Source organism: Gelidimonas denitrificans, from assembly GCF_055694065.1.
Window position 1 is genome coordinate 1 of record NZ_CM146350.1, and the last position, 57,671, is coordinate 57,671.

The 57,671-nt window shown below is 60.1% G+C and carries 48 protein-coding genes (1 of these 48 running past the window's edge); 36 read left to right on the top strand and 12 right to left on the bottom strand.

What is annotated here, in order from left to right; genetic code table 11:
* The 3 genes from dnaA to gyrB all read left to right on the top strand — a co-directional run bounded on the left by dnaA (position 1) and on the right by gyrB (position 5,383).
* Positions 1-1,383, top strand: a complete 1,383-nt coding sequence (gene dnaA, locus FKCLFG_RS00005) for a chromosomal replication initiator protein DnaA (RefSeq protein ID WP_472614208.1) — start codon at positions 1-3, stop codon at positions 1,381-1,383.
* A gap of 253 nt (positions 1,384-1,636) precedes the next feature.
* Positions 1,637-2,743, top strand: coding sequence for a DNA polymerase III subunit beta (gene dnaN / locus FKCLFG_RS00010; protein ID WP_472614209.1), 1,107 nt, complete (start codon positions 1,637-1,639; stop codon positions 2,741-2,743).
* A 141-nt stretch (positions 2,744-2,884) separates the two neighbouring features.
* Entirely contained in the window at positions 2,885-5,383 is a 2,499-nt protein-coding gene (gene gyrB, locus FKCLFG_RS00015) for a DNA topoisomerase (ATP-hydrolyzing) subunit B (protein ID WP_472614210.1), read from the top strand.
* 158 nt (positions 5,384-5,541) lie between these two features.
* Here the strand turns inward: gyrB and FKCLFG_RS00020 are convergent, their stop codons facing one another.
* The gene (locus FKCLFG_RS00020; protein WP_472614211.1) at positions 5,542-5,832 is read right to left on the bottom strand and encodes a hypothetical protein; all 291 of its coding nucleotides are present in this window, start codon (positions 5,830-5,832) and stop codon (positions 5,542-5,544) included.
* A 58-nt stretch (positions 5,833-5,890) separates the two neighbouring features.
* A complete protein-coding gene (locus tag FKCLFG_RS00025) occupies positions 5,891-6,205 on the bottom strand; it encodes a DUF3303 domain-containing protein (RefSeq protein ID WP_472614212.1) in 315 nt (104 codons plus the stop codon).
* A 358-nt stretch (positions 6,206-6,563) separates the two neighbouring features.
* Here FKCLFG_RS00025 and FKCLFG_RS00030 point away from each other — a divergent pair, with 358 nt between their 5' ends.
* The 13 genes from FKCLFG_RS00030 to FKCLFG_RS00090 all read left to right on the top strand — a co-directional run bounded on the left by FKCLFG_RS00030 (position 6,564) and on the right by FKCLFG_RS00090 (position 19,974).
* A complete protein-coding gene (locus FKCLFG_RS00030; protein ID WP_472614213.1) occupies positions 6,564-7,031 on the top strand; it encodes an acyl-CoA thioesterase in 468 nt (155 codons plus the stop codon).
* Between the two features lie 221 nt (positions 7,032-7,252).
* Positions 7,253-7,519 carry a hypothetical protein gene (locus tag FKCLFG_RS00035; RefSeq protein ID WP_472614214.1) on the top strand — a complete coding sequence of 89 codons (267 nt, stop codon included), beginning with the start codon at positions 7,253-7,255 and terminating at the stop codon, positions 7,517-7,519.
* A gap of 226 nt (positions 7,520-7,745) precedes the next feature.
* A complete protein-coding gene (locus tag FKCLFG_RS00040) occupies positions 7,746-8,891 on the top strand; it encodes a ribosomal protein uL16 3-hydroxylase (protein WP_472614215.1) in 1,146 nt (381 codons plus the stop codon).
* A gap of 361 nt (positions 8,892-9,252) precedes the next feature.
* The gene (locus tag FKCLFG_RS00045) at positions 9,253-9,465 is read left to right on the top strand and encodes a hypothetical protein (RefSeq protein ID WP_472614216.1); all 213 of its coding nucleotides are present in this window, start codon (positions 9,253-9,255) and stop codon (positions 9,463-9,465) included.
* 96 nt (positions 9,466-9,561) lie between these two features.
* Complete coding sequence (locus FKCLFG_RS00050) at positions 9,562-9,906, top strand: RcnB family protein (RefSeq protein WP_472615884.1); 345 nt, start codon at positions 9,562-9,564, stop codon at positions 9,904-9,906.
* Between the two features lie 182 nt (positions 9,907-10,088).
* Complete coding sequence (locus FKCLFG_RS00055; RefSeq protein WP_472614217.1) at positions 10,089-11,288, top strand: urate hydroxylase PuuD; 1,200 nt, start codon at positions 10,089-10,091, stop codon at positions 11,286-11,288.
* Between the two features lie 26 nt (positions 11,289-11,314).
* The gene (locus tag FKCLFG_RS00060) at positions 11,315-12,550 is read left to right on the top strand and encodes an ArgE/DapE family deacylase (RefSeq protein ID WP_472614218.1); all 1,236 of its coding nucleotides are present in this window, start codon (positions 11,315-11,317) and stop codon (positions 12,548-12,550) included.
* A 229-nt stretch (positions 12,551-12,779) separates the two neighbouring features.
* Positions 12,780-13,664 (top strand): pseudouridine synthase, encoded by an 885-nt coding sequence (locus FKCLFG_RS00065; RefSeq protein ID WP_472614219.1) that lies wholly within the window; start codon positions 12,780-12,782, stop codon positions 13,662-13,664.
* Between the two features lie 296 nt (positions 13,665-13,960).
* The gene (locus FKCLFG_RS00070; protein ID WP_472614220.1) at positions 13,961-14,383 is read left to right on the top strand and encodes a hypothetical protein; all 423 of its coding nucleotides are present in this window, start codon (positions 13,961-13,963) and stop codon (positions 14,381-14,383) included.
* Complete coding sequence (locus FKCLFG_RS00075) at positions 14,376-15,845, top strand: ATPase domain-containing protein (protein WP_472614221.1); 1,470 nt, start codon at positions 14,376-14,378, stop codon at positions 15,843-15,845. Before FKCLFG_RS00070 ends, FKCLFG_RS00075 begins: the two co-directional genes overlap by 8 nt.
* Before the next feature lie 37 nt (positions 15,846-15,882).
* Positions 15,883-17,589 (top strand): putative bifunctional diguanylate cyclase/phosphodiesterase, encoded by a 1,707-nt coding sequence (locus tag FKCLFG_RS00080; RefSeq protein ID WP_472614222.1) that lies wholly within the window; start codon positions 15,883-15,885, stop codon positions 17,587-17,589.
* 99 nt (positions 17,590-17,688) lie between these two features.
* Positions 17,689-18,969, top strand: coding sequence for a PQQ-dependent sugar dehydrogenase (locus FKCLFG_RS00085; protein ID WP_472615885.1), 1,281 nt, complete (start codon positions 17,689-17,691; stop codon positions 18,967-18,969).
* A gap of 201 nt (positions 18,970-19,170) precedes the next feature.
* Complete coding sequence (locus tag FKCLFG_RS00090) at positions 19,171-19,974, top strand: DUF2189 domain-containing protein (protein WP_472614223.1); 804 nt, start codon at positions 19,171-19,173, stop codon at positions 19,972-19,974.
* 45 nt (positions 19,975-20,019) lie between these two features.
* Here FKCLFG_RS00090 and FKCLFG_RS00095 read toward each other — a convergent pair whose 3' ends face one another.
* The gene (locus FKCLFG_RS00095) at positions 20,020-21,459 is read right to left on the bottom strand and encodes a dihydrolipoyl dehydrogenase (RefSeq protein ID WP_472614224.1); all 1,440 of its coding nucleotides are present in this window, start codon (positions 21,457-21,459) and stop codon (positions 20,020-20,022) included.
* A 343-nt stretch (positions 21,460-21,802) separates the two neighbouring features.
* Between FKCLFG_RS00095 and FKCLFG_RS00100 the strand changes: the two genes are divergently transcribed.
* The 6 genes from FKCLFG_RS00100 to FKCLFG_RS00125 all read left to right on the top strand — a co-directional run bounded on the left by FKCLFG_RS00100 (position 21,803) and on the right by FKCLFG_RS00125 (position 30,637).
* Positions 21,803-24,652 (top strand): aconitate hydratase, encoded by a 2,850-nt coding sequence (locus FKCLFG_RS00100; protein WP_472614225.1) that lies wholly within the window; start codon positions 21,803-21,805, stop codon positions 24,650-24,652.
* Between the two features lie 501 nt (positions 24,653-25,153).
* Positions 25,154-26,152: an arsenosugar biosynthesis radical SAM (seleno)protein ArsS gene (arsS, locus tag FKCLFG_RS00105; RefSeq protein ID WP_472614226.1), complete on the top strand. Its 999-nt coding sequence runs from the start codon at positions 25,154-25,156 to the stop codon at positions 26,150-26,152.
* Positions 26,149-28,323 (top strand): FAD-dependent oxidoreductase, encoded by a 2,175-nt coding sequence (locus FKCLFG_RS00110; RefSeq protein WP_472614227.1) that lies wholly within the window; start codon positions 26,149-26,151, stop codon positions 28,321-28,323. Before arsS ends, FKCLFG_RS00110 begins: the two co-directional genes overlap by 4 nt.
* Before the next feature lie 3 nt (positions 28,324-28,326).
* Positions 28,327-29,010 carry a TIGR04283 family arsenosugar biosynthesis glycosyltransferase gene (locus FKCLFG_RS00115; protein WP_472614228.1) on the top strand — a complete coding sequence of 228 codons (684 nt, stop codon included), beginning with the start codon at positions 28,327-28,329 and terminating at the stop codon, positions 29,008-29,010.
* Positions 29,007-29,651: a TIGR04282 family arsenosugar biosynthesis glycosyltransferase gene (locus tag FKCLFG_RS00120; RefSeq protein WP_472614229.1), complete on the top strand. Its 645-nt coding sequence runs from the start codon at positions 29,007-29,009 to the stop codon at positions 29,649-29,651. Before FKCLFG_RS00115 ends, FKCLFG_RS00120 begins: the two co-directional genes overlap by 4 nt.
* A gap of 113 nt (positions 29,652-29,764) precedes the next feature.
* Positions 29,765-30,637, top strand: a complete 873-nt coding sequence (locus FKCLFG_RS00125; protein WP_472614230.1) for a DMT family transporter — start codon at positions 29,765-29,767, stop codon at positions 30,635-30,637.
* Positions 30,638-30,653: 16 nt separating this feature from the next.
* On the opposite strand, the gene FKCLFG_RS00130 is transcribed toward FKCLFG_RS00125, so the two are convergent.
* From FKCLFG_RS00130 to FKCLFG_RS00145, 4 genes are all read right to left on the bottom strand, one after another.
* On the bottom strand, positions 30,654-31,817 hold the full coding sequence (locus FKCLFG_RS00130) for a patatin-like phospholipase family protein (RefSeq protein ID WP_472614231.1): 1,164 nt from the start codon (positions 31,815-31,817) through the stop codon (positions 30,654-30,656).
* A 277-nt stretch (positions 31,818-32,094) separates the two neighbouring features.
* Positions 32,095-34,764: a bifunctional diguanylate cyclase/phosphodiesterase gene (locus FKCLFG_RS00135; RefSeq protein WP_472614232.1), complete on the bottom strand. Its 2,670-nt coding sequence runs from the start codon at positions 34,762-34,764 to the stop codon at positions 32,095-32,097.
* A 427-nt stretch (positions 34,765-35,191) separates the two neighbouring features.
* The gene (locus tag FKCLFG_RS00140; RefSeq protein ID WP_472614233.1) at positions 35,192-35,791 is read right to left on the bottom strand and encodes an alpha/beta fold hydrolase; all 600 of its coding nucleotides are present in this window, start codon (positions 35,789-35,791) and stop codon (positions 35,192-35,194) included.
* Between the two features lie 17 nt (positions 35,792-35,808).
* Positions 35,809-36,144: a hypothetical protein gene (locus FKCLFG_RS00145; RefSeq protein WP_472614234.1), complete on the bottom strand. Its 336-nt coding sequence runs from the start codon at positions 36,142-36,144 to the stop codon at positions 35,809-35,811.
* A 13-nt stretch (positions 36,145-36,157) separates the two neighbouring features.
* Here FKCLFG_RS00145 and FKCLFG_RS00150 point away from each other — a divergent pair, with 13 nt between their 5' ends.
* Both FKCLFG_RS00150 and FKCLFG_RS00155 read left to right on the top strand, forming a co-directional pair.
* Positions 36,158-36,295 carry a hypothetical protein gene (locus tag FKCLFG_RS00150; RefSeq protein WP_472614235.1) on the top strand — a complete coding sequence of 46 codons (138 nt, stop codon included), beginning with the start codon at positions 36,158-36,160 and terminating at the stop codon, positions 36,293-36,295.
* A gap of 210 nt (positions 36,296-36,505) precedes the next feature.
* Positions 36,506-37,270: a sulfite exporter TauE/SafE family protein gene (locus FKCLFG_RS00155; RefSeq protein ID WP_472614236.1), complete on the top strand. Its 765-nt coding sequence runs from the start codon at positions 36,506-36,508 to the stop codon at positions 37,268-37,270.
* Positions 37,271-37,453: 183 nt separating this feature from the next.
* Here FKCLFG_RS00155 and guaD read toward each other — a convergent pair whose 3' ends face one another.
* From guaD to xdhA, 5 genes are all read right to left on the bottom strand, one after another.
* On the bottom strand, positions 37,454-38,770 hold the full coding sequence (guaD, locus tag FKCLFG_RS00160; RefSeq protein ID WP_472614237.1) for a guanine deaminase: 1,317 nt from the start codon (positions 38,768-38,770) through the stop codon (positions 37,454-37,456).
* Between the two features lie 228 nt (positions 38,771-38,998).
* On the bottom strand, positions 38,999-39,451 hold the full coding sequence (locus tag FKCLFG_RS00165; protein ID WP_472614238.1) for an REP-associated tyrosine transposase: 453 nt from the start codon (positions 39,449-39,451) through the stop codon (positions 38,999-39,001).
* Positions 39,441-40,553, bottom strand: a complete 1,113-nt coding sequence (gene xdhC / locus FKCLFG_RS00170) for a xanthine dehydrogenase accessory protein XdhC (protein ID WP_472614239.1) — start codon at positions 40,551-40,553, stop codon at positions 39,441-39,443. The genes FKCLFG_RS00165 and xdhC overlap by 11 nt, the downstream gene beginning before the upstream one ends.
* Positions 40,550-42,946 carry a xanthine dehydrogenase molybdopterin binding subunit gene (gene xdhB / locus FKCLFG_RS00175; protein ID WP_472614240.1) on the bottom strand — a complete coding sequence of 799 codons (2,397 nt, stop codon included), beginning with the start codon at positions 42,944-42,946 and terminating at the stop codon, positions 40,550-40,552. Before xdhB ends, xdhC begins: the two co-directional genes overlap by 4 nt.
* Positions 42,943-44,427, bottom strand: a complete 1,485-nt coding sequence (gene xdhA, locus FKCLFG_RS00180) for a xanthine dehydrogenase small subunit (RefSeq protein WP_472614241.1) — start codon at positions 44,425-44,427, stop codon at positions 42,943-42,945. The genes xdhB and xdhA overlap by 4 nt, the downstream gene beginning before the upstream one ends.
* 329 nt (positions 44,428-44,756) lie before the next feature.
* Here xdhA and FKCLFG_RS00185 point away from each other — a divergent pair, with 329 nt between their 5' ends.
* The 12 genes from FKCLFG_RS00185 to FKCLFG_RS00240 form a co-directional block, all read left to right on the top strand.
* The gene (locus tag FKCLFG_RS00185) at positions 44,757-46,277 is read left to right on the top strand and encodes an ABC transporter ATP-binding protein (RefSeq protein ID WP_472614242.1); all 1,521 of its coding nucleotides are present in this window, start codon (positions 44,757-44,759) and stop codon (positions 46,275-46,277) included.
* A complete protein-coding gene (locus FKCLFG_RS00190; RefSeq protein ID WP_472614243.1) occupies positions 46,270-47,349 on the top strand; it encodes an ABC transporter permease in 1,080 nt (359 codons plus the stop codon). Before FKCLFG_RS00185 ends, FKCLFG_RS00190 begins: the two co-directional genes overlap by 8 nt.
* Positions 47,349-48,281, top strand: a complete 933-nt coding sequence (locus FKCLFG_RS00195) for an ABC transporter permease (protein WP_472614244.1) — start codon at positions 47,349-47,351, stop codon at positions 48,279-48,281. Before FKCLFG_RS00190 ends, FKCLFG_RS00195 begins: the two co-directional genes overlap by 1 nt.
* A gap of 134 nt (positions 48,282-48,415) precedes the next feature.
* Positions 48,416-48,700, top strand: a complete 285-nt coding sequence (locus FKCLFG_RS00200; protein ID WP_472614245.1) for a phosphopantetheine-binding protein — start codon at positions 48,416-48,418, stop codon at positions 48,698-48,700.
* The gene (locus FKCLFG_RS00205; RefSeq protein WP_472614246.1) at positions 48,700-49,338 is read left to right on the top strand and encodes a COG4648 family protein; all 639 of its coding nucleotides are present in this window, start codon (positions 48,700-48,702) and stop codon (positions 49,336-49,338) included. The genes FKCLFG_RS00200 and FKCLFG_RS00205 overlap by 1 nt, the downstream gene beginning before the upstream one ends.
* Before the next feature lie 51 nt (positions 49,339-49,389).
* Positions 49,390-51,036 (top strand): AMP-binding protein, encoded by a 1,647-nt coding sequence (locus FKCLFG_RS00210; protein ID WP_472614247.1) that lies wholly within the window; start codon positions 49,390-49,392, stop codon positions 51,034-51,036.
* A 4-nt stretch (positions 51,037-51,040) separates the two neighbouring features.
* Entirely contained in the window at positions 51,041-51,973 is a 933-nt protein-coding gene (locus tag FKCLFG_RS00215; RefSeq protein ID WP_472614248.1) for an LpxL/LpxP family acyltransferase, read from the top strand.
* Positions 51,974-52,147: 174 nt separating this feature from the next.
* Positions 52,148-52,753: a LolA-related protein gene (locus FKCLFG_RS00220; RefSeq protein WP_472614249.1), complete on the top strand. Its 606-nt coding sequence runs from the start codon at positions 52,148-52,150 to the stop codon at positions 52,751-52,753.
* Entirely contained in the window at positions 52,750-55,179 is a 2,430-nt protein-coding gene (locus FKCLFG_RS00225) for an MMPL family transporter (protein ID WP_472614250.1), read from the top strand. Before FKCLFG_RS00220 ends, FKCLFG_RS00225 begins: the two co-directional genes overlap by 4 nt.
* Entirely contained in the window at positions 55,166-56,005 is an 840-nt protein-coding gene (locus FKCLFG_RS00230) for a polysaccharide deacetylase family protein (RefSeq protein ID WP_472614251.1), read from the top strand. Before FKCLFG_RS00225 ends, FKCLFG_RS00230 begins: the two co-directional genes overlap by 14 nt.
* Before the next feature lie 48 nt (positions 56,006-56,053).
* The gene (locus FKCLFG_RS00235) at positions 56,054-57,253 is read left to right on the top strand and encodes a beta-ketoacyl-[acyl-carrier-protein] synthase family protein (RefSeq protein ID WP_472614252.1); all 1,200 of its coding nucleotides are present in this window, start codon (positions 56,054-56,056) and stop codon (positions 57,251-57,253) included.
* A gap of 9 nt (positions 57,254-57,262) precedes the next feature.
* A protein-coding gene (locus FKCLFG_RS00240; RefSeq protein ID WP_472614253.1) for a beta-ketoacyl synthase chain length factor crosses the window boundary here: on the top strand, positions 57,263-57,671 show its 5' portion. The gene runs 392 nt beyond the window's last position; 409 of the gene's 801 nt are visible here — the first part of the coding sequence; the start codon lies at positions 57,263-57,265; its stop codon lies beyond the right edge, outside the window.

Sequence of the window (57,671 nt, forward strand, 5' to 3'; positions counted from 1 at the left end):
ATGGAAAATTTCTGGCAGACCTGCTCCGCCCAACTGGAGCAGGAACTGACGCCGCAGCAATTCAGTGCGTGGATTAAGCCGCTGGCCCCGCTCGACTTTGACGGCGGGATCCTGCGCATTGCCGCGCCCAACCGCTTCAAACTGGATTGGGTCAAGACGCAATTCGCCAGCCGCATCAATACCCTCGCAACCCAGTTCTGGGAAATGCCGATTGATGTGCAATTCGTGCTGGACCCAAAGCTCAATGCGCCGCGTCGTCCAAATGTGAGCGTGCCTGCGGGCGATTCGATGGGCGCGCCCGTGCCGACGGATGCGCAACTGCGCTTTGCCGAAACGCCGGCAGAGCCTGCGCCGCGGCGCGATCAGAGTCGCATCAATACGGCGCTGACGTTCGATAGTTTCGTTACCGGCAAGGCCAATCAGCTGGCACGCGCCGCAGCCATTCAGGTCGCCAATAATCCGGGCGTTTCGTACAACCCGCTGTTCTTTTACGGCGGCGTCGGGCTCGGCAAAACGCATTTGATCCACGCCATCGGCAATCAAGTGCTGGCCGATCAGCCGAACGCAAAAATTCGCTACATTCACGCCGAACAGTACGTGCGCGACGTAGTGACCGCTTACCAGCGCAAGGGTTTCGATGAGTTCAAGCGCTATTATCATTCGCTCGACATGCTGCTGATCGATGATATTCAGTTCTTCGGCGGCAAGAGCCGGACCCAGGAAGAATTCTTCTATGCGTTCGAAGCGCTGATTGCGGCAAAGAAGCAAATCATCATCACCAGCGACACCTATCCAAAAGAAATCACCGGCATGGATGACCGCCTGACGTCGCGCTTTGATTCCGGCCTGACGGTCGCGATCGAGCCGCCGGAACTGGAAATGCGGGTCGCGATTCTGCTGAAAAAGGCGACCCAGGAAGGCGTCACGCTGTCGGACGATGTGGCATTTTTCGTCGCCAAGCATCTGCGCTCCAACGTGCGCGAACTGGAAGGGGCGTTGCGCAAAATCCTCGCATATTCGGGTTTTCACGGCAAGGACATCACGATCGACGTGGTCAAGGAAGCTTTGAAAGATTTGTTGTCGGTGCAAAACCGGCAGATTTCGGTGGAAAACATTCAGAAGACGGTGGCCGATTTTTTCAACATCAAGGTGGCCGACATGTATTCCAAGAAACGGCCGGCCAATATTGCGCGGCCGCGCCAGATTGCGATGTATCTGGCCAAGGAATTGACGCAGAAAAGCTTGCCCGAAATCGGCGACCTGTTCGGCGGGCGCGATCACACCACTGTCTTGCATGCGGTGCGCAAGATCACGCTGGACCGCACCAAGAATCCGGAGTGCAACCACGAGCTGCATGTGCTGGAACAGACGCTAAAAGGTTAGAAAAAGTGGTAACTCCAGGCATGAAGCGGCAGAATTGCTAACCGCCAGCGTATGTATGGATAATGACGGGCTGACGGGCGCCGCTGGCTACCGCGCTAGCTGCGAGTTGGTTCGGATGCAAGCCTGAAGCGCGCCTATCTGGCGCAGAGAAGTAAGTTTTTAGTGGGCTTTACTCTGTTTTACTGGCGTTTATACCGAACGTGACGCGACCAGCAAACGGCAACATTTAACCATGACAATCAAGGATATGACTATGCAATTGGTTAAGACTCATAGAGATGCGCTATTGCGCCCCTTGCAGATCGTGAGTGGTATTGTCGAGCGTCGGCACACCTTGCCGATTCTGGCCAATATCCTTATTCGCAAGGATGGCGAAAAGGTTTCTTTCCTGTCCACCGACATCGAAGTGCAAATCACCACCCACGCCCAGATCGGCGTCGATGCCGAAGTCGTGGCGACCACGGTTGCGGCGCGCAAATTGCTCGATATTCTGCGCGCCTTGCCGGAATCCGGCGACGTGACGCTGACGCTGACCAACAAGCGCATGACGGTGCAAAGTGGCAAATCCCGCTTTGCGTTGCAAACGCTGGCCGCCGATGAATTTCCGACCGTGGCGCAAGCCGAGGTCTACAACGCCAGCCTGACGCTGCCGCAAAAGACCTTGAAGCACCTATTCAACATGGTGCATTTTTCGATGGCGCAGCAAGACATTCGCTATTACCTGAACGGCCTGCTGCTGGTGGTCGATGGCAAGAACGTGATCGCGGTCACCACCGACGGCCACCGCCTGGCTTTTTGCCAGGTCGAGACCGAGCAGGATTTCCCGCGTCAGGAAGTCATCATCCCGCGCAAGACCATTCTGGAATTGCAGCGCTTGCTGGAAGAAAACGACGATCCGGTCAAACTCGACATTGCCAGCAACCAGGTCAAGTTGAGCTTCGGCGATATCGAGCTGATTTCGAAGCTGGTCGAAGGCAAGTTCCCCGATTACACCCGAGTGGTGCCGAAGGGTTACAAAAACAGTTTCACCATCAGTCGCGACGCCTTGCTGCATTCCCTGCAACGGGCCGCCATCATGACCTCTGACAAATTCAAGGGCGTGCGCTGCATCGTCACGCCCGGCAGCCTGAAGATCAGCTCCACCAATGCCGACCAGGAAGAAGCGGTCGAAGAACTCGAAATCGATTACGGCGGCGACAGCGTCGACATCGGCTTCAACGTTTCTTACCTGCTCGATGTGCTGAACAACCTGAAGTGCGAATACATCAGCATCGCACTGGGAGATTCCAACTCATCGGCCCTGATCTCGATTCCCGACAACACCGATTTCAAATATGTCGTGATGCCGATGCGCATTTGATATGGAAATATGCGGGAGTATGCAAAATAACAATGGCATCCACGCATATATGCATTGCGACAGTTAAATATAGAACACCCAGTATACGTATAGCGCCAAGTGTGTGCAGCAGTCAGTAACCGTTTTTTCAGAAAGTAGCCCATGTCCGAGATTCAAAAAGACAACGCCAGCCAGCCCGACAACAGTCAATACGGCGCTTCCTCCATCCAAATCCTGGAAGGACTCGAAGCGGTACGTAAACGTCCCGGCATGTACATCGGCGATACTTCTGACGGCACCGGCCTGCATCATCTGATGTTCGAAGTGCTGGACAACTCGATTGACGAATCGCTGGCCGGCTATTGCACCGAAATCAACGTCACCATCCATACCGACAATTCGATTTCGGTCACCGATAACGGCCGCGGCATCCCGACCGGCATCAAGTGGGACGACAAGCACGAGCCGAAGCGCAGTGCAGCCGAAATCGTGATGACCGAGTTGCACGCAGGCGGCAAGTTCGACCAGAACTCGTACAAAGTGTCCGGCGGCCTGCACGGCGTCGGCGTGTCCTGCGTCAACGGCTTGTCCAAACTGCTGAAGCTGACCATCCGGCGCGACGGCAAAAAACACAGCATGGAATTCGTGCGCGGCGTGCCGCAAAACCGTGAGATCGAAATTATCGATGGTGTGGCGGTATCCCCGATCAAGATCGTCGGCGATACCGACAAGCGCGGCACTGAAATCCATTTCTGGGCCGATGAAGAAATTTTCACCCATGTCGAATTCCATTACGAAATCCTCGCCAAGCGCATCCGCGAACTGTCGTTCCTGAACAACGGCGTCAAGATCAAACTGAGCGACCAGCGCAGCGGCAAGGAAGAAATGTTCGCGTTCGAAGGCGGCACCCGCGGCTTCGTCGAATACATCAACAAGAACAAGAACGTGCTGCATCCGACCATCTTCCAGGCCACCGGCGACAAGCTGTCGGACCAGGGCACCAACGTCAGCGTCGACGTCTCGATGCAATGGAACGACGCCTACAACGAGCAGGTGCTGTGCTTCACCAACAATATCCCGCAACGCGACGGCGGCGCCCACCTGACCGGCCTGCGCGCCGCGATGACGCGCGTCATCAACAAGTACATCGATGAGCACGAGTTCGCCAAGAAAGCCAAGGTCGAAGTCACCGGCGACGACATGCGCGAAGGCTTGACCTGCGTGCTGTCGGTCAAGGTGCCGGAACCGAAGTTCAGCTCGCAGACCAAAGACAAGCTGGTGTCTTCTGAAGTGCGGGGCCCGGTCGAAGATATCGTCGCCAAGACACTCAGCGACTATTTACAGGAACGGCCGAACGACGCCAAGATCATCTGCGGCAAGATCGTCGAAGCCGCACGCGCCCGCGACGCCGCCCGCAAGGCGCGCGAACTGACGCGCCGCAAAGGCGTGATGGACGGCCTGGGCCTGTCCTCCAAACTGGCCGATTGCCAGGAAAAAGACCCGGCGCTGTGCGAGCTGTACATCGTCGAAGGGGACTCCGCGGGCGGTTCCGCCAAGCAGGGCCGCGACCGCAAGTTCCAGGCCATCCTGCCGTTGCGCGGCAAGGTGCTGAACGTCGAAAAAGCCCGTTTTGAGAAAATGTTGTCGAGCGAGCAGATCACCACCCTGATCGCCACCCTCGGCACCAGCATCGGCCCGGACGAATTCAACGCCGACAAATTGCGCTACCACCGCATCATCATCATGACCGATGCCGACGTCGATGGCGCCCACATCCGCACCCTGTTGCTGACCCTGTTCTACCGCCAGATGCCGGCATTGGTCGAGCGCGGCCACATCTACATCGCGCAACCGCCGCTGTACAAGGTCAAGGCCGGACGCGACGAGCGCTACCTGAAGGATGACGTCGAAGAAGCCAGCTACATGATGCAGTTCGCGCTGAACGGCGCGGCGCTGATCCCGAGCGAAGGCGCCGAACCGATTGCCGGCGATGCGCTGGCCGAACTGGTGCGCCAGTACAACCTCGCCAACACCATCATGTTGCGCCTGACCCGCGCCATCGACCGCGCCGCACTGACCGCCATCATGACCGGCGTGCTGCTCAACCTCGATACGCTGGCCGATGCCGAGCAATCGGCTGCCGTCCTGAGCGCCGCCATCAACGATCCCGCCGTCAAGGTGGTGGTCAGATCCGATGCGCTGTCTGAAAAGCACTTGCTGCGCATCGAACGCCTGTACCACGGCAATATCAAGGTCAGCGCGATCGACGCCGACTTCGTGCAAGGCGGCGACTACCTGAGCCTGGCCAATGCCGCCGCCACTTTCAAGGGTCTGATCGGCGACGGCGCCTTCATCCGGCGCGGCGAAGGCGAAAAGGCCAAGGATTGCGCGGTCGCCGACTTCCACCAAGCAGTCGACTGGCTGCGTGACGAAGCCGAACGCAGCGTCTCCAAGCAGCGTTACAAAGGTCTGGGCGAAATGAATCCATCCCAGCTGTGGGAAACCACGATGGACCCGACCGTGCGCCGCCTGCTGAAAGTGCAAATCGAAGACGCGATCGCCGCCGACCAGATTTTCACCACGCTGATGGGTGATGATGTTGAGCCACGCCGGGCGTTTATTGAAAACAACGCCTTGCAGGCCAGCAATATCGATATCTGATTTGTCGGTTGTCACAGATGATGAAGTAATCGTAAAAATTGAAAAAGCCAACCGGACCGGTTGGCTTTTTCATTTGGACTACTGCAGCGTCTGACTGCAATAGTCACCTGAATATCTGTGCAGCGATATTGTCGTGAGATTGATCGGAAAAGCGCGCGCTAATTGATCTCCACAATGACCGGGCCTTCCGCGATGACCGGCGGGTTCGCGTGGACAGTTGAGGCATTTCTCTGAATCCAGTCGCGCGCGACTTTCAGGCTCTCGTCGGTGCCGGCCTTGTCCTTGCAAACAGTCACCGACATACCGCCATCACCATTACGTAGCAGCGTGTAACTTACGAGGCCAGACACTTTCCGGAGGGTGGCTTCGACGTCGGCCTTGTGCTCTTCTAAAACATCGAAAAGCTGCTTTGCGCCAGCACCCGAGTAGGTTCTTATAACCGCATGCATATAATCTCCTTTCTGCGTTATCGTCCTAATGCCAATCCAGATCCGCTGATGGCCGTTATCACTTGGATTTCAGTCCGTCTCGCCAGGAAATAACCTCGAGTTCGACGCGCACAGCGTCTTCGACAGCAATCACCGGCCGTGCCTGAAATTCAAAGGCAGGCCAGGTCGAGCATGCCTTGTGAACGGCCACCGGATCGTCGCAATCCACCAACATGTGCCCACCCCACTCGCCGACTCGCACAACGAACAACTCGATCTTAAAATTGCCGGGCGCTTTCCATTGCGTGAAAACCTCCAGTATCCGCTTCTGGGCATTCTCATACTCCATAGGCGACCCTTGCGAACGCTCGAACCAGCTGATCATGTACTTCATCAGTACTCTCCATTATTGAGTTGATGTCATCGGAACGGTAGTCGTTTAAACGGGCTAACATTCGAAATCACCGAACCTGCGCCGCTTTCCGCGCAGGCTCCCCGTTGGACGAGGCTCTTACCAGTTCATTGGTTCAGCATAGCTGGTCGCCGACAGCATTCAAGTGAAATGTAACGGCCACCGGCAGCCCCTCGGCCGATTGCAGGCAGTTGTCAGCGCGGCCAGAATGACCGTTTTCAGTCCAAAACGGCCAAATCCCTGCTTGCTCATTCAGAGTCGACATGCGACTGCAGGAATCGTATGCTGGCGTTGTGATTTATTACCCACCCACCCTGTCGAACAGAGCTTGGAGAATAAGATGCAGGAAATCGCGGCATTCAAATGTTGCTTTGAAGTTCGGTGGTCGGATTTGGATGGAAACCGTCATGTACGCAACACGGCCTTCAGCGAATATGCAAGCCATACGCGCTTCCAATTGCTCGCCATGCACGGCTTTTCTCCTGAAAAGCTCGAGTCCCTGCGCTTTGGCCCGGTAATGCTGCGCGAGGAAATCCGCTACCGGCGCGAGGTTCTCTTCGGCGACACCTTGCACGTGGATGTCAGCTGCGCCGCGTTGTCGTCCGACGGCTCCCATTGGTGCGTGCGCCAGGAAGTCCATCGCTCTGATGGGAAGAGCGCAGCCATTCTGACGATCCAGGGCGGCTGGATCGATCTCGACAGCCGCAAGGCCGCCGCACCGCCCGGAGAGCTTTCCGCCGTGCTTCAAAGGCTGCCCCGTGCGAACGACTTCGAGGAACTGCCTTCACTCCTGCGCCGCAGATCCTGAAGTTTTGAGCGGCACCGTCAGGCAAAGCGGTGCCGCCAACTTGTTCGCATTCGCCTGGAGAGGGTTGATCGAAGCGGAAACCCTGGCAGCGATTCCGTTTCAGAAGTCGTGCCCAGCGACAAGCTAAACTTACCATGTTGCATAATTTTAAGCGGAGCAATGGCTCAAAATCCACTGGGGCTTTGTTGTCGTTTGTTGAAACTCACCAATAGGATCTCGATATGTCTTCACGTTCTGCCCCCGGAAAAACACCTTTTCTCAATTTTCTTGCATTCCTATTTGCTTTTGGATGGGAGGGGCCGGTAATTATTTCAATTGGTTTGCGTAACGACTCAACCCTTGAAATTTTGATGGGCTTGCTTTTTGCCATTTTTTTCTGGGCGCTATTCGGATTTAAACTGCTGTCTGACCTTGTTAAGCACATTTTTAAGTCGAAGTCCCCGGAGGAGGCATTGGCGGCTAAACCCCCGGCAAACAGCGACCAGTAGCACTGCCGTGCCCAGTGCGTTCTTTCACAAACCCGGCTCAAAAATCTTGATCCTGAAACCCGGCGTCTTGACAGCTTTCCGACTGCTCGTGTTCGCGCCGATGCAAGCAGTTCGGCGCGATTTTTCTGGTGCGCGAGATTCCAATCTCGGATTCTTTGATCTAGATGATATTTCTGTTTGCGCATAAGTGGTAAAACATGCCCCTCTTTTCTCCTGCGTGCCCCTTATGCTAAAGCTTAACCTTGTTGATTTTTCACTTGAAGACTTTCTTGCGCATTATTGGCAACAAAAACCTGTGGTGATCCGCCAGGGATTTGAACATTTTTCCGATTTGATCAGCCCGGATGCATTGGCGGGCCTTGCCTGCGAAGAAGATGTCGAGTCCCGCCTTGTCTACAAAAAAGCCGGTGAATGGCAAGCCGAAGTCGGCCCATTTGAGTCTTATGAACATTTGGGCGAGGAAGGCTGGTCTTTGATCGTGCAGGCGGTAAATCATTGGTCGCCGGAAGTGGCTGCGCTGGTGGAGCCTTTTTCCTTTATTCCAAAGTGGCGCCTGGATGATGTGATGATCAGTTACGCCACGCCAGGCGGCGGGGTTGGGCCGCACATTGATCTTTATGATGTATTCATTTGTCAGGGCTCGGGGCGGCGTCGCTGGCGCGTCGGCGACGTGGGAAATCACCGGCAATTTGCCGCCCATGCGGCGTTGCTGCATACCGATCCGTTCGACGCCATTATCGATGTTGAATTGCTGCCCGGCGATATTCTGTATATCCCGCCCGGCTTTCCCCATGACGGCGTAACGCTTGAGCATTCGATGAGCTTCTCGGTCGGGTTTAGAAGCAAATCGGCCAAGGATATGCTCAGTGGGCTGGCCGATTATGTGATTGATAAAGAACTGGGCAATGCGCTCATTGCAGACCCCGAACGGCCGATTCACCGCCATCAAGGCCAAATCAATGCCAGCGATTTTGGACGGATCAAGGCGCAACTTCAGGCCATCCTTGATAACGATGCATTGGTAGCCGATTTTGCCGGCAGTTTCCTGTCGAAGACAAAATGCGCGCTCGATCTGCAAGTCCTGGATGAGCCATTCGACGAGGCGGAATTGGCCGATAAACTGATCCAGCATCCGTTGACAAGAATAGGCGGCTTGCGCTGTTTTTATGTCGACGAGACAGTGGGTCAAGGCGTTTGCTACATCGAAGGCGAGCGCTTTGAGTTCGGCGCCGCTTGCCAAAACGCTGTGCTGGCTCTTTGCGACAATGAATGCCTCAGTTATGCGTTGTTGCACGCAGGACTGCAGCATCCAGAGTTCGTGCGCGCATTGACGCAGTGGGTGAATGGCGGCTATTGGTATTTTCAAGACTGATCTGCCGGTTGCCGCAGGAAATAAAATCTGCGTCCAGTTAGTGAAAAAAGCCAACCTGTTCGGTTGGCTTTTTCACTTTGATCCATTGCAGCGTCCGGCTTCAATTATTGCGTGAAGGCATTAATTCAGAACGGCATCATGCCTTCTGACAATATCTTGCTCTTTCCGTCTGCACACATCTTGTAACGTCTGTTACCTGTTACTCGTTGGCAAAAAGAGATTTCCAGTTTGTAATAGAGGTCTGGATAAAGAAAATCATCGGTAGCAGCAGTAACAGCATAGTGAAACGCCTGAAACGGCGTGCCATATCCGCCCCGATTGAAACGGCCATAAGTTCCTACTGAATCAACAAGGAGTAATTATGAAAAAATTAATTTCGTTACTTGCCGCAGCAGGCGCCGCCAGTCTGTTAGCCGGCTGCATGGTAGTGCCGGTCAGTGATGTAGGTGTGTCCGTGAGGGGAACTGCCAGCACCGGAGGCGGCGCATATCCGCAAGGAGGGCGGCGCGATCGTGATGGCGACGGCGTACCGAACCGCCAGGATCGCCGGCCAAACAACCCAAATCGGTATTAATCTGCAGGCCGATGCGGCGGTGTAATCCTCCGCATAATAAGTTGCACTCTAAAACAAGGAATTTATATGAAAAATAAAACAGCTATTTCTCTCGTCATGACACTATGTTTGGCATTGGCTGGTTCAGCCTTTGCCAAGGGTAATGACCACAATGACAAACATGAGCGCAATGAACAGGCTGGCGATCACGGCGATCGGGGCGATAATCGGAATAACCAAAAACACGCCGGGGCGAATAATCGTGGCGCAGGCCCGCGGCATGACCTTCACAAAGGCAAACGGCTTCCTAATCAATATCGTAACAAGCAATACGTGGTCAATGACTGGCGCGGCCATCGTCTCAGCGCCCCGCCTAGGGGATACCATTGGGTTCAGACGGGCGGCGACTATGTTCTTGTCTCGATAGGCAGCGGCATCATCCTGAATATTTTCCTCAATTAACTGAATTTTCGAGCCACAGTAAGCTGTTGTAGACAGAAGTAAAGAAAAATAAGTGTCGCGTTTGGGCGGTGCTGGCGGGATATGATCTCTGCCAGAGCCGCCCCAAATGCGGCACTTATTTTTTTGCGATTTTTTTTTGGATTGGCTTTGCATATCCACACTCTCGCAATCACAAGGAACTCATGCAAACCTTATTGCTGGCGTATGGCGTCGAATGGCTCAATCTGATCGTGCGCTGGCTGCACTTGGTTGTCGGCATTGCCTGGATCGGCGCTTCGTTCTATTTCGTCTGGCTCGACAACACGATACGCCCGCCCAAGCCGGGCTCCGAGCTGGCCGGCAAGGGCGTGTCGGGTGAGTTGTGGGCGGTGCATGGCGGCGGCTTTTACAATCCGCAAAAATATCTGGTCGCACCCAGGGAGTTGCCGCCCGAGCTGCACTGGTTCAAGTGGGAAGCGTATTCGACCTGGCTGTCGGGCTTCGCGCTGCTGGTCATCGTGTACTACTTCAATGCGTCGGCGCTGATGATCGACAAGTCGGTGGCCGATTTGGCAAGCTGGCAGGCGGTCGGTATTGGCCTGGGTGCGCTGGTGGTGGGCTGGATCGTGTATGACGCGCTGTGCCGATCGAAGCTGGGCCGACATGATCTCTGGTTTGGCATCGTGATGTTCGTTTTGATTGTCGCTGCCGGGTATTTTCTGTCACAGTTTCTCAGCGGGCGCGCCGCGTATATCCATGTCGGCGCGATGATCGGCACCATGATGGTGGGCAATGTGCTGATGCTGATCATCCCCGGCCAGCGCAAGATGGTGGATGCGATGCTGGCCGGCAAGACGCCCGACGCCATCCACGGCCAGAAGGCCAAGCAGCGCAGCGTCCACAATAATTATTTCACGCTGCCGGTGCTGTTCATCATGATCAGTAACCATTACGCGATGACTTACAACCACGCGTACAACTGGCTGCTGCTGGCTTTGATCATGGCGGCCGGCGTGCTGATCCGGCACTTCTTCAATTTGCGCCACAAAGGCCGCATCGAGTGGCGCTATCCGGCGGCGGGCGTCGCCATCCTGCTGGCGGTGGCAGTAGCGATTGCGCCGAAGCCGCCAGCGCAAGCTTCCGCCAGCGCCAATTTCAGCCGGGTGCAAGCGATCGTCGGCCAGCGCTGCGCCGGCTGCCATGCGGCGCAGCCGAGCCAGCCGGGGTTTGCCGCCGCGCCGGCCGGCGTGCTGCTCGATACGCCGGAATCCATCCGGCAGAACGCCGCCAGAATCTATCAGCAAGCGGTGCAACTGAAGGCGATGCCGCTGGGAAATATGACCAACATCACCGACGAGGAGCGCGCCGCGCTGGGCAGCTGGTTCGTTGGCGGCGCAAGATAGAATCCACATCAACCCGAGCACACGCGATGACCGAAACCAATCTGCACGCCCAACTTGCCGCCTGGATCGACGCCCATTTCGACCAGGAAGTGGCGTTCCTGCAAGACATGATCCGGATTCCGACCGACACGCCGCCGGGCAACAATGCACCGCATGCCGAGATGGTGGCCGACAAGCTTGCCGCCTTCGGCTGGCATGCCGAACAGCATCCGGTGCCGGAGCAACTGGTCAGGGATTACGGCCTGACCAGCATCACCAATCTGATCGTGCGACGCCCCTATGCGCAGCCGGGGCCGACGCTGGCCTTGAATGCCCACGGCGACGTGGTGCCGCCGGGCGAAGGCTGGAGCAAGCCGCCGTATGGCGGGGTGATCGAGAACGGCCGCATTTACGGCCGCGCGGCGGCGGTATCCAAATCCGATTTCGCCACGTTCGTGTTCGCCGCGCGCGCGCTGGAAGCATTGGGCGTCGCGCTGAAGGGCGCGCTGGAACTGCATTTCACCTACGACGAAGAATTCGGCGGATTGCTGGGGCCGGGCTGGTTGCTGGAGCAGCAACTGACCAAGCCGGATTATGTGATCGCGGCCGGATTCAGCTACCAGATCGTGACCGCGCACAACGCCTGCCTGCAACTGGAAATCACCGTGCATGGCAAGGCCAGCCACGGCGCGATGCCGGAAACCGGCCATGACGCGCTGCAAGCCGCAACCGCCATTTTGCAGGCGATTTATGCGCAACTGCCGGCGTTGCAGAAAATCAGTTCCGTCATTCCCGGCATCACGCACCCGACCATGCTGGTGGGCCAGATCGAAGGCGGCACCAACACTAATGTAGTGCCCGGCAAAGTCGTGCTGAAAATGGACCGCCGCATGATTCCGGAAGAAGACCCGGCGCAGGTCGAAGCGGCATTGCGCGCGTTGATCGAGAACGCGGTCGTTGGTTTGCCGGGCATCCGGGTCGAGATCCGGCGTCTGCTGCTGTCGCAAGCGCTGCGACCTTTGCCCGGCCATGAAAAACTGGTCGACAGCCTGCGCAAGAACGCACAAGAAGTGCTGGGCGAGGAGATTCCGGCGGTCGGCGTGCCGCTGTATGCGGATGCGCGCCTGTACAGCGAACATGGAATTCCGGCGGTGCTGTACGGCGCCGGGCCGCGCACGGTGCCGGAATCGAACGCCAAGCAAGCGGATGAAAATTTGTTGTTGGAAGATTTGCGCAGCGCCACCAAGGTGGTGGCGCTGACTTTGCTGGATTTTCTATTTTAGCGGGGTATTTTTAAAATCTGATTGATTACATGCAGAAAGCACGATGTTTTTAATGATACCCAGTCAATGCAATTTTCTTGTAGGTGCGAATTTATTCGCACGCCGCACCATTCGATGCGCACTCATGCGAATAAATTCGCACCTACGGGTGCAAAAACGGCGCGGGCTTCACCCACATTACGAAGCGCTTTAAAATAGCGACTCCCGTTCAGCTTCGAAATCTTCTTCCTTGAAATCCTCTCTACCGATTCGCGACGGCGTTGCTCCTAGTTGCCTCTGGCTGCAGCCTGGCGTGTGGCCGCACATGCTGGCTTTTCTGACCGAACACTTTCCTGACGTCGCTCCCGCTATCTGGCTGGCGCGCATGGCGCGCGGCGAAGTGGTGGATGAGGCCGGCGTGTGCCTGCGGCACGACAGCCCTTATCGCCCGGACATCCGTATTTTTTACTACCGCGAAATCGAGGACGAGACGCTGATTCCGTTTGAAGAGCGCGTGATCTATCTGGACGACCATATTCTGGTGGCCGACAAGCCGCATTTCCTGCCGGTGATACCGAGCGGGCGTTTTTTGCATGAAACCTTGCTGGTGCGCCTGAAGAAGAAGCTGCAACTGCCCGACCTGACGCCGATCCACCGGATCGACCGCGAAACCGCCGGCGTGATCATTTTTTCGCACAATATCGCCAGCCGCGGCGCTTATCAATCGTTGTTTCAAAAGCGTGCGGTGCACAAGGTGTACGAAGCGCTGGCGCCGACCTTGCAGGGCCGCACATTTCCGTTCACCTATCGCAGCCGGATGGTGGAAGGCACGCCGTTCTTCCGCATGCAGGAAGCGGCGGGCGAACCGAATTCCGAAACCCATATCGATCTGATCGAGCAGCGCGGCGCACTCAGCATGTACCAGTTGCAACCGGTCACCGGCCGCAAGCATCAGTTGCGCGTGCATCTGGCGGCGCTCGGCATCCCGATTGTCAACGACTCTTTTTATCCCGATTTACAGACTTTCAAGGCGGACGACATGTTGCAGCCGTTGCAACTGCTGGCGCGCGCGATTGCTTTCGACGACCCGTTCAGCGGCCTCAGGCGACATTTTGAAAGCACCCGCAAGCTGTAATCAGGCGCTCTGTTGCAGCTCTATACATGTGACGAGTATGGCAATAAATAGGCATTTTTCCGCACAGTACCAGTCGTCCTATGAAAATACCCCTACAACAATTGGACGCATTCCGGGTTTGCGGCGGGCTGCCTGCCAGATTGTGCGCAGTTGTTGATATTTGTCGTGGCTGACCCGCTGCCGGCGGCCGCGCGCGGCTAAAAAATATCCTATACTGATATCAAATTGACACATCGCGACACATCGGCTGTGTTCCACCAACGTCGTTATACCGATCGATATTTGATATTTCCCTTATGGACACCGGCGACTTGCTGCGGCACCAGATAATTAAAAGTCGCATGGCGCAGCACACTGAAAAAATTTCAGGTGCCGCGGTTGTCCTATGGGAGCAGATGGCGACCCAAATTATTTCCATCGTCGGCGAAGGCGGCTTCAATTCGCTTTACGCGAGGAGCGTATTCCTTACCCAGTCCACCTTTGCCTGGCTCGCGGCCGGCGCACTGTCAGCGCAAACGGAGCACCGGTTCGCGCAATTGCAAATCTGCCTTGAAGCACAAACGCCGGCAGAAGCCAGCGCCGCAAACAGTCTGCTGCTGATCACCTTCACCGACATCCTGGCCGCGTTAATCGGCGAACCGTTAACCACCAGTATTTTACGTTCCGCTTGGAGCCTTGATGCTTCAGATATGGCCGGTAAGGAGTTGAAAAATGCCTAAAAAGGTAAGCATCCGTAGTATAAAAACCGGCGTACCTGGTCTGGACAGCCTGTTGGGCGGAGGCTTGCCGGAATTCTCGTTTAACCTGATTGCGGGCACGACCGGGAGCGGAAAAACCACGCTCGCGCACCAGATCATGTTCTCGCTGACCAGCCCGAAGAATCGGGCGCTGTATTTCACGGTGCTCGGGGAACCCGCCTTGAAGATGCTGCGCTATCAACAGCAATTTACGTTTTTTGACATCAAGAAAATCAACCAATCGATCCGCTACGTCAACCTGTCTGCAGACATCCTGGAAGGCGATTTTGCCCGGGTGTTGTCACGCATTGCCGAGGAAGTCAAAGACTATGCTCCCAGCCTGGTATTCGTTGATTCGTTTCGATCGGTCATGCAGTCGGCAAAGCAGGGGCAACAAGGGCAACAGGGGACGCCCGAGCGGCAGTGGTTCGTACAGCAGCTGGCCATGCAAATGACGAACTGGCAGGCGACCACATTTTTAATCGGCGAATATGTGTTGCCGGAATCGGAGTCCAGCCCGAACTTTGCAGTGGCCGATGGCATTCTGGTGCTTTCGCAAAATTTGCACAACGATTCGATGGTGCGCAAGATGCAAGTGGTCAAAATGCGCGGCCAAGCCCAGGCACCCGGTTTGCATACGTTCCGCATTAGTGATGAAGGCCTTCAGATTTTTCCGCGTGCGATTATCCAGCAGGACACAGCGGTTGGGGCGACAGTCAAGTCGTCCACTGGAGAACAACGGGTTCCGATGGGAATCCCCGGCCTGGATCAGATGCTGGGCGGCGGCTTGCCAGTCGGATATTCGCTACTCGTGGTGGGGCCGTCCGGCTCCGGAAAAACCATCCTGGCAACGCAGTTTCTGGCCGAAGGAATGCGCAGGGGCGAGCCAGGCGTGATTGCGGCATTCGAGAAGAGCCCGAGCCAACTGTTGAGCAAGAAGCTGCATGCGCTGGTCAAGGCCGGACAGGTCGGGGTGATCGATACCCGTTCGCTGGATTTGTCGATTGATGAAACCTTGCATGACTTGATCGAAATGATTCATCGGATGCGGGCCAAGCGCGTCGTCATCGACTCCCTTTCCGGATTCGAGCTGGCGCTGGCGCCCCAGTTCAGCGAAGATTTTCGCGGCTCGCTGTATCGGATGATTGCCGAACTGACCGGCATGGGCGTGACCATATTGATGACCTCGGAACTGGAAGACCGCTACACCGATTTGCGCTTCAGCCCATTCGGCAGCGCTTTTCTGGCTGACGCCATTATCGTGCAGCGCTATATCGAAATCGTCGGCCAATTCAAGCGCGCGTTCTCGGTGGTTAAAGTCCGTGGCAGCGAGCACAGCAAGGACATTCGATTGTTTGACATTACCGACGATGGCATCATTATTGGCGAGACCTTATCCGAGTATGCGGGGATCATGACCGGCCGGCCGATGGTCAGCCCATAAGCAAAACAATAAGAACGACCAGCGGTGGAGGGCGGTGATGAGTAAAAAAAACAATGACGGCGCTGCTGCTTCTGCCACCGATGGCACGGGTCCGGCGGGCGTCCCCGCCCAGCGCGAAGACAAGTTGCCAGCCGTCCCCGAGAAAGATATCCGGCGCGGGAAAAGCGCTGCGATTGGCGATGCGGCGGCTGTTCTACAACGCGAGAAAGCGGTCACTGCACGCGAAGATGCCGCGCATTTGCGTGAGGCTGCGGCCGATTTGCGCGAAAGCCAGGCCAGCGCGCGCGAGCGGGGAATCGGCGCGGCGGAGACGATACAGGCCACCTCCGACGAGCGCATGGTCATGCTGCAGCAAGCGAATGCACATCTGGTCACCGCTATTATCGAAGCCCACAAACTGGCCGAACAAGTCGAAACGGCCAAGATCCAGCTGGATCATCTGGCCCATCACGATGTTCTGACCGATTTGCCCAATCGCATGCTGCTGCAAGACCGGCTGAGTCAGGCCATTGAACTGGCCCATCGCCAGGGCAGGCAACTGGCGGTGATGTTTCTGGATCTGGACCGCTTTAAATACATCAACGATTCGCTCGGGCATGCGGTTGGCGACCAGCTGCTGCAGTGGGTTGCGCAACGCCTGGTCGGTTGCGTGCGCCACTCGGACACCGTGAGCCGCCAGGGCGGGGATGAATTCGTGCTGCTGCTTTCCACTATCGAGCACGCGGAAGACGCGGCGCTGTCTGCGCAAAAACTGCTGGCGGCGACCGCGCTGCCGTACAGCATCGACCGCCACGACCTCCATATCAGCGCCAGCATTGGCATCAGCATCTACCCCGACGATGGCCGGGATGCGGAAACCCTGATCAAGAATGCGGACATCGCGATGTACCACGCCAAGGAAAACGGCCGCAACAATTACAAATTCTTCGAGCCCGAGATGAATGCCCGGGCGGTCCAGCGCCAATCGGTCGAAGCCGGCCTGCGCCGCGCTCTGGCCCGGCAGGAGTTCGTGTTGTACTACCAGCCGAAAATAAATCTGCGCAGCGGCACGATAGTCGGGGTCGAGGCGCTCATCCGCTGGCAGCATCCGAAGCGCGGGCTGCTGCTGCCTGCGCAGTTCGTCTCCATCGCCGAAGACTGCGGGCTGATTCTGCCGATTGGCCGCTGGGTGCTGCGCGCAGCCTGTCTCCAGGCCAGTGCCTGGCAGCAGGCTGGCTTGACGCCGATCACGGTCGCAGTCAACACCTCGGCGCTCGAATTCCGCGCCAAGGATTTTTTCGAAAATATCCGCACGACGCTTGAGGAGACGGGGCTGGAGCCGCGTTTTCTGGAACTTGAGCTGACCGAAAGCGTCCTGATGCGAGACGCCGAGGCTACCGATTCGGTGCTGCATGCGCTGGCGGACCTGGGCGTAAAGCTGGCGATCGATGACTTCGGCACCGGTTATTCCAGCCTCAGCTATCTGCGGCGGTTCCCGATCGACACCCTGAAGATCGACCAGTCGTTCGTGCATCAAATGACCAGCAACCCGGACGACGCCACCATCGTCAGCGCCGTGATCAGCATGGGTAAAAGCCTCAAGCAGCGCGTGATCGCCGAGGGCGTGGAAACACCAGAGCAGTACGCATTTTTGATGGCCCAGCATTGCGACGAGGGCCAGGGCTACTATTTCGGCCGCCCGGTGGCCGCAGACGCGCTCGCCGCCTTGCTGCAAACCGGCGTGTCGCTGCCCCGCCCCGATTGATCGCTCATCAACTCCCCTCCCTTCCACTGGAGATACCGAATGCGCCATTCTTTCATCCCACGCCCGCTGGCCTGCCGCGCCGTTACCTGCCTGCTGATAATGAATCTCGTCGCCTGCGGTGAAATGGCAAGATTGCCGGAACAGGCCGGAATCGGCCCCCATCCGGCGCTGCCGGCGCCGAATCCGACGCTATTTCCCACCGTCAATATAGCGCCGGCCAAAGGCTGGCCGGCTGGCGCGACGCCGACGGCCGCCGACGGCCTTTCGGTAAACGCCTTCGCCACCGGCCTGGATCACCCGCGCTGGCTCTACGTGCTGCCGAATGGCGATGTGCTGGTGGCCGAAACCAATGCGCCGCCCAAGCCGGAAGATGGCAAAGGCATCAAGGGCTGGTTCATGAAGCGGGCCATGAAGCGCGCAGGGTCGGGCGTGCCGAGCGCGAATCGCATCACACTGTTGCGCGACGCCAATGGCGACGGCAGCGCGGAAACGCGCACGGTGTTCCTGCAGGGCCTGCATTCCCCGTTTGGCATGACGCTGATCGGCAGCGATCTGTACGTCGCCAATTCCGATGGGCTGGTGCGCTTTCCCTATCGCAGCGGCGACACCCAAATCACCGAACCCGGCGTCAAAGTGGTGGATTTGCCGGCCGGCCCGATCAACCATCACTGGACCAAAAATGTGATCGCCAGCCGCGATGGCTCGCGTCTGTATGTAACCGTCGGCTCGAATAGCAATGTCGGCGAAAACGGCATGGCGAACGAAGTCAACCGCGCCGCCATCTGGGAAGTCGACCCGGCAAGCGGCGCTGCGCGCCTCTTTGCCACCGGCTTGCGCAATCCGAATGGCCTGGCCTGGCAACCGCACAGCGGCGCGCTCTGGACTGCCGTCAACGAACGCGATGAAATCGGCAGCGACCTGGTGCCCGACTACATGACCTCGGTTAAGGACGGCGCTTTCTACGGCTGGCCTTACAGCTATTACGGCCAGCATGCCGATGCCCGAGTGAAGCCGCCACGGCCCGATCTGGTGGCGCAAGCGATTGCGCCGGATTATGCGCTGGGCGCGCATGCCGCCTCGCTCGGGCTGGTTTTCTATGAGGGCAATTTATTGCCGCAGCATTTTGCCGGCGGCGCGTTCATCGGCCAGCACGGTTCCTGGAACCGCAAACCCCGCAGCGGCTACAAAGTGATTTTTGTGCCGTTCGCCGAGGGAATTCCATCCGGCCCACCTGAAGATGTGCTCACCGACTTTGTCAGCGCGCAAGGCGATGCGCTGGGCCGTCCGGTGGGCGTGGCGGTCGACCGCAGCGGCGCGCTGCTGGTGGCCGATGACGTCGGCAACATTGTCTGGCGCGTGACTCCGGCTATGGCGAAATAGGATTCCGACAACCATCCCGGCACCGTAGGATGGGTGAAACCCATCTTGTAAGCTCAACAAGCGATGGGTTTCACCCGCCCTACGGGAATAATATATACATATATATGTATATTTAATATATCAATTAAACAATGCATAAAAACATGGTTTTTTGCATATACTCCTTATATTCTAATAGACGAATAAAAAACGGAGACAACGATGCCTGACAATAATGAAGCGCATGCGGCTGCCGGCGACGGCAATAGCGAGCCATCGTCTTTTCCGCCGATACGCACGATACCGGCGCTGCGGCCCTTGCACTGGATCGCGCTCGGCTGGCGCGACTTGCGTGCAACGGGCGGGCGCAGCCTGTTCTACGGCCTGTGTTTCGCCGCCATGGGTTTGCTGTTGAGCGTGGTGCTGAGGTACGCGCCGGCCTACCTGTCGGCGCTGACTTGCGGTTTTCTGCTGCTCGGGCCTTTCCTGGCGCTGGGCGTGTATGACCTCAGCCGCCGGCTGGAGCAGCGGCAATCTGGCTTGTTGCCGACGCTATTCTCGATGCGGGGGCGCTGGAGCAATATCGGCGTGCTGGCACTGGTGCTGGCGGTGGTGATGATGGTGTGGGCGCGCGCTTCGCTGATCGTGTTCGCGCTGTTTTACAACCGCGGCATGCCTTCGATTGAGGGCTTTCTGCTGCAACTGCTGTCGGTCGATAACCTGCGCTTCATCGCCGTCTATTTTTTCGTCGGCGGCTTGTTCGCCGGCCTGGTGTTTGCCGTCAGCTGGGTTTCGATCCCGCTGATGCTGGAGCGCGATACCGATGCGGTCACGGCCATCATCATCAGCATCGGCGCCTTGCTGAAAAATATCCCGGCGGCATTGGTGTGGGGCTTGCTGATCATCGCTTTTACCGCGGCCGGTTTTGCCACCTGGTATCTCGGCCTGATCGTGACGATGCCGCTGATCGGCCATGCGACCTGGCACGCGTATCGGGAGGTGGTGGGGCCGGCCGGAGAACATTGACGGCAGCGCCGAATATTATTGGCAAAGCCTGCGCACGCCACAAAATCACATGCCGGGCGTGCAATCGGCGCAATGCGCGGCGTCGGATGCGTGCTCGGTCAGCTTTTCGTGCAGATCGCGCAGCGCGGTGCGTAAGCCTTCTTCGATGGTCGGATGGTACAAAGGCATCTCCAGCATCTGGCCCACCGTCATCTTGCTCTGACAGGCCCAAGCCAGCAGATGCGCCAGATGCTCGGCCCGCGGCCCGACCATTTCGGCGCCCAAAAAAAGTTGCGTGCCGGATTCGCCATACAGCCGCAACAGGCCGCAATTGTGGTGCATGACGCGGCTGCGGCCCTGATCCTGGAACGACACTTCGCCCACCTTATAGCCGACCGGCAACTGGTCTCCGGTGCAGCCGATGCTGGCGATTTGCGGCTCGGTAAATGCAATCGCCAGCGCGACCCGGCGCAGGCCCGGCAGCACTTGCGGGTAGCGCCCGGCATTGTCGCCCGCAATGCGGCCCTGATCGACCGCTTCATGCAATATCGCCCGCGCGCCACTGACGTCGCCGGCGATGAAGATGGCGCTGTTGCCGCATTGCATGGTGTGAGGATTGCAGTGCGGGATGCCGTGCGCGTCCAGCGCCAGGCCGCTGTTTTCCAGCGCCAAACCGTCGAGGTTGGGACGGCGGCCGGTCGCCGCCAGCACAAAGCGGAAATGCTCGCTGCGTTCGCTGCCATCGGCGCCATCGGCGTTGCGGGAGCGCAGCAGCACCGCGTCGCCGGCCGGCTGCGCGGACACGATTTCGCTGCACAGGCGCAAGTCCAGCTCCGCGCCCAAGCAGCAGGTGGCGCAGGCGCGCACCGCGGCGTCCTGCAGATGGGCCAGCTGATCGCTGCGGGCGAACAGCGCGACCCGCACGCCCAGCCGGTGCAGCGCCTGGCCGAGTTCAAGCCCGATTGCGCCGCTGCCGATGACGGCCACCGAGTCGGGTAAATCGTCCCAATCGAATAACGCGTCGCTGGTTACCAAATGCGCGCCGAGATGCGCGAGCGGGGCCGGAATCTGCGGGCTGGAGCCGGTGGCAATCACGATGCTTCCGGCGCTTACTTCGGTGTCCAAGCCGACCTGCAAACGGTTGGCGGCAATGAAGCGGGCCTGACCGTGCAAGCGCTGGGCCGCCGGGATTTTTTCGATGCCGTCCAGCACGAAACCGATGAAGCGGTCACGCTCGGACCGCACCCGCGCCATCACGGCCCGGCCGTCGATGCGCAGCGCGCCGCCATGCACGCCGAAGGTGGGCGCATCGGCAATGGCGTGCGCCGCATCGGCCGCCGCAATCAGCAGCTTGCTCGGCATGCAGCCAACCCGCGCGCAGGTGGTGCCGTAAGTGCCGCCTTCGATCAGCAACACCCGCTTGCAATGGACTTTGGCCGCGTGATAGGCGGTCATGCCGGCGCTGCCGGCACCGATGACAGCAACATCCACTTTCAGGATTTTCATGTCAGTTTCCTTGCTCCGGTGCGCAGCGCGCAGCCACTGCAGCGCGTTTTTCGTGGCTTGCGTGGCCGCATTGCGCGGGGTTTTACCATGATGATTTGCGGCCGGTCAATTTTTCCCTGACCGGTTACACTGAACATATACCATCGACCTGCAGCCAGCAAGCCAGGACGTCAAGCTGGAATTAGACAGTGTGGGTTGGAGCGCTGCCGTCCGGTAGGGCAGGTTTTTGTAACACGTATTTGCAACACTCATCTGCAACACTCAGGCGGTATTCAAGTCAAAGCTTAGGCCGAATTCAAGGCACCATTTCAGGTTGTAATCAATCACCTCGAAGGAGCATGCGATGCACCACAATCTATTCGACAGTTTCCAATCGTTTGACATTCCCGACGCTGGCAAAGCCGGTTTTTACAGCCTGGCGGCGCTGGAAGCGGCCGGCCTGGGCAAGGTCAGCCGCTTGCCGGTATCGCTGCGCATCGTGCTGGAATCGGTGCTGCGCAATTGCGACGGCAAGAGCGTCACGGAAGACCATGTGCGCCAGCTCGCCGCGTGGCAGCCGAACGGGCAGCGCCAGGATGAAATCCCGTTCGTGGTGGCGCGCATCGTGCTGCAGGACTTTACCGGCGTGCCGCTGCTGTGCGATCTGGCGGCGATGCGCGGCGCGGCGGCGCAACTGGGCAAAGACCCGACCATCATCGAACCGCTGGTACCGGTGCATCTGGTGGTGGACCACTCGGTGCAGGTCGATCATTACAATACGCCGGACGCGTTCCGGCTGAATATGGAGATCGAGTTCCAGCGCAACCAGGAGCGTTACCAGTTCCTGAAATGGGGCATGCAGGCGTTCGATACCTTCAAGGTGGTGCCGCCCGGCATCGGCATCGTGCATCAGGTCAATCTGGAATATCTGGCGCGCGGCGTGTGGCAAAAGGATGGCGTGTATTACCCCGACACGCTGGTCGGCACCGACTCGCACACCACCATGATCAACGGCATCGGCGTGGTCGGCTGGGGCGTCGGCGGCATCGAGGCCGAGGCCGCGATGCTGGGCCAGCCGGTGTATATGCTGACCCCGGATGTGGTGGGCGTACACCTGAGCGGCAAGCTGGGCCAGGGCGTGACCGCCACCGATCTGGTGCTGACCGTGACCGAGCTGTTGCGCGGCGCCAAAGTGGTCGGAAAATTTGTCGAATTCTTCGGCGAGGGCGTGGCGTCGCTGTCGGTGCCGGACCGCGCCACCATCAGCAACATGTCGCCCGAGTATGGCGCCACCATCGGCTTCTTCCCGATCGACGACGCCGCGGTGGCTTACCTGACGATGACCGGGCGCACCGAGGAAGAGGTGGCTGCGTTCCAGAACTACTTCAAGGCGCAGGGCTTGTACGGCGTGCCGCAACAGGGCGAGATCGATTACAGCGCCACGCTGACGCTGGATTTGTCCGGCATCATGCCTTCGGTGGCGGGACCCAAACGGCCGCAGGATCGCATCGTACTGCCTGCGTTGGGGGCAAAATTCGACGCGTTGTGCGTGGCGCCGGTCGAGCAGGGCGGCTTCGGCAAACCGGCCGAGCAGTTGCGCACCCGCTATCCGACCAAGTTCGCGCTTGCCAGCGCAACTGCTGTTGCCGCGACGCCATCGGCCGGCGGCGGCGATCAGAGCGCAGCGCAGCCGATGCCCGATAGCGAAGTCGAGATGGTGGACGATCATCCGAGCCCGACCCCGCCGCCTTCGGAAGAGAGTGTCTGCAGCTATGTCGACCTCGGCCACGGCGATATCCTGATCGCCGCCATCACCTCCTGCACCAATACCTCCAACCCCGGCGTGCTGCTGGCGGCCGGCTTGCTGGCCAAAAAAGCGGTAGAGCGCGGCCTGTCGGTGCGGCCCCACATCAAGACTTCGCTCGCGCCCGGTTCGCGCGTGGTCACCGAATATTTGCGCAACGCCGGGCTGCTGACTTACCTGGAACAACTCGGATTCGGGCTGGTCGGCTACGGCTGCACTACCTGCATCGGCAACAGCGGCCCGCTCGACCCGTGCCTGGAAGAAATCGTCATCAATCGCGACCTGATTTGTGCGGCTGTGTTGTCCGGCAACCGCAATTTCGAGGCGCGCATCCATGCCAACATCAAGGCCAATTTCCTGATGAGCCCGCCGCTGGTGGTGGCCTTCGCCATCGCCGGGCGGGTAAATCTGGATCTGGAGCACGACCCGCTGGGCCAGGGCAAGGACGGTTTGCCGGTGTATCTGAAAGACATCTGGCCGACCCCGGAGGAGCTGGCAGAGGTGCAGAAGTACGCCAGCGACCCCGCCATGTATCGACGCCTGTATGCCGACTTTACCCAGGACAATCCGCTCTGGAACAGCATCGCCGCCCCGACCGGCGACATGTACACCTGGGAGAAATCGACCTACATCGCCGAACCGCCGTTTTTCCAGAGTTCCGGCAGCGCGGCCTTCAAGCCCGGCAACATTGCCGGCGCGCGTGCGCTCGGCATCTTTGGCGACTCGGTGACCACCGACCACATCAGTCCGGCCGGCTCGATCAAGGCCACTTCCCCCGCCGGCAAATACTTGCTGGCCAATGGCGTGGCGCAGCCGGATTTCAACAGTTACGGATCGCGCCGCGGCAATCACGAGGTGATGATGCGCGGCACTTTTGCCAATGTGCGGATCAAGAACTTGCTGGTTCCGCTCAAAGCCGACGGCGCCCGCATCGAAGGCGGGATTACGCTGCACCAGCCGGACGGCGCACAGATGCCGATCTACGACGCTGCCATGCAATACGTGGCAGATAACGTGCCGACGCTGATATTTGCAGGTGAGGAATACGGCAGCGGTTCGTCGCGCGACTGGGCGGCAAAAGGCACCCAGCTGCTCGGCGTCAAGGCGGTGATCGCCCGCAGCTACGAGCGCATCCATCGCTCCAACCTGGTCGGCATGAGCGTGTTGCCGCTGCAGTTCAAAGGGGCCGACAGCATCCAGTCGCTGGCCATCAAGGGCGATGAAACCTTTGATCTGACAGGTCTGGACGGCACGCTGACACCCGGGCAGGATCTGACTCTGGTGATACACCGCAAGGATGGCACCAGCCAGGAATGCCAGCTGTTGCTGCGCATCGATACCCCGATCGAAGTGGATTACTACACCCACGGCGGCATCTTGCCGTACGTGCTGCAGCGTCTGGTGGCGTGAACCGGGCTCTCTCCCGCACGCGGGAGAGAGCTGGGGAGAGGGTGACTGCAAAGTTGACGACTTAATTAATCGCTGTGCTCTTCGTAGATGCTTTGTCGGGGGTAGCCCGACAGCTACTTACTTTTCTTTGCTTCGCCAAAGAAAAGTAAGCAAAAGAAAGGCGACCGCAGACTTGCCCCTTCGGGGTTCCCGTTTGTGTGCTGCAAAAAATGGGAAATGAAGGAACTCGCTACGCTCAGACAGCCTTCATTTCTGATCCATTTTCTGCAGCACACAAACGGCTGCGTCCCCAGCGGCCTAACATCAAAAACAGCGTCAATACAACCGCCAACGATATAAAGCAATCACTTGGATATCAATCGCATAGTAGGCTGAATAGATACAAAATCGTTGTATTCTGATTCCTGTTCGCGTCTTTGGTGGACAATGTTTTCGCCACAATGAACAGCCGCAACATCGGCGATGCAATGGCAGCCATCATCATCACTATCGAGGAGCGTCATGCACGCCACACTGCCATTGCTTCAGGCCACCGAATTTCCGCACTTGAGCCGCCACCAACTGACCACTTTGCAGGTCAATCTCGGCTACCGCTGCAATCAGACCTGCGTGCATTGCCACGTCAATGCCGGGCCCAACCGCACCGAGATGATGGATGGCGCAACCCTGGCCTTGATTCCTTCGATACTCACCGCGCGCGGCATTGGCACGCTCGACCTGACCGGCGGCGCGCCTGAATTGCACCAGGGCTTCGGGCCGCTGGTGCAGGCGGCGCGCGCCTTGGGCGTCAAGGTGATCGACCGCTGCAACCTGACCATCCTGTTCGAACCGGATCAGGAGGGACTGGCTGAATTTCTGGCGCAGCATCAAGTGGAAGTGGTCGCCTCGCTGCCCTGTTATTCGCTCGCCAACGTCGACCAGCAGCGCGGCGCGGGCGTATTCGACAAGAGCATCGCTGCGCTGCAACGATTCAATGCGCTCGGCTATGGCCGCGCAGGTTCCGGGCTGACCCTCAATCTGGTCTACAACCCGCAAGGCGCTGCGCTGCCTCCTGCGCAAGCGCCATTGCAAGCCGCGTACAAGCGCGAACTGTTCGAACACTTCGGCGTGGTCTTCAACGAGCTGTTTACGCTGGCCAACATGCCGATTCAGCGCTTTGGTTCGACCCTCATTTCCAACGGGCAGTTCAACGATTACATGCGCTTGTTGAAGGAAAACTTCGCCGCGGCCAACCTCGCCAACGTGATGTGCCGCAGCCTGGTCAGCGTCGATTGGCAAGGCTTTCTGTACGACTGCGACTTCAATCAACAGTTGGGACTGGCGTTGCCCGGTGCCGGTGCCAGTGCCGGTGCCGGGCAAGGACGACCGCATTTGCGCGATTTGCTGACAGATGATCCGATCGGCCGCCCGATCCGCGTCGCCGATCACTGCTATGGCTGCACTGCCGGGCAGGGCAGCAGTTGTGGCGGCGCGCTGAAAGATGAAAGCAGCGCAGCATGAAGCGAACCCTGCTGGTTCTGCTGATTATCGCCATGGTCGGCGGCTTCTTTGCGTTCGATCTGGATCGCTTCCTGACGCTGGAGTCGCTCAAGCAGAGCCAGGGCTATTTCGCTGCGCTCAAAGCTGAATCGCCGTGGTCGCTGGCCGCAATTGCCTTCGCGTTGTATGTGCTGGTCACCGCATTGTCTTTGCCGGGCGCGTTGATCATGACTCTGGCGATGGGCGCGCTGTTCGGCCTGGCGGTCGGCACGTTGCTGGTGTCGTTCGCCTCCAGCATCGGCGCGACACTGGCGTTCCTTGCCGCGCGTTTCGTGCTGCGCGACACGGTGCAGCGACGCTTCGGCGACAAACTAAAAACGATCAACGACGGGATTGCCAGGGACGGCGCGCTGTACCTGTTTACCTTGCGTCTGGTGCCGGTGTTTCCATTCTTTCTGATCAACCTGCTGATGGGGCTCACAAAGATGCGCACCCGCACGTTTTACTGGGTCAGCCAGCTCGGGATGCTGGCCGGCACGCTGGTATTCGTGAATGCCGGCACGCAGCTGGCGCAATTGCAGAGTCTGTCCGGCATCCTGTCTCCCGGCCTCCTGTTTTCTTTTGTGGTGCTGGGGATATTCCCGATCGCCGCCAAAAAATTCGCCGGATGGCTGCAAGGCCGGCGCGTGTATGCCAAGTGGCACCGCCCGAAAAAATTCGACCGCAATCTGATTGTGATTGGCGCCGGTGCCGCCGGTCTGGTCAGCGCATATATCGGCGCCACCGTGCGCGCCAGGGTGACGCTGATCGAATCCCACAAGATGGGCGGCGATTGCCTGAATTACGGCTGCGTGCCGAGCAAGACGCTGATCAAGTCGGCCCGCATCGCCCACCAGATGCGCCACGGCGAGCGCTACGGACTGGCAGCGGTGACGCCGGAATTCAGTTTCCGCAAGGTCATGGCGCGGGTGCATGAAACCATCCGCGCCATCGCACCGCACGACAGCGCAGAACGCTACACCGAATTAGGGGTGGAAGTGCTGCAAGGCTACGCCCGCATCGTCGACCCCTGGACGGTGGAAGTGACGCTGAACAATGGCGGCAGCCAGCGCTTAACCACCTTAACCACCCGCAGCATCGTCATCGCCACCGGCGCCAAGCCGTTCGTGCCGCCGCTGCCCGGATTGGAGGATGTCGGCTATGTCACCAGCGACACGCTGTGGGACGAATTTGCCAAGCTGGATGCGCCGCCGGCCCGCTTGGTGGTGCTGGGCGGCGGGCCGATTGGCTGCGAGTTGGCGCAATCTTTTGCCCGCCTGGGCTCCCAGGTCACGCAAGTTGAAATGGCGTCGCGCATCATGATGCGCGAAGACCAGGAAGTCTCCGAGCTGGCGCGTGATGCGCTCACGCGCGACGGCGTGGACGTTCTGACTGGCCACAAGGCGCTGCGCTGCGAACGTGAATCTGTGGATGGACGCGAGAGCAAGTTCATCGTCCTCGAGCATAACGGAACCGAGCTGCGCATCGAGTTCGACGCGCTGTTATGTGCAGTGGGACGGGTGGCGCGGCTAACCGGCTATGGCCTGGAACAACTGGGAATTGAAACCCAGCGCACGGTGCTGACCAACGACTACCTGGAAACCCTGTATCCCAACATCTTCGCCGCCGGCGACGTGGCCGGCCCTTATCAATTCACCCATACCGCCGCGCATCAAGCCTGGTATGCGGCGGTCAACGCGCTGTTCGGCGATTTCAAGAAATTCAAAGTGGATTATTCGGTGATTCCCTGGGCCACTTTCATTGCGCCGGAAGTGGCCCGGGTCGGGATCAACGAGCAGGAAGCCCGTGAAAAACATGTGGCCTATGAGGTCACGCAATATGATCTGGCCGAGCTGGATCGCGCCATCACGGATGCCACCGCGTATGGCTTCGTCAAAGTGCTGACGGCGCCGGGCAAGGATCGCATTCTGGGCGTAACCATCGTCGGCGAGCACGCGGCGGACCTGCTGGCTGAATTCGTGCTGGCGATGAAGCATGGACTCGGCCTCAACAAGATACTGGGCACGATTCACACCTATCCGACGCTGGCCGAAGCCAACAAATACGTCGCCGGCGAATGGAAGCGCGCGCATGCGCCGCAATGGATATTTGCCTGGTTGGCGCGCTATCACGCCTGGAGGCTGGGAGCATAAGCCATGAAGCTGTCCATCATCGTGCCGGTGCTGAACGAAGCGCAGCTGCTGCCAGTGCTGCTGGAACGGCTGTCGCCGCTGGTGAAACTTGGCTGCGAAGTCATCATCGCCGATGGCGGCAGCGAGGACGGCTCGGCTGATATTGCGCAAATCGCACAATGCGCCGGCTGCACGCTGGTGCGCTCGCCGCGTGGCCGCGCCCGGCAAATGAATGCCGGCGCGGCGTGCGCCAACGGGAATGCGCTGTTGTTCCTGCATGCCGATACGCGATTGCCGGATGGAGCCGCGACCTTGGTCGCGCAGGCGCTGTCAGGCGGGAAATTTTGCTGGGGCCGTTTCGATGTCTGCATCGCCGGCCGTGCGCTGATGCTGCGCGTGGTCGCTCGCATGATGAATCTGCGCTCGCGCCTGACCGGCATCGCCACCGGCGATCAGGCCATGTTCGTCACCCGCGCGGCGTTCGATGCGGTGGGCGGCTTTCCGGACCAGCCATTGATGGAAGATATCGAATTATCCAGGCGCTTGCGCACATTCTCGCGTCCGGCCTGCGTCCATCGCTGCGTGACCACTTCGGGCCGGCGCTGGGAGACGCGCGGCGTCTGGCGCACGATCCTGCTGATGTGGCGGCTGCGCTGGCAATACTGGCGCGGCGTCCCGGCCAGCCAACTGGCCGAGGCATATCGATGAAACCCGCGATGAAACCGCTCCAGCCTGTGCGTATCGTGATTTTCGCCAAAGCGCCCATGCCGGGGTTCGCCAAGACCCGCCTGATTCCGGTGCTTGGCGCGCAAGGCGCGGCCGATCTGGCGCAACGCCTGTTGGCGCACACGCTGCACAAAGCCATCGCCGCCGATGTGGGCCGGGTAGAACTCTGCGTGACGCCATCGGCGACAGACCCGGCGTGGCGGAAAATCGCGCTGCCGGATGCGGTGCAATGGTCGGATCAGGGGGAGGGCGATTTAGGAGAAAAAATGGCGCGTGCGGCGCAGCGCGTGCTGGAGGGTGGCGAATCGATCTTGCTGATCGGCACCGACTGCCCGCAACTCAGCGTTGCGCATTTGCAGCAAGCCGCTGATGCATTGCGGCGCACCGATGCCGCGCTGTTTCCCACCGCTGACGGCGGCTATGCGTTGCTTGGCTTGAACCGGTTCCATCCATCCTTGTTCGCAGGTATTGCGTGGAGCACCGACGCGGTAGCTTTCGAGACACTCTGCCGGCTGGGGCAACTGGGCTGGTCCGTGCAAAGCCATCCCCTGTTGCACGACATCGACGAACCCGCCGATTTGCGGTGGCTGCCAAAAACATGGCTGGAGGCGGCGCGGGTGTGACAGCGTGGCCGGGAGAGAGGGTAAGCGTCACGCGTATTTGCTCCAATATCCGCTCCGACGGTTGCATGACTGCGCTGTTCAGGTGCTGCGATTATTCTTTACCAGGATGGTTTATGTCATTCCCCCGCTTGTTTCTGCTGACCCTGTTCGCCATGCTGTCTTTTGCCGGCAATTCGGTGCTATGCCGTCTCGCTTTTCGACAGACATCGATCGATCCCGCCAGCTTCACTGCGATACGTTTGCTGTCCGGGGCGCTGATGCTGACCTTGCTGGTCCATTTTCGTCGTGGCGGCGCAGCCGGCAAACCTGGCGGCAATCGCGGCATTGGCGGCAACTGGCCATCGGCATGCGCGTTGTTCGCCTACGCCGGCGGTTTTTCGTTTGCCTATACCAGTTTGACAACCGGCACCGGAGCCTTGTTGCTGTTTGGCGCGGTGCAGGCGACCATGATATTGGCAGGCTGGTGGTCCGGAGAGCGGCTCAATGCGCGCCAGGCGGGCGGCTTGCTGCTGGCCTTTGCCGGACTGGCCGCCGTCATGTCGCCGGGTTTGTCGGCGCCGCCGCTGGGAGCCGCATTGCTGATGCTGGCGGCCGGCGTCGCCTGGGGCATCTATTCGCTGCGCGGGCGAGGTGTGGCCGATCCGGCCGGCGCGACCGCCGGCAATTTCTTGCGCGCCGCGCCCTTGTCCGTGCTGCTGAGTGCCGCGCTGCTGGCGCAACAGCAACTGGATCGATGGGGAATACTGTATGCAGTGCTGTCCGGCGCGATTGCTTCGGGCCTCGGTTATGCGCTCTGGTACGCGGCCTTGCGCGGATTGACGGCGACCCGCGCAGCCGCGCTGCAATTGAGCGTGCCCGTCATCGCGGCGCTGGCCGGCTTGCTGTTCCTGCAGGAGCCGATTACCTGGCTGCTGATGCTGGCCTCGGCGGCGATTCTGGGCGGCATCGCGATGGTGGTGCTCGACCGGCGACCATCGGCCGGTTGACTAATCGGTCCGGCTGTCAGTCGTGCACCACGATGCCCACGGCCGGGTCGATGGCTTCATTCCATGGCGCTTGGGCGATCCGGATGCGCGCGAGGTCGCGCCCCGCCGTCCAGCGGGCTGCGATGCCGGCCGGCGTAAAGTCGATATCCTTGGTGTGATTTTCCCCTTCCAGCGTCGGCGTGCGCAACGGCAGCACGTGCATCACGGTGCCGCAGCCCCAGCCGAGCAGTTCCCGGGCCTGCGGCGTGGCGCGTACGTTTTCCGGCAACAGGCGGCCGAGTTCGCGCACCACATGGCGCAGATGGTGCAGCTGTTGCTGACGCGCGGTGTGGCTCTCGGCCCGGCTGGAATACAGGATTTCCTTCTCGCGACTGAGCACCTGCTCAATGGTGTCGGGGACTGCGTTTTCCTGCTGCCACAGGCGGGTGGCGAAGATCACGGAGTCGCGGCGCGGATTGTCGTCCATCACGACTTCGATCGGGGTATTGGAATAGATGCCGCCATCCCAGTACGGTTCGCCGTCGATCATGACGGCGGGGAACGCGGGCGGCAGCGCCCCCGAAGCCATCACATGATCGATGCCGATCGCTTCATCGCGGCTGTCGAAGTAGCGCATCTGGCCGGAATGCACATTCACCGCGCCCAGCGTCAGCCGCATCGCACCTGCACCCGCACCTGCACCCTTGGCGATGCAGTCGAAATCGACCAATTCGCCGAGCGTGCGGCGCAGCGGCGCGGTGCTGTAAAAGCTGGCTTCGGCCACGCCCAGCGGTGTTTCGGCGCTGAACCATGCGCGCGGATTCGGCCTGAAGAAGCCGGGAATTCCTTGCGCAACCGTGCCCAGGTTGTGCAGCAGTTGGTCGATGCCGAAGGCGTTCCAGTGCGTGGAAGACGACGCGCCGCTGGCGACCAGATCCCAGAATTCCTTCAGGCGGGCCACCCGGTGCTGCGGCGCATTGCCGGCGATGATGGCGCCGTTGATGGCGCCGATCGAGGTTCCCACCACCCAGTCCGGTTCGATGCCCGCTTCGTGCATGGCTTCATACACGCCGGCCTGAAAAGCCCCCAGCGCGCCGCCGCCTTGCATCACCAGCACCACCTGGCCGGGTAGTTTCGGCTGCGCCGCTTTCAGCCCGGCCTGGCCGGAATGCGCCGCGGTCCTTGTCTTGGGATGTGCCATCGGTCAATTCCTTTCTGAGACGGTTGGGGCCGCGCGGACAGGCAGCCGCGCCACGCGCATTATTTCCCGCAAGACAGCAAGCGAAATTCAGCAACAACGACATACCTGCTTATGTATTATTTTTTTACGCAATGATTCCATGCGGGAAGTACTGTTTTTTATAATATTACATGGGAGTATATGCAGTTTTGCGCAGAATATCTGATGATTGCGGGCAGCTTCCGGCTCTCCGCCGTCGTCAGGCAAGGGAATAACGGGCGAACCGAATCCGGCGCGGTCATGCGGGCGTTCCCTGGCGCAACAATTGTTCGAACTCCACCAGCGCCAGCGGCCGGCTGCACAGGTTGCCCTGATAGGCCGTGCAACCGCGCTCGGCCAGGAATTGGCGCTGGGCTTCGGTCTCCACCCCTTCCGCAATGACTTCCAGACCCAGGCCGTGTGCCAGCGCCGCAATGGTGCTGACGATGATGGCGTCGTCGGTGTCGCCTAACACATCGCACACAAAGGAGCGGTCGATCTTCAGCTGGTCCAGCGGCAGGCGCTTCAGGTACGACAGGGAGGAATAACCGGTGCCAAAATCGTCCAGCGCGAAAAGAATCCCGCGCGCTTTCAGCAGCAGCATCTTGACGATGGTGCCTTCCACGTCTTTCAGCAGCAGGCTCTCGGTCAGTTCCAGCTTCAGCTGTTTAGGATTGGCGCCGGTACGGTCCAGCACGGCCAGCACCTGCATCACAAAATCCGGCTGATACAACTGGCGCGCGCTGACATTGACCGCCAGCGTCAGGTGCGCCATTTCGGCCTGGCTAGCCCAGCTGCTGAGTTGGGCGCAGGCAGTTTCCAGCACCCACTGGCCCATTGGCAGGATCAGACCCGACTCTTCGGCCAGAGGAATGAATTCGCCCGGCAAAACCAGGCCGCGCTGCGGGTGCTGCCAGCGCAGCAAGGCTTCGGCACCCGCCAGGCGTCCATCCGCATCCACTTGCGGCTGGTAATACAGCGCGAATTGCGTGTCCTGCAGCGCCTGGCGCAGGTCGGCCTCCAGGGCGGCGCGCGCCGTGACCACGGCCTGCATGTCCGGGTCAAAGAAGCGCAGGGTATTGCGGCCGGCCGCTTTGGCCTCGTACATGGCCAGATCGGCCCGCTGCAACAGCGCATCCACGCCGCCCGAATGATGATTGAACAGGCTGACTCCGATGCTGGAGCTGCTGTGATAGACATGGTCGGCCAGCAGATAAACCTGATTTAGCGCGGCAAGGATTTTTTCACCGACGGCTTTGGCCTGGGTCGCGGCGGCATGTGGCAGCGCGCTTAAGTCTTCCAGCATCACCACGAACTCGTCGCCGCCCAGGCGCGCCACGGTGTCGCCCTCGCGCACGCAGTTGCAGAGCCGTTGCGCCACCTGTTGCAGCAGCAGGTCGCCCTTGTCGTGGCCCAAGGTATCGTTGACCGTCTTGAAATTGTCGAGGTCGATGAACAGCAACGCACCCTCATGCCCGCTGCGCTCGCTGGCCACCAGCGCCTGACGCAGCCGGTCCAGCAGCAAGCGCCGGTTGGGTAGCCGGGTCAGCGGATCAAAGAAAGCCAGATGCCGGATCTCGTTCTCCGCCTCCTTGCGCTTGGTGATATCGGTCAGGGTGCTGACGTAGTGGCTGACCTCGTCCACGGAATTTTTTACCGCCGTGATGGTGAGCCATTGCGGATACACCTCGCCGTTCTTGCGGCGGTTCCAGATTTCACCTTGCCAGGACCCGCCACGCGCGATGCTTTCCCGCAGCGCCGCATAAAAAGACGCATCATGCCGCCCCGAACTGAGCAGCTTGGGCGTCTGGCCCACCGCATCGTCAGTGCTGTAGCCGGTGATCTCGGTGAACGCATGGTTGACGCGCTGGATCACTTGATGGGCATCGGTGACGAACATGCCTTCCTGCGATTCGAAGGCGGCAGCGGCGACCCGCATCTGCTGTTCGGCCCGTTTGCGCTGCAGGATGTTGCGCTGTATCCGCCTGTGATGGAGCGAGAAGACAATGCCTAAAGTCAGCATCAGCAGACTGGCCAGGCACGCCTGCAACAACAGCGTGGTTCGGGTCTGCCGGTGGGTGGAAAGCATGTCCGTGGTTGCGATTCCGGCCGTTACCGCGATGTGATAGGGCGCCACCAGTCTGAAGAAAAAAGTGCGATCGATGCCGTCCACTACCGCGCGAGCAGTAAACGCGCCGCTCTTTTGGCCCTGGCCGATGCGCGACAACACCACCGCCGTCGGGGCGTTAATGCCAAAATTTTCTTGGCCGCCGGCTCTTCTGGCGCGAATCACGCCATCCAGGCCGAACAGTGCCGCCACCCCACCGCGGCCCAGATCGAGGTCGCTGTAGAAGCGGGTGAAATAGCCTGGGTCGAGTGACACCACCGCCACCCCGCCAAAAGTGCCATCCTTGCGGCTGATGCGGCGCGAAAGCTGGATCGACCACTTGCCCGAGACGCGTCCGAGAACCGGTTTGGAGATGAATAACTCGGCCGTGTCTGCCGTTTGATGGACCTTGAAATGCTCCCGGTCCGACGCGCCCATCGGATCCTTGACCGGAAGGTTGCTCAATTGAAGCATTCCATGCGCATCGATGATGCCGACCTGATTGAAGATGTCGGTATCGATCACGCCCTGTCGCGTCAGCATTCTCAGATCCAGCTTGGCGCCGATTGCGTTATAGCGCTCCATCACGAAACGCAGCGTCTGGTCGGCGCTGCGGAAGGTGCGCGCCGCATGTTCCTGGGTCACCCTGGTCAGGTTGGCGAGATCGTGCTCGGTATCTGCGATGGTTCTGGCCCGGTCCGCCGCGATCAGGGAACAGACGTGCAGCCAGGCGGCGACGATCAGCAAGGCGACCACCAGCCATGCGGCGATATGCGGTAGCCAGGAGCGATGGCACTTGAATGTTTGCGGCGTGTTTGGCATAAGCCCTTGGTGGCGTGCAGCGCGATTTTGAACAGCCCCGGTGCAAAATTTGTAAGACAACAGCGTGGGACTCAACTTTACTCCGGGCAACAGAGTTGCGAGGGGAATGGTGCGTTGCGATTTGCTTTGCGTCAAGAATCTGGCGGATTGGCGCATTCCGCCGCCAATCCGGGGAAAATTCCGGTGTTCCGCATCGCACCATTTTATGCACAGAGGGTCACGCTACCGCCGTACCAGCCGGGTTCGATTTTGTTGCTCAGGAGTGGGTTGGTGCGACAAGCCGAAGCCGGGCCGACGTCAGGCGCAGCCTTTGGTGTGGCCAATGGAGGAGTCGTGCGTGATGTTTTTGCCGGCCGGGTCCGGCTGTGCTGCGCCTGCTACGCGATACCGGGTCCAGCTCTTTCCGGTCCGGTGCATTGCAGGGTTTTCATGCTGCGACTTGCAATTCTTCTACTTCTCTGAGAGCTGCTTTGATGATGTCAACCGCGTGGTGCGATTGCGTCACTTCATGATGGTTTGATTCCACCTCGATGAACTTCACGTCCCGCCGGTTGTGCATGCTGTCGATGGTTACCACCCCATCGTTGGCTGACGCCATCAGGTGACTGTGCCCCTTGGTGGTGACGATTGCGGTCCAATGCTGGGGGACCTGCAAGTCGATGCCGCGCCCTTGCGTGACCGGCCTGGCTACCGGGTGAATGTCTTTATAAATCTGCTGCGGGGAAAAGAAATTGAGCGTAAGCGCAGCCTCGGAGCCTCCATACGGAGTCGCCATGGTGACCGCGCCGATCACCTGATCGCCCAGCTTGTCGGCCAGGTGCAGCGCATACAGCCCGCCCAGGCTATGCGCGACGAAGAAAATATCGGTTTCGTCTTTAAGCTGTTCGAGCATCGCCGCAAGATTGGCGGAAAAGCCGTTTTTGCTGTCATATTCCAAGCAGATTTCATCGTGCCCGGTGATTTCCGATCGGATGAAATTGAATGAATCGCTGCTCGCGCCGTGGCCGTGTAAATAGATTAACTTCATGCTGTGACGCCTTTCACTCAGTGTGGGTTCGGTGCCGGGAGTTTGGCGCTGGCGTTCACCTCAACTTTTGCCTTGGCCGAAGTTTTTGCGGCTCCGCTCTGCTTGATTCTGGCGGTTTTGAGCGGGGCGTCGTGCGCATTCGCCTGCGCGGCGGCCGCCGTATTATCCAGCCCGGCGCCGATGGTGGTTCCGCTGCGGTTATTGATGCTGGCGTTCGGATTGAAACCGGATGGCGCAATGCCAACCTGCGTATTGGCGGCGACACCCAAGCCCAAGCTTTGCGCCAGCGCCAGGGAGGACACGGATGCAGCCAGTACAAAAGCCAACGGGCCGATGGTTCTTTTGAAAGTCATAAAAATTCCTGAAGTGAAAAAACGCATCTTGGATGCAAGAGGTTCGATGGTGCAGCGCGCCACTAGTTCGGCAGCAGCCCCCGCAGGTGGCCGAAATTATTCTGAATATGCCTATATGTTATTGAATTTAAACGAATTTAATGAAGTGTAAGGGCATGTAACGCGGGCCTCGCCGGGCGCTGCGCCGGCCATCGGGACGCGCTCGATAAAAATATCTGACTGATCTTGCTGTACTCTCCAATAGGCGGCAACGCACGGGAAGCGATCGGCACTGGTCGCAGCCGTTCATTGCTGACTAAAGCGCAGCGGCCGTATCGGATACGGCCGCAGGCTTATTTTTAATTCAACACATGATTAACCCATGATTGACCCACTTTTTATTACCGGCTTTTTAAATCTGATTCTGGGCGTCATGCTGGGCGCGGTCGGAGGCTTGCTGGGCATCGGCGGCGGCCTGATTGCGATTCCAGTGTTGGGTTTTTTGTACGGGATGGATCAGCATCTGGCGCAAGGCACGGCCCTGGTCATGATTACGCCCAATGTGCTGATCGGGTTTCTGCGCTACCGCCAGCGCAACAACATTGACTTGCGGCGCGCCGCATGGCTGGGAATTGTGACCATCCCGGCCACCTATTTTTCCGCGCGATACGCATCCTTGCTCGACGCCCAACGGCTTCACTTCGCCTTCGCGGTGTTCCTGCTTGTGCTGGCCGGTTATTTCATGTGGATGCTGCGCGCGGGAGCCAGCGCAGCGGTGTCCAAGGCGTCCGTTCCTGCCAAGTTTATCCCGATCGTCGGCGTCCTCAGCGGCGGCATGTCCGGGCTGTTTACGATAGGCGGCGGCCTCATCGCCGTGCCGGCGTTCGTCACCTTTTTCGGAATGACGCAGATACAAGCGCAGGGAATGTCAATGGCGTTAGTCTTGCCCGGGGCGCTGGTAGCGCTGTTTACCTACGCCCAGGCCGATCATGTCAGCTGGATTACAGGAATCCCGCTTGCCGTGGGCGGCATCCTCAGCGTCTCGTGGGGCGTTGCCCTCGCCCACAAATTTTCACCGAAGCGACTAAGAATCCTGTTCTGCGCGGTTCTGGCGGGAACCGCCGTAATGATGCTGTTCCAGCACTGAGTCGGGTCCGGTTGGCGCTGCGCTTGCGGTGAACTTCACAGGTTGGGATTTGCGGCCGAGCCTGTTTATAAAAATAGGGAGTATGTAATAAAAATGGCATTTATCCGCATATATGCATTGCAGAATACAAAAATACAATAATCAGTATGCGATTATTTCCAGGTCCTGCTTGCGCTCCAAAACCTAGCGCTGATGTAGCTTGCTCCCCGCCGCATAGGTAGCAAAAACGCTGCGGTCGTCGCCCAGCAAGGCAAGCGCGAACATCAACTCTTCCAGGCTTTCAGTGCGTGCTGTGCGGCGCGCCAGCAGCTTTGTCGCCTGCGGGTCGAGCACGATGAAGTCGGCTTCGGCGCCCGCTGCGAAGTTGCCGATGGTGCCTTCCAGCTGCATGCTGCGCGCAGCGCCCAGAGTGGCCAGGTAAAACATGCGCAGCGCCGACAAGCTGGTGCCGCCCATGCGCGCCACCTTGAAGGATTCGTTCATGGTCTGCAGCATCGAGAACGACGTGCCGCCGCCGACGTCAGTTGCCAGCGACAGCGGCACCTGCGCCGCATCGGCGCCGGCGAAATCGAACAAGCCGCTGCCGAGGAACAGGTTGGAGGTGGCGCACACCGCAATCGCGGATTGGGTTTCGGCCATGCGCCTGAAATCGGCGTCATCGAGCCAGATGCAGTGCCCGAACATCGCGCGCGGGCGCAGCAGGCCGACGCGATCATAGACGTCCAGATAGCTGCGCGCGCCGGGGAACAGCTGCTTCACCCAGGCCACTTCATCGAGGTTTTCGGCGACGTGGGTTTGCACATACGTGTCGGGATAAGCGCGCGCCAGCTCGCCGGCCAGTTGCAACTGCGCATCGGTGGAAGTCGGCGCGAAACGCGGCGTGATCGCAACCAGCTGGCGGCCGCGCTTATGCCATTTCTTGATCAGCGCTTCGGTGTCGCGCGCGCCGCTCTCGGCGCTGTCGCGCAGAAATTCCGGACAGTTGCGGTCCATCAGCACCTTGCCGGCCACCATGCGCAAATTGCGCTTTTCGCTTTCGGTAAAAAATGCCTCGGCCGATTCCGGATGCACGCTGCAATACACCATCGCGGTGGTGGTGCCGCAACGCAGCAGCTCGTCGATGAAGAAGGTCGCCACTTCCCCCGCATGCACTGGGTCGGAAAACTGCCGCTCGGCCGGAAAGGTGTAGCGCTCCAGCCACGGCAGCAAGCCGGGCGCGGGGGACGCGATGATGTCGGCCTGCGGATAATGCAGATGGGTGTCGATGAAGCCCGGCACAATCAGCTTGCCGCGATAGTCGACCACAACCGTATCCGGCATCAGGCCGGGATGCAGCGCGGCATAGTCGCCGGCAGCGGTGATGCGCCCATCCGCAACCAGCAGCAGACCGTCTGCATGCCATTGATATGAATCGGCTTCAAAAGCCGGGTCGGCGGTGAAATGCAGAATGCTGGCGCGGTAGGCTTGCAGCTTGGATTCATTTGCAGTGGCGATTGCCATGAATTATTCCTTCATCCTATTTCTGATAAACAATCGGCTGTTTTTCTGTAGGTGCGAATTCATTCGCATTTTTCACTGCTGCGAATAAATTCGCACCTACAACGGCGCGGCGCTCCAGCGGGGATTTGCCATGCCGGAGCGATGCGTAGAAAAAGCCCCGAACTGCGAGTCATCTATTTTCCGTAGGTGCGAATTTATTCGCATTTTCCAACACGAATAAATTCGCAGCTACAACCACATGGCATCCCAATGGGGATAATCGCCGATATTCTTTACCAGTCCGGCGCGCAGCGGATTGGCGACGATGTAGCGGGCGATGTGCCGGACATCCTCTTCTTTGCGCACCGCGTGGTCATAAAATGCTTTCTGCCACAAAGCGCCCTGGCGATTCAAATAACCATTCACGCGGTGTGCGGAACGCGCTTTGAAGCGTTTTACGACCGACGGCAGGGAAAAATTTTCTCCCAACTGAAACAGCCAATGCACATGATCCGGCATGATGACCCAAGCCAGGGAATTGACCGCGCCGCTGTCGTGCAGTGTGCGCATTTCCGCCATCGCAAAACGCGCGCAGGCAAAATTTTTGAAATAACATTTTTCTCGTTCCGCTAGTACGGCGGTTATGAAATAGGCTCTTCCATGCTCGTTGAAACGGCCTTTTCTTAGATCGTCATAGGACATGGCTTACCTTGGTGTGTGCGAATAAATTCGCACCTACGGGTCGATCGTTATTTATGATTCGATCCGCTTCTATGGTCTTTTTTAGTTCGACATCCCACACGCCCAGCAATTGCGCAGCGACCGAGGCGGCGATCACTGCCGGCTGTTTGCCGCTGATGCCAGGCAGGCCAATCGGGCACACCATGCGCGCCAGGGTTTCGGGCGTGATGCCGCGTTGCTGCAGCCGATGGCTGAATTGGGCGCATTTGGTGCGGGAGCCGATCAGGCCGAACCATTGCACGTCATTGCGCTGCGCGATGCGGCGCAGGATGTGTTCGCTCAGGCGTTGGTCCAGCGCGTGTTGATGCGTCATCACCAGAAAGCAGCTGTTGGGCGCTGCGGCGTCGATTGCCGCTTCGGGCGTGTCGGTCGCTTCGATCTGCGCGTTGGCGGGCAGCGCGGCTGGGAACAAATCGTCGCGCTGATCGATCCAGCTTACGCGGCACGGCAGTTCGGCCAGCGCGCGCACCAGCGCCGCGCCGACATGACCGGCGCCGAACAGCACAAGATGCGCTCGCACTGGCAGGCAGGCATCGACCAGCCAGCGCTTGCTGGCGGCGTCGCGTTGAATCCGATTGGTGGGGCTGGCGTCCAGCGTCGGCTGGAAACCGGGCGCAGCGCCCTGCAGCCTTACAGAATCCGCATCGAGCAGCGTGACCGGCGTGACAGCATCGAGCGCCAGCAAGCGCCAACTGTCCTGACCCTGTTGCAACCTTTCGGACAAAATCCGCCATCTGGTGTTCGCGCTGATGCGCTCGAACGCCAGATGCACGACGCCGCCGCAGCATTGGCCGAGGCTGGGGCCGAGCGCAAATCGTTCCAATCTACGTTCTGCGATTAGCGTATCGGCAGGCAGGCGCAGCATGTCGCGCGCGATGCCGCAAGCGTGCAGTTCCAGATGGCCGCCGCCGATGGTGTCGCATTGGGTTTCGGCTGTGACCAGCATTTTGGCGCCGGCTTCGCGCGGGCACGAGCCTTCCGTTTGCGCCACGGTGATCAGTACCGCGGGAGTTTGGTGCAAATCGAGGGTGGTGAGGGCTTGCAGCCAGTTCATGGGCGTCATGCTGGATGACCGCTCTCTCCCGCATGCGGAAGAGGGGGCAAAGGCGCAGCGGCTGCGACTGCTGCAACCGCTTCAACTGCCTTCAGAATTTCCTCGCTGGTGGCCGGTGCGTTCAGCGGCGGGTTGATGCGGTAATCCGCCACGCTGGCAATCGCGTCGCGGATCGCGAAAAAGACCGAGAACGGCAGCAGCAGCGGCGGTTCGCCGGCGGCTTTGGAGCGGTGGATGCTGTCTGCCACATTGCGATTTTTGAACAGCTTGACGCGGAAGTCTTCGGGGCAGTCCGAGATGGCCGGGATCTTGTAAGTCGATGGCGCATGCGTCATCAGCTTGCCCTCTTTATTCCACCACAATTGTTCGGTGGTGAGCCAGCCCATGCCCTGGATGAAACCGCCTTCGACCTGGCCGAGGTCGATGGCCGGGTTGAGCGAATTACCGACGTCATACAGCAGATCGGCGCGCAGCAATTTCCACTCGCCGGTCAAGGTATCGACCACCACTTCGGACACCGCCGCGCCATAGCAGAAATAGGAAAACGGATTGCCGCGCATGGTGACCGGGTCCCAGTGCAGGCCGGGCGTCGCATAGAAGCCGTCCGACCATAGCTGGATGCGCGCCAGATAGGCTTTTTGCACCAGTGCGGCAAACGGGACGCTGTGGCCGTTGCTAGTGACAATATCGTCGGCGAAGCGCACCTCAGCCACAGCGCCGCCATATTGTTGCGCCGCGAATGCCGCCAGCCGCTTGCGAATCTGGCCTGCCGCATCTTGCGCCGCCTTGCCGTTCAGGTCGGCGCCGGTGGAGGCGGCGGTGGCCGAGGTGTTGGCGACTTTGCTGGTGTCGGTTGCCGTGCAACGCACCCGGGCCAGACCGATGCCCAACTCCTGCGCGACCACTTGCGCCACCTTGGTGTTGACGCCCTGGCCCATTTCGGTGCCGCCGTGGTTGACCAGCACCGAACCGTCCAGATACACATGCACCAGCGCGCCGGCCTGATTCAGATGGGTCAGATTGAACGCGATGCCAAACTTGACCGGCGTCAGTGCGATGCCTTTTTTCAGCACCGGGCTGGCGGCGTTGAAGCTGCGGGTGGCGGCGCGACGCTCGCAATAATCGCTGCTGGCTTCCAGTTCGGCCACCAATGTATGAATCACGTTATCGACCACTTTCTGGCCGTAGGGGGTGATGTCGCGGTTTTCGGCATCATCGACGCCGTAAAAATTAATCTTGCGCACGTCCAGCGCATCCATGCCCAGCGTGCGGGCGATGTCGTCGATTGCGTATTCGATTGCGATTGCGCCTTGCGGGCCGCCGAAACCGCGGAAGGCGGTATTCGACTGGGTGTTGGTCTTGCCGCACAGCGCATGGATTTCCACCTCCGACAAGTAATACGCATTGTCGAAATGGCACACCGCGCGGGTCGCTACCGGCCCGGATAAATCGGCCGAATAACCGGCGCGCAATACCATCTCCACTTTGGCCGCGAGGATGCGGCCGGCCGCATCGAAACCGACTTCGTATTCGTAATAAAAGCAGTGGCGCTTGCCGCTGACCAGCATGTCGTCATCGCGGTCGGCGCGCAGTTTGACCGGGCGTTGCAGCTTATATGCTGCGATTGCCGCCACCGTCGCCCACAACGCCGATTGCGATTCCTTGCCGCCGAAACCGCCGCCCATGCGGCGGCATTCGACCGTGATGTTGTGTACCGGCAGGCCCAGCGCATGGGCGACTACATGCAGCATTTCGCTCGGATGCTGGGTCGAGCACAACAGCAGCATGCCGTGCTGTTCTTTCGGGATCGCGATGGAGACTTGCCCTTCCAGATAAAAATGCTCCTGGCCGCCGACTTCCAGCGTGCCCTTGACGCGCTGCGGCGCAGACGCCAGCGCCTTGGCCGCATCGCCGCGTTGCAAATGCATAGTCGGCAGCACGAAAGATTGCGCGGCGCGGGCCGCTTGCGGCGTCAAAATCGCCGGCAATGTTGCATAGTCGATTTTTGCCAGCCGCACCGCACGGCGCGCCAAGTCGTGGCTGGTGGCAATCACGGCGAAGATCGGCTGACCCGCATATTGCACCAGGCCGTCGGCCAGAATCGGGTCGTCGTGGAGGATCGGGCCGCAATCGTTCAGCCCGGGTATATCGGCCGCAGTCAGCACCGCGACTACGCCGGGCGCGGTTTTGACCGCTTCCAGATTGATGGAGAGGATGGTGGCGTGGGCCTGTTCCGACAAGCCCAGCGCCGCATGCAAGGTGCCGTGCAGTTCCCGCGCATCGTCGGTATAGGTGGCTTCGCCCAGCACGTGCAATAGCGCCGATTCGTGCGGATGCGGGCGGCCGATTTCGGTCCACTCGGTTTTATCCTGTGGCAGGAAAACGTCGGTTTTCTGGTTCATAAGATTTCCTTCGGCGCGAACACATTCACCGCCTGCGGCGGCAGCGGTGCATCCGGCCGTGTTTCCAGCCAGAAGCGGCGCAGCAAGTTTTGCGCAGCCTTCATCCGGTAGCTGCCGGAGGCGCGCATGTCGGACAGCGGCGCGTAATCGTCGGCCATTGCCGCCATCGCGCTGTGCAGCATGGCTTCATTCCAGCGCCGGCCTTGCAGCGCGGCTTCTGCCTTGGCCGCGCGTTTTGGCGTCGGCGCCATGCCGCCAAAAGCGATGCGCGGATGTTGAATAATCCCGTTGTCGAGTGCGATTGAAAATGCCGCGCAGACAGCCGAAATATCCTGATCGAAGCGCTTCGCCAGTTTGTAGGTGCGAAAGTGTCGATGGGCTTTCGTCAACAGCAGCGGCACCCGCACCGCTGCGACGAATTCGCCTGCTTGCAGCGCATTTTTCTGATAACCGAGGTAAAAATCTTCCAGCGGCAGGCTGCGCTGTCCATTGCCGCCGCACAGCACGATTTCTGCACCGAGCGCAATCAGAAAAGGCATCGAATCGCCAATCGGCGAACCGTTGGCGACGTTGCCGCCCAGCGTGCCGACATTGCGAATCGGTTCCGAGGCGAAGCGCTGCCACAGCTCGGACAACTCGTTTGGATAATGCCGGCACAGCGCCGCGTAAGCGTCGTTGAGCGTGACGCCGGCACCGATGATCAACTGGCCCTCTTGTTCGGTCACCGTTTGCAATTCGGCGATGTGCCCGATGTAAATCAGCGCGTGCAAGTCGCGCAATTGCTTGGTGACCCACAGCCCGATATCGGTAGCGCCGGCCAGAATGTGCGCGCCCGGAAATGCTGCACGGGCGGCAATCAATTGCGCCAGCGTGCGCGGTGCGATGAAGGTTTGGCCACTGTTGCTGTAGTCAAACGTGTCGTCGCGTTGCAGGGTTTGCAGCGTTTGCGCCAGTGCGGCGCTGTCAAAATGCACCGGCGGCAATTGGCCCATGTGCCGGGCGGCGGCGATGATGGGCCGGTAGCCGGTGCAGCGGCACAGGTTGCCGGACAGCGCGGTGTCGATTTCGCGCCGTGACAGCGCAGCCGTTTGGCCTTCGTGCCGCAGGTACAAACTCCACAGCGACATCACAAAACCCGGCGTGCAAAAGCCGCATTGCGAACCGTGGCAGTCCACCATCGCCCGCTGCACCGGATGCAGGCTGCCGTCGGCCTGCTTCAAGTCTTCCACCGTGAACAATGCACGGCCATCCAGCGTCGGCATCAACTGGATGCAGGCATTGACCGCTTTCAGCGTGAGTTTGCCGTCCTGCAGTGCGCCGACGACCACCGTGCATGCGCCGCAATCGCCCTCGGCGCAGCCTTCCTTGGTGCCGGTGCAATGCAGGTCTTCGCGCAGATATTGCAGAATGGTCCGGGTCGGCGCGACATCCCGCACGCTCCGGATTGCGCCGCGATGGTAAAAACGGATAGCTTCGGACATGGCGGTTCCACTGGTGTTTGACTGGTTCAATTGATTTTTGCTATATTACTGTGAGTATATTTTATTTCTGCAATAAATGTATGCGGTAAATGCCGTAAAAAATGTGATACTCCCTGTTTTTCAAGAATCGCGCGGAACCCCGATGCGGGTTCGTATCTTGCGCGAACAATCCGTAACAACTGTTGTTCAAGATTAGCACCTGTACGCAATACGGTTATATCCGCATCTTAATATTAGGCATCTGGAATAAAATAGCGGACTTACGCAAGGTTGCTGTAAGTTTGCGCAACAAAATATTCCTCCCAACCCATCCAAACCATGACCAATCGATGACCAATCGCCTTGAGTTGCATCAAATCACCAAGCGCTACCCGTCGGTGGTGGCTAACGATGGCATCGATTTGATCGTCAAACCGGGCGAAATTCATGCGGTTCTGGGCGAAAACGGCGCCGGCAAATCGACTTTGATGAAGATCATTTACGGCGCGGTCAAGCCGGATGCCGGACGCGTGCTGTGGAACGGCGTCGAGGTCCAGATCGCCAATCCGGCCCAGGCGCGCACGCTCGGGATTGCGATGGTGTTCCAGCATTTTTCACTGTTCGATACGCTCACCGTGGCGGAAAACATCGCGCTCGGTTTGCCCAATGACACCAAACTGGATGCGCTGGCGCAGCGCATTTCCAGCACTGCCGCGCAATACGGGCTGGAGCTGGAGCCGCAACGCCATGTGCATACGCTGTCGGTGGGCGAATGCCAGCGGGTCGAAATCGTGCGGGCGCTGCTGGCCAAGCCGCAATTGCTGATCCTGGACGAGCCGACTTCAGTGCTGACGCCGCAGGCGGTCGAAAAGCTGTTCGAGACCTTGCGCCAACTGGCTTCCGAAGGCTGCAGCATTTTGTACATCAGCCACAAGCTCGATGAAATCCGGGCGCTGTGCCACACCTGCAGCGTGCTGCGCGGCGGCAAAAATACCGGCGTCTGTGATCCGCGCACGGAAACCGCGGCCAGCCTGTCGCGCCTGATGATCGGGGCCGAACCGCCCACCATTGAGCGGCAAATGCGCACGCCAGGCGCGACTATGCTGGAAGTCAGGCAACTGTCGCTGGCAAAAAACCATCCGTTCGCCACCCCGCTGTCCGACATCAGTTTTGCGGTGCGCGCCGGCGAAATAGTGGGTGTGGCGGGCATTTCCGGCAACGGTCAGCAGGAATTGCTGGCGGCGCTGTCGGGCGAAGATCGGCGCGCAAAGCCGGAGGCGATTGTGTTGCAGGGCAAACCGGCCGGCAATCTGCCGCCGGGTTTGCGGCGTCGGGGCGGGCTGGGCTTTGTGCCGGAAGAACGGCTCGGGCGCGGCGCGGTGCCTGACATGTCGCTGGCCGACAACGTGCTGCTGACGCTGCAAACGCCGCTGACGATTCGCTTCGGCCTGATCCGCAACAGCGTGCTGGTGCAGCGCGCCGCCGACGTGATCGCCCGCTTCAAGGTCAAGGCCGCCGGTCCGCAGGCGGCGGCGCGCAGCCTGTCGGGCGGTAATTTGCAAAAATACATCGTCGGGCGCGAAGTCATGCGCGGCCCCAAAGTGCTGATCGTGGCGCAACCGACCTGGGGCGTCGATGTCGGCGCGGCGGCGCAAATCCGCGCCGAACTGGTGGCCTTGCGCGACGCCGGTTGCGCGTTGCTGGTGATTTCCGAGGAGCTGGACGAATTGTTTGAAATTTCCGACCGGCTGGTGGTGCTGGCCAAGGGCAGGATGTCGCCATCGATTGCCACTTCCGACGCGACGGTGGCCCTGATCGGCCAGTGGATGAGCGGTCTGTGGGATCAGCGGCAGGAGGCGGCGCATGGCTAAGTTTCAACTGCGGCTGGAAGCGCGCGCCAATCCCTCCACCCTGATGTCATGGCTGTCGCCGTTGCTGGCGCTGCTGCTGACGGTGTTGTGCGGCGCGATTTTGTTCGCCGCGCTGGGCAAGAGTCCGCTCGCCGGCTTGTCGATCTTTTTCCTGGAGCCGCTCACGGATCTGCGCGGCTGGTCCGAAGTCGGCATCAAGGTCGCACCGTTATTGCTGATCGCGGTCGGGCTGGCGATTTGCTTTCGCGCCAATGTCTTCAATATCGGCGCTGAAGGCCAATTGGTGGTCGGCGCTGCGGCCGGCGGCGCGGTCGCGCTGTACTTCGATGACGGCAGCGGTGCCAGCGGCGGCGCGGCCATGATTGCCACCGTGCTGCTGGCCGGCATGCTGGGCGGCATGGCGTGGGCGGCGATTACGGCTTTCCTGCGCGACCGCTTCAACGCCAATGAAATTCTGGTGTCGCTGATGCTGGTGTACGTGGGCCAATTGCTGCTGAGTTTTCTGGTGCATGGCGCGCTGAAGGACCCGGAGGGTTTCAATTTCCCGCAATCGAAGCTATTTTCCGAAGACTTCCTGCTGCCGATCGTGCTGCAAGGCACGCGCCTGCATCTGGGGATCGTGCTGGCCGTGCTGGCGGCGCTGGCCGGCTGGCTGTTTCTGAGCAAGAGCATCGCCGGTTACGGTATCCAGGTTGGCGGCGCGGCGCCGATGGCGGCGCGCTATGCGGGATTTTCATCGCGCAAATCGTTGTGGACTTCGATGCTGATCTGCGGCGCGCTGGCCGGTCTGGCGGGCGTGTGTGAAGTGCTGGGGCCGATCGGGCAAATCACGCCATCGGTATCGCCCGGTTATGGTTTTGCCGCCATCATCGTCGCGTTCGTTGGGCGACTGCATCCGATTGGCGTGATTTTTTCCAGCTTCATCATGGCGCTGTTTTATATTGGCGGCGAACTGTCGCAGTCGCGTCTGGGCATGCCGAATGCGATCACCGGCGTGTTTCAGGGCATTTTGCTGTTTTCGCTGCTGGCCTGTGATGTGCTGATCAATTACAAAATCCGCTGGAGCAAATAATGGACGCATCTTTAGCCTCTATTGCATCTCTGATCGCCTCCAGCATCAACGCCGGCACGCCGCTGATGCTGGCTGCGCTCGGCCTGCTGATCAACGAGAAGGCCGGAGTCGTCAACCTCGGCGCGGAAGGCATGATGCTGGTGGCCGCGATCATCGGTTTCGCGGTTGCGGTCGATAGCGGCAGTCCGGCGCTGGGCTTTGTCGCCGGCGCTGCCGCCGGCATGCTGCTGGCGGGATTCTTCGCCTGGCTGACGGTCTGGCTCGGCACCAATCAGTACGCCACCGGGCTGGCGCTGACGCTGTTCGGCGGCGGCGCGTCGGCGTATATCGGCATTGCGTATGTCGGCAGCAGCCTGCACAACGTCGCTTCCGGCATTCCCTACCTGGAAAACATCCCGTTCCTGGGCCGTGCGCTGTTTCGCCAGCATCCGATGGTGTATCTGTCGCTGCTGCTGTGCGCCGCCATCGCCTGGTTCTTGTACCGCAGCCGCGCCGGATTGGTGCTGCGCGCGGTCGGCGAATCGCCGTCTTCTGCCCATGCGCTGGGCTACAACGTGCGCCGCATCCGGCTCGCGGCGTTGCTGTTCGGCGGCGCTTGTTGCGGTCTGGCCGGCGCTTTTTTGTCGCTGGTGTATACGCCGCAATGGGTCGAAGGCATGACGGCGGGGCGCGGCTGGATCGCGCTGGCGCTGACTACATTCGCCACCTGGCGTCCGGCGCGGGTGCTGATCGGCGCTTACCTGTTTGGCGGCGTCACTATCCTGAGTTTTTACATTCAGGCCCAAGGCGTGGCAATCCCCTCGCAATTGCTGTCGATGCTGCCGTATCTGGCCACCATCGTGGTGCTGGTGCTGATTTCGCGCAACGCAAACTGGATCAAGCTCAACATGCCGGCCTCGCTGGGCAAGAATTTCAATCCGAATAGCGGATGAGCGGATGCGGAGCGGTAAAAATCAAAGGCCGGCGGGCTCCGTGGCATGGCAAAAAAACAATGACAGATTGAGCGCTATAATATCCGGCCACGCTGTAAGCGATAGCGAGCCGTTGGATTTACCGGTAAAGAAAAATGAAGCCTGAAAGCATAGCGAGATACGATATCGGCCTGCAGAATGAGATCGCCGAACTCATCATTCAGGGTTTGAATCTGGACCTGAGCGCCGCCGCAATCAATCCGGACGAGCCGCTGTATGGCGATGGTTTGGGACTGGATTCGATCGATATACTCGAGGTCGCACTGTTGATTTCCAAGCGTTATGGAATCCAGTTGCGCGCCAACAACGATGACAATCACCGCATTTTCACTTCACTGCGCAGCTTGACGCAATACATCAGCGCGCAGAAACCGGCCTGATGTCCAAGGCGGCCGGGCCAGCGCGCGGGATCGCAATCGTCGCGCTGGGCGTAGCGTATGCGTGTCTTGCGCACTATACGAATAGCCGCAATGGAACTGAAGCGCTGGGCACCGTATTGGCGCTGGCGCCGATTGTGCTGGCGCTGCTGGCGATGGCCTGGCAAGCGCAGCATCGGATCGCCGCACTGCTGCTGTTCTGCATCGGTTGCGCGGCACTGTTTGCCGGATGGAACATGCTGACCCAGCATTTCGCCCGGATTTACTGGCTTGAGCATGCCGGCTCCCAACTGCTGCTCTGCCTGGGCTTTGCGCGCACCCTGAGTCCCGGTCGGGAACCGATGTGTTCCTATTTTGCAAGAATGATCGATGGCCCGCTGACGCCGCCACTTGCGCGTTACACCAGGCAAGTTACCAAGGCCTGGGCGATTTTCTTTGCCTTAATGGCGGCTGCTTCGACGCTGCTTTTCGTGACAGTAGCGCAGTCGACATGGTCGGTATTTGCCAACTTTTTTACCGCGCCGCTGATTGGTCTGATGTTCGTGCTGGAGTTTGGCGCAAGGAAAGTCCTGCTGCCGGATATCCGGCACGGGCGCATTCTCGACACCCTCAAAGTCGTCTGGAAAGTGCCTTCCCGTTAGTTACATTAGTCACGCCAATCATTACTGCGCGCCGAAACCCAAAACAACATCATGTCAATCTTGCCACTGATCACCCATAAGAATGCCGATAGCGTGATCGCATGGCGCGACGGCTGCGCGGTGAGCGCCGCGCAATTTCTATTCGACGTCGCGCAGTTGCGTGAGAAATTGCCTGCCGGCAGCCACATGCTGAACGCCTGTAATGATCGTTACCGGTTCACCGTTGGCCTGGCTGCGGCGCTGCTGAGTAAAAAAATAAGCTTGCTGCCGCCGGCGCAAACGCCGGAAATGATGCGTCAGTTGCAGCGCTTTGCGCCGGATGCATTTTGCCTGACCGATGGCAAGGACTGCGCGATCGCGCTGCCGCAGTTGCAATTTCCCGCGCTGGCTGCGCTGCCGGAGGCGCATGAGCAAGACTTCGCGGTGCCTGAGGTCGATAGCGGGCAAGCGGTCGCCTATGTGTTTACCTCGGGCTCGACCGGAGCGCCGAGTGCGCACCTGAAAACCTGGGGCGCGCTGGTGCGCAACGCGCAGTCGGGAGCGCGCCTGTGCGGCTTGAGCGATGGCCGCCAGCACACGGTGATCGGCACCGTGCCGTCGCAGCACATGTTCGGCTTCGAATCGACGGTGCTGATGGTGATGCAAAGCGCAAATGCGCTGGCTGCCGGAGACGCATTCTATCCGGCCGATATTTGTCATACGATCGCTTGCGCGCCGCGGCCGCGCATGTTGGTATCGACCCCGGTGCATTTGCGCGCATTGATGCAGGCAGGATTGCAGGTGCCGGCGCTCGACCTGATCCTGTCGGCCACCGCGCCCTTGTCATTGGCCTTGGCGGAGCAGCTGGAAGCCGCGTGCCAGGCGCCGTTGCTGGAAATTTACGGCAGCACCGAAACCGGCCAGATCGCCGCCCGCAATCCGACCCGGACCCAGCAGTGGCAATTGCTCGACGGCGTCCGCCTGACCCAGCAAGACGGCGTCAGCTGGGCTTGCGGCGCGCATCTCGAATCCGCGACGCCGCTGCAGGATGTGATTGAGCCAATAGATGAACGTCATTTCCTGCTGCACGGGCGTACTGCCGACCTGGTCAACATTGCCGGCAAGCGCAGCTCGCTGACGTATTTGAATCTGCAATTGAATGCGATTGCCGGCGTCGTCGATGGCGCTTTTTTTATGCCGGACCAGGTCGCGCCCGATGGCGTGACGCGGCTGACCGCCTTTGTCGTCGCTCCTGCATGCACGCCGGCGACGCTGATGACGGCGCTGCGGGCGCGGGTGGATGCGGTGTTCCTGCCGCGCCCGTTGATTTTCGTCGACGCATTGCCGCGCAATGCGACCGGAAAGTTGCCGCGCGAAGGGTTGACATTGCTGGCGCTTGCCCAATCCGGGCCGGCCGGCCAGCTGCAACTGACGCTGGCGGCCGACCATCCGGTGTTCGCAGGACATTTCCCCGGCGCGCCGATCGTCCCGGGCGCGCTGTTGCTCGATCTGGCGCTGCAGGCGATCGGCGAGGGGGTCGGGGCCGACCTGTCTGCCTGTCAAATCAACGCGGTCAAGTTCCTCAGCCCGGTGCGCCCGGGCGAGCCGGCGTCGGTGCGCTATGCAACGCTGGACAGCGGCGCAATTCGGTTCGACATCCTGAGCGCGCAGCGTACAGTCGCGACCGGCTCGATTCGCGTGCCGGCTGAAGCGAGCTAGGCGCATGCAGCCGCCACCGCACAATCCGGCCGACTGGCAACATGCGCCGGAGCGCAGCAATCTGCTGCTGCTGCGCGCCATGTCCTGGATTTCGCTGCGGCTGGGCCGGCCTGCCGGGCGCGTGGTGCTGCGCCTGGTTGCCGGCTATTTCCTGCTGTTTGCCCCGGCCAGCCGAGCCGCTTCGCGCGATTATCTGGGCCGCATCCTGCAGCGCCCGGTGCGCTGGAGCGATATCTACCGGCATTTTTTCTGCTTTGCCTCTACCGTGCATGACCGGATTTATCTGCTCAATCAGCGCTTCGACCTGTTCCAGATCGAGGTCGAGGGCGAAGCGCTGATCCAGCAAGCGCTGGCGGATGCGGATGGGCAGGGCCTGTTCCTGTTGGGTGCCCACATCGGCAGCTTCGAAGTCATTCGCGCGCTGGGTGAGCGGCATGCCGGGCTGCAGGTCGCGATGGTCATGTACGAAGAAAATGCGCGCAAGATCAACCGGATGCTGGCCGCCATCAATCCGGCCGCGCAGCAGGAGGTGATCGCGCTGGGCAAAGTGGATTCGATGCTGAAAGTCAATGCTTGCCTGCAGCAGGGCAAGGCCATCGGGATGCTGGCCGACCGCACGCTGGGCGACGACGTGATGCAGCCGGTGACGCTGCTGGGCGGCAGCGCAAACCTGGCGCTGGGGCCATTCCGGATGGCGGCGATTCTGCGCCGGCCGGTGTTTTTCATGGTCGGCCTGTACCTGGGGGGAAACCGCTACCAGATACACTTTGAGCGACTCGCCGACTTTTCCTGCACTGCGCGCGGCCAGCGCCAGATCGAGATGCAGCGGGCGCTGGCGCGGTATGCCGAATTGCTGGAGAAATACTGCCGGCGCGCGCCATACAACTGGTTTAATTTTTACAATTTCTGGCAATCTGCGCCGGCCAAGAGCAAATAGCTAAAGTAGCGTATTTCTATATTTATTGGAGTATATTTTATATACGCAATGAATAAATGCACAAAATGCCATGAAAATGATGATACTCCTTATTTTTTACGAAGCGCGCGGTGGCCTGAGGCCGGCGCGTGCCTTGCGTGGACAATGCGCAACGCCCATACACAGGATGGATTCATGAAGTTTGCCGCGTTACCACCGATGTTCCACAATGCTGTCGCGTTTCTGCTGCTGGCTCTCGCCATGTTGCAGCCGCAACCGGCGTTGGCCGCAGGCTGGAGCCTTGACCAGTTGATGCAATCGCTGGCGCTGGCGAAGTCGGGCCGCGCCACGTTCGTCGAGAAAAAAACCCTCGCGATGCTCGATCGGCCGCTGGAATCTTCCGGCGAATTGCAATATATCGCGCCTGACATTCTGGAGAAACGCACCATCAAGCCGAAACCGGAAACCATGCGGGTCGAAGGCGATGTCATGACGGTAGTGCGGGGACGCCAGAAATTCACCTTGTCGTTGCAACAGTACCCGGAGCTGGCCGCTTTCATCGACAGCATCCGTGGCACGCTGGCGGGCGACCGCAAGGCGCTGGAGCGCGCATATAAATTGAAACTGGAAGGCGGCGCGCAGCGCTGGCTGCTGTCGCTGTCGCCAATCGACGCCAAAATGGCGACGCAGATTCATCTGATCCAGATCGCCGGCAGTGCCGATGATGTGCGCAGCATCAACATCATCCAGACCGACGGCGACCGTTCGCTGATGACGATCGATCGGATCGCGGCGCAATGAAGCTGCAGTCGCGCCGGATCGCGCTCTTTGCCTGGCTGCTGGGGGTTGCGCTTTGTTGCGTGGTGATTGCCCGCACCACGTTCATCAACGACCTGTCGGGATTTCTGCCGCAAGCGCCGACCAAGGAACAAAAGGTCTTGCTGGATCAGTTGCGCGAAGGCGTGGTGTCGCGGCTGATCTTGATCGGGATCGAAGGCGGTGACGCGGAGTTGCGTGCGGCACTGTCAAAAGAAACTGCCAAACGCCTGCGCGCCGAGCCGGCCTTTGTGACGGTGAATAATGGCGAGCCGCTGAATGCCGAAAGAGACCAGGCGTTCTTGTTCGGCAACCGTTATTTATTGAGTCCTGCCGTCACGCCCGAGCGATTTTCCGTTGCCGGCCTGCACGGAGCAATCGGCGACACCATCGATTTGCTGGTTTCTCCGGCCGGCCTGTTGATCAAGCCGCTGCTGCCGCGCGACCCGACCGGCGAGATCGTGCAGTTGCTGGGCCAGATGAACGGCGTAAACCAGCCGCGCATGCAGCATGGCGCCTGGGCTTCGCAGGATGCCGCGCGCGCGCTGCTGCTGGTGCAAACCCGCGCCGCCGGGGCCGATACCGATGGCCAGCAACAGGCGATGCAGCAGATCCGGCAGGCCTTCGATGCGGCGCGCCAGCAGCAGGGCGCAAGCGGGGCGGCAGCCAGGCTGGTGATGACGGGGCCGGGCGTGTTTTCGGTGCTGGCGCGCCAGACCATCAAAAGCGAGGTCACCCGCCTGTCCGTCATCAGCACCGCCATCATCATCACTTTGCTATGGCTGGTGTACCGCTCATTGACCGCGCTGGCGCTCGGGCTGTTGCCGGTGGTTTCCGGCGCGTTGGTGGCGGTGGCCGCGGTCAGCCTCGGCTTCGGCGCGGTGCACGGGATTACGCTCGGCTTCGGCACCACGCTGATCGGCGAGGCGGTCGACTATTCGATCTATCTTTTCGTGCAGTCGCGCCAATCGAGTGCAGGGAGCAGCAATACCCCGACCGACTGGGTTGCCGATTTCTGGCCGACGATCCGGCTTGGGGTGCTGACTTCGATCACCGGTTTTGCTTCGTTGTTGCTGTCGAGCTTTCCCGGGCTGGCGCAGCTCGGCATGTATTCGATTGCCGGCCTGATCACGGCCGCGGCGGTGACCCGATTCGTGTTGCCCCATCTATTGCCCGACAATTTCCGGATTCGCGACGTGTCCGCAATCGGACGCAGATTATCCGGCGTCACGCGGCGCGCGAGCGCATTGCGCTGGCCGTTGATGCTGCTGATCCTGGCGGCGGTGGTGGTGGTCGTGCTGCACCGCGCTACGCTGTGGAATCCGGAACTGTCTTCCCTGAGCCCGGTGTCGCAGGCGGATCAGGCCACCGATGCCCGCCTGCGCGCGGATATGGGAGCGCCGGACGTGCGTTACATGGTGGTGCTGTCCGGCGCGGACCGGGAAGCGGTGTTGCAGTCGGCTGAAAAGATTGCGCAACATTTGCAGCCATTGGTGGAGCAGGGCGTATTGGCCGGGTTTCAAAGCCCCAGCCAATATCTGCCTAGCGTGGCGACGCAACGGGCCCGGCAAGCCAGCCTGCCGGGCCCGTTGCTGACGCAGCGGCTGCAGCAGGCAACCATCGGCCTGCCGGTGCGGGCCGAACTGTTTGCGCCCTTTGTCGCCGATGTGGCAACAGCCAAAAGCCGCGCGCCATTGCAGCGCAGCGATTTAAACCATACCTCACTGGCGCTGGCGCTCGATTCGCTGTTGTACCAGCGCGCCAGCGGCTGGAATGCGGTGCTGCCGCTGACAGCACCGGCGTCCGGCCAGCCGGCCGGCATGGGCGCTGGCATTGCCACCGCGCCGGTGCGCGCCGCGCTGGCCATGGCTGGCCAGTCGAATGCACTGTTGGTCGACTTGAAAGCGGAGTCCGATCATTTGTATCTGGGCTATCTGCGCGAAGCCATCCTGTTGTCGTCGGCCGGTCTGGCCGGCATCGTGTTGTTGCTATGGTTCTCATTGCGCTCGCCGCTAGCGGTAATTCGCGTGATGGCGCCGCTGCTTGGCGCCATAGTCACGGTGGTTGCCGGGCTGGCCTTGTGCGATCAGCGCCTGACGATCCTGCATCTGGTGGGGCTGTTGCTGATCGTCGCGGTGGGCTCCAACTATGCGTTGTTTTTCAATCAGCCAGGCGGCGGCGCTGCCAGCAGCCGCCCTGCGCGCGGCATCACGCCGCAAACCCTGACTTCCTTGGCCTTTGCCAATCTGACCACCGTGGCCGGCTTTGGCTTGCTGGGCTTTTCGCAGGTGCCGGTACTGCAGGCGATCGGCACCACGGTCGGGCCCGGCGCGGTGCTGGCGCTGATTTTTTCGGCGGTTTTTGCCAGCCAGAAAATCGCAAAGCGGATACCGTCGAATGACGCCGAATAAGCTGTTGCGCTGGCGGCCGACAGCGCTGGTCAGCAGCACTTTTTTGCTGCATCTGGCGCTGCTGGCGATGATTGTTGCGGTGCCTCTGGCGGTGCCCCCGTTGCCGCATATCTGGCGCTGGGTGCTGGCGATCATCTTGGCCAACCACGTGCTGATCACGCTGGTCGGCTTATGGCCGCGCAGCACCTGGCTTGGGCCGAACTGGATCCGATTACCGCCTGCTGCCGTTGCCCGTGGTGAAATTGCGTTGACCATCGACGACGGGCCGGACCCGGACGTGACGCCGCAGGTGCTTGAGATGCTGGATCGCTACCGCGTCAAGGCAAGTTTTTTTTGCATCGGCGACAACGCGGCCCGTTATCCCGATCTTTGCAGAAACATCGTCGAACGCGGACATACGGTCGAAAACCATAGCCAGCGGCATCGCCACAATTTTTCGCTGCTCGGCCTCTACGGCTTGCGGCGCGAGATACAGGCCGGGCAGCGCACTTTAAGCGCGATCACCGGCTGCGCGCCATTGTTCTTCCGGGCTCCGGCCGGCCTGCGCAATATCTTCCTGGATCCGGTGCTGGCCAGGCTTGGGTTGCGGCTGGCGAGCTGGAGCGCGCGCGGTTTTGACACCAACACCACGGACCCGGCGCTGGTCTGCCGCAGATTGACGCAGAATCTGAAGGCGGGCGACATCCTGCTGCTGCACGATGGCAACTGCGCGCGGACCGACGCCGGGGTGCCGGTGATCATCGCGGTGTTGCCGCTGTTGTTTGACGCCGCTGCCAACGCCGGCCTGCATTTCGTCACGCTGCCAAATGCAGTTCACTCGGTTTAGTTTGCTAAAATCGCGACACGCCCACCAACGAATCGCTCTCCTTCTGCCTTGAAACCGCTCTTACTTTCGCACTTCACGGCCACCAGCTGTCTCGGTCGCGGTCTTTCCCAGACCTTGCAGGCGTTGCGCCAACGCAAAAGCGGGCTCTCGCCTTGCGATTTCGATATCGTCGATCTCGACACCTATATCGGCGCGGTCGCCGGCGTTGACGACGTCAAGCTGCGGGCTGACCTGCAGGCGTTTGACTGCCGCAACAACCGTCTGCTGCAACTCGCGCTGGAGCAAGACGGTTTTGCCGATGCCGTGGCAACGGCGATCGGACGCTACGGCCACCAAAGAGTCGGCGTGTTTCTGGGCACCAGCACCGCTGGAATTTTACAAACCGAACTGGCTTACCGGCGCCGCGATAGCGTGACAGGCGCGCTGCCGGCGGATTTTCATTACGCAGAAACCCACAATACTTTTTCGGCAGCCCATTTTGCGCAGCGTTATTTCGGCTTGAGCGGGCCGGCCGCGGTGGTTTCTTCCGCGTGTTCTTCCAGTGCCAAAGTATTCGGTTCGGCGCGGCGCATGATCGAAGCCGGCATCATCGATGCAGCGCTGGTCGGCGGCGTCGATTCGCTGTGCCTGACCACGCTGTATGGCTTCAATGCGCTGGGCCTGATCTCGGCCCAGCCTTGCCGTCCCTATGACGCCGGGCGCAACGGCATCTCGATCGGCGAAGCTGCTGCGCTGGCGCTGCTGGAACGGCTGCCGGACAGTGCCGATGCCGACGCCATCCTGTTGTTGGGGATCGGCGAGTCGAGCGACGCTTACCACATGTCATCGCCGCATCCGGACGGCCTGGGTGCAAAAATTGCCATGCAAAATGCATTGAACATGGCGCATCTGCTGCCCGCGCAGATCGATTACATCAATCTGCATGGCACCGCCACGGTTAGCAATGACGCTTCGGAAGGGCGGGCGGTAGCCGCCTTGTTCGACGCCTCGACTCCTTGCAGCTCCACCAAGGGCGCGACCGGGCACACGCTGGGAGCCGCCGGCGGACTCGAAGCGGTGATCTGTGCGTTGGCGCTGCAGCACGGCTTGATGCCGGGTGGCATCAACACCAGCCAGCGCGATCCTGACCTGCGATTGAATTACTTGCTGGACAATCGGGCGCAACGGGTCGATCGCGTTCTGAGCAATTCTTTCGGTTTTGGCGGCACCAATTGCAGCCTAGTTTTCGGCCGCGCTAACGCTAATTAAGTCTCCAGCATGCATACTCTGACCGCTTATATCGACGGCATCGGCCTGCTCGGCCCCGGATTCAATGGCTGGCCCAGCAGCCGCGCCATTTTGACCGGACAAGCCGCTTACCAATATCAGCCCGCCGTGCTGCCGCCGGCGGCTTCGTTGCCGCCGGCGGAGCGGCGTCGCTGCGGCCCGATCGTCAGGCTGTCGCTGGCGGTCGGCTTCGAGGCCGCCGCTGCGGCCGGACTCGACTGCGCCGGATTGCCGACCGTTTTTTCCGCTTCCAGCGGCGATGGCGAAAATTGCCATCAAATTTGCCAGATGCTGGCCTCCGATGACCGCCAAATTTCGCCGACCCGATTCCACAATTCGGTGCATAACGCGGCGTCCGGCTACTGGGCTATCGCGGCCAAGTCGATGGCGTCGTCGTCGG

Coding starts and splice junctions, on each gene's coding strand:
- FKCLFG_RS00050 (WP_472615884.1), top strand. CDS start 9,562: ATGACACTATGTTTGGCATTGGCTGGTTCAGCCTTTGCCAAGGGTAAT.
- FKCLFG_RS00120 (WP_472614229.1), top strand. CDS start 29,007: ATGAAACCCGCGATGAAACCGCTCCAGCCTGTGCGTATCGTGATTTTC.
- FKCLFG_RS00230 (WP_472614251.1), top strand. CDS start 55,166: ATGACGCCGAATAAGCTGTTGCGCTGGCGGCCGACAGCGCTGGTCAGC.
- FKCLFG_RS00125 (WP_472614230.1), top strand. CDS start 29,765: ATGTCATTCCCCCGCTTGTTTCTGCTGACCCTGTTCGCCATGCTGTCT.
- FKCLFG_RS00085 (WP_472615885.1), top strand. CDS start 17,689: ATGAATCTCGTCGCCTGCGGTGAAATGGCAAGATTGCCGGAACAGGCC.
- FKCLFG_RS00195 (WP_472614244.1), top strand. CDS start 47,349: ATGGACGCATCTTTAGCCTCTATTGCATCTCTGATCGCCTCCAGCATC.
- FKCLFG_RS00185 (WP_472614242.1), top strand. CDS start 44,757: ATGACCAATCGCCTTGAGTTGCATCAAATCACCAAGCGCTACCCGTCG.
- dnaA (WP_472614208.1), top strand. CDS start 1: ATGGAAAATTTCTGGCAGACCTGCTCCGCCCAACTGGAGCAGGAACTG.
- FKCLFG_RS00095 (WP_472614224.1), bottom strand. CDS start 21,459: ATGAAAATCCTGAAAGTGGATGTTGCTGTCATCGGTGCCGGCAGCGCC.
- gyrB (WP_472614210.1), top strand. CDS start 2,885: ATGTCCGAGATTCAAAAAGACAACGCCAGCCAGCCCGACAACAGTCAA.
- FKCLFG_RS00045 (WP_472614216.1), top strand. CDS start 9,253: ATGAAAAAATTAATTTCGTTACTTGCCGCAGCAGGCGCCGCCAGTCTG.
- FKCLFG_RS00190 (WP_472614243.1), top strand. CDS start 46,270: ATGGCTAAGTTTCAACTGCGGCTGGAAGCGCGCGCCAATCCCTCCACC.
- arsS (WP_472614226.1), top strand. CDS start 25,154: ATGCACGCCACACTGCCATTGCTTCAGGCCACCGAATTTCCGCACTTG.
- FKCLFG_RS00220 (WP_472614249.1), top strand. CDS start 52,148: ATGAAGTTTGCCGCGTTACCACCGATGTTCCACAATGCTGTCGCGTTT.
- FKCLFG_RS00025 (WP_472614212.1), bottom strand. CDS start 6,205: ATGAAGTACATGATCAGCTGGTTCGAGCGTTCGCAAGGGTCGCCTATG.
- xdhC (WP_472614239.1), bottom strand. CDS start 40,553: ATGACGCCCATGAACTGGCTGCAAGCCCTCACCACCCTCGATTTGCAC.
- FKCLFG_RS00115 (WP_472614228.1), top strand. CDS start 28,327: ATGAAGCTGTCCATCATCGTGCCGGTGCTGAACGAAGCGCAGCTGCTG.
- FKCLFG_RS00030 (WP_472614213.1), top strand. CDS start 6,564: ATGCAGGAAATCGCGGCATTCAAATGTTGCTTTGAAGTTCGGTGGTCG.
- FKCLFG_RS00020 (WP_472614211.1), bottom strand. CDS start 5,832: ATGCATGCGGTTATAAGAACCTACTCGGGTGCTGGCGCAAAGCAGCTT.
- FKCLFG_RS00140 (WP_472614233.1), bottom strand. CDS start 35,791: ATGAAGTTAATCTATTTACACGGCCACGGCGCGAGCAGCGATTCATTC.
- FKCLFG_RS00205 (WP_472614246.1), top strand. CDS start 48,700: ATGTCCAAGGCGGCCGGGCCAGCGCGCGGGATCGCAATCGTCGCGCTG.
- FKCLFG_RS00070 (WP_472614220.1), top strand. CDS start 13,961: ATGGACACCGGCGACTTGCTGCGGCACCAGATAATTAAAAGTCGCATG.
- guaD (WP_472614237.1), bottom strand. CDS start 38,770: ATGGCAATCGCCACTGCAAATGAATCCAAGCTGCAAGCCTACCGCGCC.
- FKCLFG_RS00200 (WP_472614245.1), top strand. CDS start 48,416: ATGAAGCCTGAAAGCATAGCGAGATACGATATCGGCCTGCAGAATGAG.
- FKCLFG_RS00225 (WP_472614250.1), top strand. CDS start 52,750: ATGAAGCTGCAGTCGCGCCGGATCGCGCTCTTTGCCTGGCTGCTGGGG.
- FKCLFG_RS00040 (WP_472614215.1), top strand. CDS start 7,746: ATGCTAAAGCTTAACCTTGTTGATTTTTCACTTGAAGACTTTCTTGCG.
- FKCLFG_RS00055 (WP_472614217.1), top strand. CDS start 10,089: ATGCAAACCTTATTGCTGGCGTATGGCGTCGAATGGCTCAATCTGATC.
- FKCLFG_RS00075 (WP_472614221.1), top strand. CDS start 14,376: ATGCCTAAAAAGGTAAGCATCCGTAGTATAAAAACCGGCGTACCTGGT.
- FKCLFG_RS00130 (WP_472614231.1), bottom strand. CDS start 31,817: ATGGCACATCCCAAGACAAGGACCGCGGCGCATTCCGGCCAGGCCGGG.
- xdhB (WP_472614240.1), bottom strand. CDS start 42,946: ATGAACCAGAAAACCGACGTTTTCCTGCCACAGGATAAAACCGAGTGG.
- FKCLFG_RS00155 (WP_472614236.1), top strand. CDS start 36,506: ATGATTGACCCACTTTTTATTACCGGCTTTTTAAATCTGATTCTGGGC.
- xdhA (WP_472614241.1), bottom strand. CDS start 44,427: ATGTCCGAAGCTATCCGTTTTTACCATCGCGGCGCAATCCGGAGCGTG.
- FKCLFG_RS00135 (WP_472614232.1), bottom strand. CDS start 34,764: ATGCCAAACACGCCGCAAACATTCAAGTGCCATCGCTCCTGGCTACCG.
- FKCLFG_RS00145 (WP_472614234.1), bottom strand. CDS start 36,144: ATGACTTTCAAAAGAACCATCGGCCCGTTGGCTTTTGTACTGGCTGCA.
- FKCLFG_RS00035 (WP_472614214.1), top strand. CDS start 7,253: ATGTCTTCACGTTCTGCCCCCGGAAAAACACCTTTTCTCAATTTTCTT.
- FKCLFG_RS00215 (WP_472614248.1), top strand. CDS start 51,041: ATGCAGCCGCCACCGCACAATCCGGCCGACTGGCAACATGCGCCGGAG.
- FKCLFG_RS00060 (WP_472614218.1), top strand. CDS start 11,315: ATGACCGAAACCAATCTGCACGCCCAACTTGCCGCCTGGATCGACGCC.
- FKCLFG_RS00090 (WP_472614223.1), top strand. CDS start 19,171: ATGCCTGACAATAATGAAGCGCATGCGGCTGCCGGCGACGGCAATAGC.
- FKCLFG_RS00080 (WP_472614222.1), top strand. CDS start 15,883: ATGAGTAAAAAAAACAATGACGGCGCTGCTGCTTCTGCCACCGATGGC.
- FKCLFG_RS00100 (WP_472614225.1), top strand. CDS start 21,803: ATGCACCACAATCTATTCGACAGTTTCCAATCGTTTGACATTCCCGAC.
- FKCLFG_RS00210 (WP_472614247.1), top strand. CDS start 49,390: ATGTCAATCTTGCCACTGATCACCCATAAGAATGCCGATAGCGTGATC.
- FKCLFG_RS00110 (WP_472614227.1), top strand. CDS start 26,149: ATGAAGCGAACCCTGCTGGTTCTGCTGATTATCGCCATGGTCGGCGGC.
- FKCLFG_RS00165 (WP_472614238.1), bottom strand. CDS start 39,451: ATGTCCTATGACGATCTAAGAAAAGGCCGTTTCAACGAGCATGGAAGA.
- dnaN (WP_472614209.1), top strand. CDS start 1,637: ATGCAATTGGTTAAGACTCATAGAGATGCGCTATTGCGCCCCTTGCAG.